Here is a 57,671-nt window from a genome sequence, read left to right as displayed (position 1 = left end):
CGAACATCATCTCTTTATGAAATCCGAACATACCGGCAATCAGTACCGATGGGAACGTTTGTACGGCGTTGTTGTATTCGCGCGTTGCCGAATTGAAATAACGTCTGACCGAAGCCAGTTTATTCTCAACGTCCGACACCTCTTCCTGTAACTGCAGGAAGTTCTGGTTGGCTTTCAGGTCGGGGTAAGCCTCCAGCGTAATACGCATACCCGATAGGGCAGAGGAGAGTTGATTTTCTGCGACGATCTTTTCATCGATGGTTCGTGCATTCATCGCACCGTTTCTGGCACTGATCACCCGATCCAACGTCTCCTTTTCATGCGAAGCATATCCTTTGACCGTATCCACCAGTTGAGGAATCAGATCGTGACGCTGTTTCAACTGTACATCGATATCGGCAAATGCATTTTCGCGGTTATTTCTCAGTTTGACCAACGTGTTGTACATCGAAGCAACCAGAATAGCCAGTACCACTATAATACCCAGAACAATAAGTAGAGTCATCATTTTTCAGTTTAGAAGTTATGGCGTCAAATATACTATTTTTCAATAAATGAGTGCGTGTCGGTACTCATTTCTCTCTTTTTTCCTCTTTTTTTAGCTGTTTCTGTCTTGATTTTCCTCAAAAAACGGAATTTTTAAGAAAAAATAACATTATTGGGTGCTTAACGGTTTGTAGACGCTTAGTGCTTAGCCCTTTGTTCTGTTTTTAAACTTTTTTTGAAAAAAATCGAATAAGGTAAAATCCGCTCTGGAAGCAGAAAGTAGGTGTGTTGACGAAAATATTTTTTTATCTGTTCACAACAAAATGCAGAAAAATACTGTTTTATAGGAAAAACGGGCAAAAAATGTAAATTGCCAAACTTAATAAACCTAATTGCGTAACTTTGAGTCTCACAGGCTTATGATATTTGTATATATCGACAGGCTTTCCTAATTTTGTATTGTTTTTCAAAGTATTTCGCATGAGTAATAACTGATTATTGAATGTTCTTAAAAGCGATAAAATTAATTGTATTTATATATTGTAGCACGCTGATCATATTTCCTTTAAAAGCGACAATAAATACACCTGCTGATAGCGCCATTACGCAGAATGTTCGTATCCATTTCCGGGTCAACCGGACTTTCATTGAACGCGATTATATGGACAACGCTTATGCACTTCGGGTGATCGACCGGATTCTCACTGAAAATCCGATAGAAGATGTCGACTTCATCAGCGTTACAGGAAGCGCCTCGCCGGAAGGAGACGAGTTGAACAACAGCCGTTTATCTGAACTGCGTGCCTTGGCACTTAAAAATCATATCCTGTTGAACTATCCGCAACTTCAAGCCGATCAAGTCTACGCACTCTCTGCCGGAGAGGACTGGGATGGATTGACTACCATGGTCGAGAACGACTGGAATGTACCTTACCGGAACGAACTATTATATATCTTATATGATGAGCAACTTAGCCGGGAAGCGCAAAAAAGACAGATGCAGGCACTCAGAGGAGGACGTCCTTATCAATATCTGATGACACATATCCTGCCTTATCTGCGGGGAAGCGTTTCAGGAATGATCTATTTCAAAAAAGACAATCAACCTCGTCCTTTCGAGGTGCAGAATGACACCAATGTGAGTGTACCTGTGGATACTGTATATAAAATCTATTCGGATACGGTCTACCTCGAGTCGATCGTCTACGTACCACAGGAAGTCGTTGTCTTCCGCGAGGTAGAGAAAAAGCCTTTCTTTATGGCTGTTAAAACCAATATGCTTTACGACGCAGCCCTGTTGCCCAACCTCTCTGTCGAAATACCGTTCGGACGCGGTTACGCATGGTCGGCGCTTGTCGAAGGCAACTGGTCGTGGTGGGATACCGGAGCCGATAAATACAACTATCACCGTATTCAGATGGGTGGAGCCGAAGTGCGCCGCTGGTTTGGAAACCGTACAGGAAATCCGTTGAACGGCTGGTTTGTGGGACTTTACGGATTCGGTGGGGATTACGACATCCGGTTGTTTGCCGATAAAAACAGCGATATTGGCCAGCAGAGCCTCTTGAGTTATTCCGGTGGACTAACCTTTGGATATGCGATGCCTATCGGACGTCGATTCAACCTCGAGTTCAGTATTGGTGGTGGATACCTCGGTGGAAAATATAAAAAATATAAAGTCAGCAATTGTGAAGAGGGTGTTTTCCCATTGTTAAGCACCCATAACCGGACCTATTTCGGTCCGACTAAAATTGGTGTTTCACTTGTCTGGCAGATCGGTAGCGGTGTGAACAACAAAAAAGAGAGAAAGGGGGCACAACGATGAAAAGGAATTTACTTTTAACGCTGTTGCTGGCCTGGGTGGCTCTCTCCTGTCAACACAAAGACCTTGGCGAAGATCTCTGTGGAGGAAATGTTGGCGATAAATCGATCAAAGTGGTGATCAACTGGGACGAACCGAATACACAGGCGCGTACCATGCGTATCAACCTCTTCTCGCAGACCCCAGGCGTGGGCGACTATGGACGTGATAATGTAACCACCAGCGGAGAGAAATACATCAATCTTGATGAAGGAGTCGACTACAGACCATTCTGTTACGACTACAACGCATCGAATATCTATTTCCGCAACGAAACGGAGATGGACGCTTTCGAAGCTTATTTCTCCGGAGCAACACGGGCCACATATAATAAATATGCAGCCCCGGTGATCAACGAGAAAACAGTCAACTCCCCTGTCGGCAGCGAATTTTATGTGCATGCCTGGGAGGAAAACTTCTCAACCTATTTTACAAATAATGAAAAAGAGTTGGTGCTCAACTTCTATCCGAAAAACATCCTGCGTCAGTTTACCTACCGGGTGAATAAAATCATCGGATCGGAATATGTAAAAGATGCACGCGGCGCCGCATCGGGCATGGCAGCGGTCTATATTTTCCACACCAACAATTCGACTGACACCCGTTCGACCATGTTGTTCAGCAATGTGAAAGTGGGATACGACGAAAAGAAGGGATACGGCTACCTGGAAGGCGAGTTTTATACCTTCGCACCCCGGGCGCCTTACGAGAACTGGTTTACGATGGAGGTCTACTCCAAGTCGAGCGCCTATTACAACGCCTCATGGAATGTTTCCGGGCAGATACAGGAGTCGATGACCGACCGACCGGCCAAACTGGCACGCGACGGCTACGATATCCTGATCGAGAACGATCCCAACAGCGACGAGAGTGGCGGTGGCATACCGGAAATCGATCCGGGCAATCCGGGCGAAGGTGGTTCGGGAAGCGGTTTTGAGATCGGTGTTGGTGAATGGGGCGACGAGGTGATCGTAGAATTGAAATAAGAAACGTATAGAGAATAAAAGCGATAAATAAAATAACAAAAAGAAAGTTTTAAATTATGGTTAGTATGAAGAAAATGTTTTTAATGGTGGTAACAGCCACCTTGGCACTGGTCTCCTGTTCTGAGGATCAAGAAATCAACAAACTTGAAACTCCGGCAACGAATAACGAGATCAATTTCCGCTCCTTTATCGATAAAGGAAGCAATACACGTGCAACAATCACGACTGAATCCAACATCCTTGGTTTTACCGTTACCGGATGGTGGGATAAAACAACAAATGGTACAGGCAATATAGCAAACTCTGCTGACGGAGGATACCTCTTTAATGCATTCGATATCACCCGCCGCGAAGCGGTAGCTATGGGTGAGTGGGATTACGATCCGAAGCTTTATTGGCCTTCAAAAGGTTCCGGTGTTCATTTCTTTGCCTATAGCCCGGCTTCGTCTAAAAATGTGGCGAATAATAAAGGACTTTATAACTATATAGGCGATGCGATCGAGTACACTGTTCCTGATCCGTCTAACAACGAATCACAGGAAGACTTCCTGTTGGCCAGAACAGGGGTATTGACAAAAAGCCCTGTCACCTTTAATTTCGCTCACGTTCTTTCGCGGGCAACCTTCTCTGCCAGAAAAGAGCCGTCTGGACTTACTTACCTGATCGACAGCGTGAGACTTGTCAATATCAATAAATCAGGAACGATCGATTTAATAGAGATCCCGACTACAGGAAGTTTTACGTATACTGATACATCGGATCCGGTTGTCGGTTGGACTCCCGTAGGAGCAGTCGATTCGATAGCACTCGATCTGGGTAACTCTTCGGTCTATGTGAAAGAGGATGCGTCTAATTTCCATTCAATTTTAGGACCGACCAACGCCCTGATGGTGATGCCTCAGGAGACGGAACTCGGAGATCCGAATGATGTAGATGCAGGAGGATTCCTGGTAAAAGTGTCCTATAAAGCATTTATTGATGCCAACGATCCGGGTACTTATTATGCCGGCTCTGCAACGACTTCTAAACATGTTTATTTTAAAGTAGCCGATGCATTGGCGAATAACGGTTCGCATGTTTTTGAAATCGGTCGTCAATACAACTTCACCCTCACCTTCGGTGCCGAAGCGGGTGATCCGATAGCATTTGAAGTAGCTGTAGGTGATTGGGTGGAAGATCCAGATCTGCCTGCAATAGAACTGCCGAAGATTAATTGTTGGTTTGACGGATTGATTAGCGAAAGTCTTGCCAAGGCGACAAACTCCAACTACGAGACAGAAGGAGTACCCCTGAAACAGATCGAAGCGCTTACTAAGCTAAAAATGGAGATGTCAACACAACAAGATACTTTAGGTTTATATCTATTTAAAAATGTGACAGACTTCACCATCGTTACGAAGGCAAATGGTTTGGATATAAAGATACCGGCGACAATGACGCTTACAAAATTGAGAATTGAAGCAACTAATGAGAAGAACCCAACTATCAACACATTGGATATCTCTACCCAAACAGCAGCTTTGGATAACCCGGGACAAGGGGTGTATTTTTTTACCAAGGACGACAATGGTTTTGACGGCAGATTGACAATAAATAATTTTTATGTATGGAGTGGCTTTACGTATGATACAGCCAATATGAGACATCTTTTGTGGACAGAGCATAGTCATTATGGCTCTCCAAGCTTTAAGATAGGGACGTTACATGTAGGAGGAACTACATATACAAATGTCACAGGTGGAGGAATACAGGGTAGAGGTTAATCGTTTAAACAATAACAACAAAATAAGATTTTATAATATGCAAAAGATAATATATAAATTAGCGGCTGTAACTATAGCCATTGCACTGGGTTCCTGCTCCAGCGATCTGGAGTTCGACAATACACAGATAGACAATAAGAATAACAAAGAGATCGGTTTCCGTTCATTTATCGATAAAGGCAACGCTACGCGTGCTACAATAACTAATGGTGATAATATCCTTGGCTTTACAGTCACCGGCTGGTGGGATCGGACTAACGCTATCGGTGGCATCAGCGATGCAGCAGCCGACGAATACCTCTTCAACGCATTTGATATCACGCGCCGCGAAGCTGCCATTGGAACCGCATGGGATTACTCACCGAAGCGTTACTGGCCAGCAGACGATATTATCGGAGGAGGTGTATCGTTCTTTGCCTACAGTCCGGCATCGTCTAAAAACGTATCGCAAGGGCTCTATTATTACAAAGGTGACAAAATCGAGTATACTGTGCCTAATCCCAAAAAGAGTGATTCAGATAAAGTTGCACAGGAAGATTTTCTATTGGCTCGAACAGATCCGATGAATGCTTCTTCCGGTAATGTAGAATTGAACTTCTATCATGCCCTCTCGCGTGTGAAATTCTTTGCACGTACTACCAATACCAACCTGACTTATGTGGTCGGTGATGTTGCGTTGGTCAATGTGAATATGAACGGAAAGATCGATATGGAAAATATTCCAACGGACGCAAGCCCATTCCCATATCCCAGTCCTGTCACTCCATTAACGCCTCCGATTACGTATTGGACAGAGCATGCCAATTTAGATTCGATAAGCCTCGATTTAGGTGAATCTCCGATCAATTTGTTGGGAGTCGACCCCTTGGAGACGAGCAAGTATCATTCGCTTCATGGCAAAAGCAACGCACTGATGGTATTGCCGCAAACCACCGATATGGGAAGCATCGCATCTAATGGCGACCGGTCAGGTTTCTGGATCAAGGTAAGCTACAAAGCGTACCTGAACAATCCGAACGGTACCTATTTCGCCGGTTCGAAAGATGCCTATGAAGATGTCTATTTTCAGGTAATCGACGAAGCACGTACCACAGATACAACCGTACCGTTTACTTTCGAGATCGGACGCCAGTATAACTTCTACCTCGAATTCGGTTCTGAAGCAGGTGAAGAGATTACATTCAAGGTTGAAGTAAGCGACTGGAAAGACGTAGCGGGAGTTGATCTGTAATAAACGATAATACGATATTATATATGTATAGGCCGGACGGGGTTGAATGTCCCTTTCCGGTCACCAAGAGAAGGGTCGCAAAAAAAGACCCTGATAGATTAAAATGAAAAGGAGCATCTATACCATACTCATATTTTTAACCACAACGCTGTTGTGGACCGCCTGTTCCGACCATACGGATATCGATCTCCCTGTGGAACGACAGATCAGCTTCGCGTGCGACGCTATCGCCTCGCGTGTGCAGGAGACCACCGGTGGTACGATCGCTACCTTCCGCGTCTCTTCCGGATGGACGAGACCGTCCGGCGATTGGGTGTCGTTGATGGATGGACAGTATGTCGAGAAAAGAGGGATCAACTGGTACTATTCTCCTGCCAGCGTGATGCCGGCATCCGGAACGGTCGATTTTTTCGCCTATTCTCCCGCCAATGCATCGATAATCGATTATAACCATTATGGACCGCTCCGCGACCAGGTGGAGTTGATCTATGATGTGACGAACGATCCCCTGATACAACACGATTTTATGGTAGCCGAGGCGCTTGAACAGACCGAATCGACCATATCATTGAATTTTCAGCATATGCTTTCCTCGGTCACCGTCGAAGCCAAGAGTATAATAAGCGGATATGTTTTCCGCATCCATGAAGTGAAGTTCTATGAACTCAAACGACGAGGTGTTTTATCGGGAACGACCTCTTCAAGTCCCAAAACCACCACCTGGTGGTGGAATGGACAGTCTGGAATAGCTGATTATACCGTCTATCAAAAAGGAGCGGTCGATGTCGCTGATACCTATAAACCAATCACCGACGCGGCTGTCGGTCCACTGATGGTCTTGCCGCAAAGCGAGTTGGGAGATTCGTTTGTTTTTCTGGACTTAGAACTCTTCGATACTTCTGGTAACCTGATCAATTCCCGTGGGATAATCGCCATCCCTTATACAAAAGATTTCGAAATGGGTAAAAAGTACACCTTCCGCATCCAACTATCTCCCGATCTTCTTCGCTCTTCCGGCGAACACCCCGGCTTTTCCGCCACACTTGAAGTGATTGCCGAAGATCGCTAAAAAAAACAATCGGATCGTCTCTCTCTTTCAATATAATCCTGTACCTTTTTGTTATTGGATAATTAATCGTCTACCAATTGGTAGACGATAGTGACACAGTTGGTAGACGATAGTGCACCAATTGGTAGACGATAGTGACACAGTTGGTAGACGATTAATTGAAAGGAAGAAAACCAGACATGATCTGCATTTTTATAACTCACGTTAAAATAGATTCAAAAATAGACGAAGGAACAAGAATTATTCTGATCTTTGAATCATCTAAAAACGTCAGATGAGTATGAAGAAGCTAATTTCTCTTTTTTTCTTATTGATAATGAGTTTTTCAGGAGCTACTGTATTAAGTGCTCAGGAACCCATTCTAAAATTTAATTCCAATAAAAAATTTAAGATCGTACAGTTTACCGATATCCACTGGGTGCCCGGTAATGAAAAATCGAATGAAGCCAAACAGTGTATGAATGAGATTCTGGATGCTGAAAAGCCTGATCTGGTGATTTATACCGGTGATCTGGTCTTTGGTGCTCCGGCTGAAACAGCTTTGCGTGAAGCGTTGGAACCAGTCGTTTTACGCGGCATCCCTTTTTCGGTGGTTTTTGGTAATCATGACGACGAACATGATATGACCCGTTCGGAAATCTATCAATACCTGTGTAAACAACCTGGGAATCTGACCGGTACGGTCGAGGGGCTGAGTGGAGTCTCTAATTATATCCTGCCGGTGAAAAGTGTAGACGGAGAGCAAACGGCGGCACTCGTTTATTGTCTGGATAGCCATTCGTATTCATCGCTCAAAGAGGTCGAGGGCTACGACTGGATTAAACGGGATCAGGTGAACTGGTATGCAACAAAAAGTCGTGTTTTCACCGAAGAAAATGGAGGTATTCCACTGCCTGCTCTCGCCTTTTTCCATATCCCCTTGCCTGAGTATAATCAGGCTGCTGGTACCGAGTCGGCCGCACTGATCGGTTCGCGCCTGGAAAAGGCGTGTGCACCGGAACTCAATACCGGCTTGTTCACCGCCATGTTGGAAGCAAAAGATGTGATGGGTGTTTTTGTAGGACACGACCATGTGAATGACTATTTAACCCGATGGAAAGGGATAATTTTGGGATACGGACGTTTCACGGGAGGAGATACCGTCTATAACGGCTTACCGGGAGGTAACGGCGGACGTGTGATCGAACTCACCGAAGGTAAACGCGGCTTTAAAACATGGATCAGGCTGAAAAACAATGTGGTAATCAATGAGGTGATAGTTCCTGACGGTCAGGAAGAGTAGGGGTAAGGGTCATTTTAAAGCCTCTTTACGTTATATAAACAGATAGTATTAAGGCTCCTCGCCTGGTCAGGCGAGGGGGACCGCTGCAGGGCAGCGGTGGAGTGGTTGTTGTAAATTGAGTGGTTGTTTGTGAAGTGGTTGTTTTTCTCATTCATTTCACTTACCTTTACTCTATTACTGAACCACAAAACCATCAACTATGAATACTGAAAAGTGGGTTAACAAGAGAATATATAAAGATTATCGTCACTATCTTCGTCAACATGCTACTCCGGCAGAAAAAGGATTATGGAAATTATTGAAAAACCATCAATTCGAAGGGTTAAAATTTAGACGTCAACAAAGTATAGGTAAATATATTATAGACTTTTATTGTCCTGAAATTCGTTTGGCCATAGAATTAGATGGACAAGTACACGTCGGAAATGAAGAATATGATGAGCAACGAGCGATATTTATAAAAGAGAAGATGAATATTTATATTTTGAGGTATGAAAACAAGATTGTGTTTGAACATCCGAAATGGATATTAGATGATATCAGTGAATATAGAAAAAGATGGATGCGAGAGAAGGAGGAATAAAGTAACCACTCTACTTACAGCAACCACTCCACCACTGCAGAGCAGCGGTCCCCCTCGCCTGACCAGGCGAGGAGCCTTAATACTATCTGTTTATATAACTAAAGAGGCGTATAATAAGATTTACTCTTTTTCTGTTTCCTTAAATTAATTGTACCTTTGTCGATATCAACAAATAGAGCAATGTATTTCAAAGATATTGTCGGACAGACAGAGGTCAAGGAGCGGTTAATTCGGTCGGCACAGACGGGTGTGGTGCCGCACGCACAGCTGTTTACGGAAAACGGGGGCGCCGGTGCGTTTCCGTTGGCGTTGGCTTATGCGCGATACCTGAATTGTAAAAACCGGTCGGCCACGGACGCCTGTGGAGCCTGTCCCTCTTGTTTGAAATATGACGAGTTGGCTCATCCCGATCTTCATTTTGTATTTCCCATAACGACATCCAAAGAGAAAAAGAGAGAGGTCTGTGATGATTTTCTGGCTGAATGGCGCTCTTTTTTACGTGAACGTCCTTATTTCAGTTTCGAGCAATGGACCGATTATCTGGAGGCAGGAAATACACAGGCCATTATCTATTCGAAGGAGAGTGATGAGATTATCCGGAAATTAAACCTGAAGATCTATGAGGCCGATTATCGGATATTATTGGTCTGGTTGCCTGAAAAGATGCATGCGACCTGTGCGAATAAATTGCTTAAGGTGATTGAAGAACCTCCGGTGAATACGGTGATTTTAATGGTTTCTGAAACGCCTGACCTGATCCTGGGAACGATTCAGTCACGGGCACAACGTATCCCGGTACGTCCGATTGAAACAGCTGCTATTGTGGAGGTGATGCGGCGAGATGGTCTGGCTGCGGAAGATGCAGCTCAGGTGGCTCATCTCTCCGGTGGGAGTTATCTGAAAGCCTTGGAGGTGATCAGTCTGAATGAGGAGAACGCTTTTTTTCTGGAACAGTTTATCGGTATGATGCGCAATTCGTGGGCGCGGAATGTGAAAGCGATGAAAGCGATGGCCGATCTGTTGGCCGGAATCGGCAGGGAACGGCAGAAACATTTCCTGTCGTATTGCCAGCATCTGATCCGGGAGAATTTTATGTATCGTTTCCAGTCGTCCGACCTGAATTATATGAACCGGGAGGAGATCGGTTTTGCGACGAAGTTTGCCCCTTTCGTCAACGAACGCAATGTCATTGATCTGATGGACGAACTGGCCAGAGCCGAGCAGCATATCGGACAGAATGTCAATGCCAAGATGGTCTTTTTTGATTTGAGCCTGAAGATAACGGTACTGATCAAGAGGTAATGGTTGTTTGTTCGATCAATACGTGTTTTTTTGCATAATTTCAGTTATAAAACAGATATAGAATCAATTGATTATGAAGAGACGACAATTTATTGTAGGTTCGGGTGTGGTAGTCGCCGGATCCTCACTGACTACCCTGTTATCCAGCTGTGGCGGCACAACAGCATTGCAACCGGGAGAGGTGTTGCACACCGTTACTTTTAGCCTGAAACATCCGTTAGCAAGTGCGGAAGCCAATCTATTTATAGCTGATGCCAAACGTATATTAACAGCCGTTCCCGGAGTAGAAGATTTTCAGGCTTACCGTCAATGTAGTCCGAAAAGTGATATGCAGTACGGATTTCTGATGCGTTTCCGTGATCAGTCGGCGATGGATGCCTATACGGCTCATCCCGATCATATGGCCTTTGTTACAGCACGTTGGGATACGGAAGTTACACAATTTCAGGAATCAGATTTTATCTCCTTGTAGCGCATCGATACAATATACGTTCTTTTTGCGCGTTCATAGTAACGTAACAGTTAGATCGACGTTCAGATGAATCGCAGTACTTTTTTTATTCTATTCTTGACTCTTTTTGTTGTCAGTTGCAATGGCCAGCAGGTAAACAGGTATGTTACGGCAGAACCTGTTGGCATTAATCGGTTTGATATCGCTCTGTTTCGGTTGATCGATTCGGGTGATACGACCCGGAAAGACCAGTTACAGGCCGAATATCCGGCGGTGTTGGAGGTCTTGGGGAAAGGGGTGTTGAATATGAAGACGCTCGATACTCCTGGTTTTTTCACTAAACTGTTTAATTACTATTCCGAACCGACTTTAAAAGCGCTCTACCGGGATGCTGTCGCAATGTATGCCGATGTGACAGAGATAGAGCAGCAACTGGGTAATGGGTTTGCTTATTTAAAAGATCATTTTCCGGCGATGCAAATACCTGTTGTGTATATGCATGTTTCAGGGTTTAATCAGAATGTGCTGGTCGGTGAGCAATTATTATCACTCTCTATTGATAAGTATCTGGGGACAGACTATTCGTTGTATCAGGAGTTTTTCTACGATTATCAACTGCGTAAAATGCAACGGTCGTATGTGGTGCAGGATTATCTGACCGGATGGCTGATGGCTGAGTTTCCTTTCCTCGGAAAAGAAAATGTACTTATCGACCGGATGATTTATGAAGGTAAAATCAAATATATCCTCGCACAGGTGTTGCCCGAACTGACACCGGCTCATTTGATGGGGTATACCGAAGAGGAGGAGACTTGGTGTAGGAGTAATGAGAAAAATATATGGAAAGCCATCATTGAACGCAAACATCTGTATACCCCGGATTATCTCGTGACGAATAGGTATCTGGATGATGCGCCGTCGACTTTTTTGGCTGACGGGGCTCCGGGAAATATCGGTCCGTGGATGGGTTGGCAGATTGTGAAAGCGTATATGGCTGAAACAAAAGTGAGTTTGAGTGATTTGATGAATAATCAGGATATGCAGACTATTCTGACCCATTCAAAATATAGGCCATAAAAAAAACCGCCCTATTCTCACGAACGAGACGGAAAACCTAATTAAACCTAATTCTAATACCATGAAAAACTCTACTATACTATTATAACAACAGACTGGTAAAAATGTTTAAATAGTTCTCATTTATTTCATGTTTTCATTTAGCCTGCACTTTTAATTGTCAATGATTCATTGTCCGTTTTTAATGAATTAGTTACCTTTGTGGAAAATAATTCATTACACATCATGCCTTTAAATTTAAAGAAAAACCTTCCGGCTATCGACCTGTTGAAGAAGGAACACATCTTTGTGATGGATGCGTTGCGCGCTTCTACACAGGATATTCGTCCACTCAAAGTCGTTGTATTGAACCTGATGCCTTTAAAAATAACAACGGAAACCGATCTGATTCGTTTGTTGAGTAATACGCCTTTGCAGATCGAACTTGATTTCATGAAGATCAAAGGACATACTTCCAAGAATACGCCCGTTGAACATATGCAGGAATTTTATAAGAATTTTGAGGATATGGCGGAGGAATATTATGATGGGATGATTATTACAGGAGCACCTGTCGAGCAGATGTCGTATGAAGAGGTATTGTACTGGAATGAACTGACTACGATTTTCGACTGGGCCCGTACTCATGTGACTTCTACATTGTATATCTGTTGGGCCGCTTTTGCCGGACTGTATCATTTCTATGATGTGCCCAAATATGATTTGCCGGCCAAAATGTTTGGTGTGTTCCGGCATACGTTGCGTGAACGTTATCTGCCGATATTCAGAGGGTTTGATGATGAGTTTTTTGTGCCACATAGCCGGCATACGGAAATACGCAGGGCGGATCTGTTGAAAGTGCCGCAGCTGACGATGTTGTCGGAGAGTGAAGAGTCGGGCGTATATATGGCTATGGCTCGTGGCGGACGGGAATTTTTTATTACCGGTCATTCGGAATATTCGCCCTATACCTTGAACGATGAGTATATGCGTGATCTGGGTAAAGGGTTGCCGATCGCTATTCCACGCAATTATTACCGCAATGATGATCCGGCTCAGGGACCTGTTGTACGGTGGCGTGGGCATGCGAATTTGCTTTTTACCAATTGGCTGAATTATTATGTGTACCAGGAGACACCTTTCCGGATTGAAGACATTAAACATTTGGGTGATTTAACCTGATTGTTCAGAAAAAATATGAGGCGAATAGAACTACTTGCTCCGGCAAAGGATCTTGTTTGTGGTATTGAAGCGATCAGGCATGGTGCCGATGCGGTATATATCGGTGCTCCTAAATTTAGCGCCAGAGCAGCTGCCGGCAATACGATCGAAGATATCCGAGCCTTATGTGAGTTTGCTCATATATATAATGTACGCGTCTATGTGGCATTAAATACCCTATTGAAAGAGGAGGAACTGGATGAGGTGGAACGGCTGATCTGGCAGTTGTATGAGGTTGGTGTAGATGCGTTGATTGTGCAGGATATGGGGGTGACGCAGCTGAATTTACCGCCTATTCCTTTACATGCCAGTACACAGACAGATAACAGAACGCCTGAAAAAGTTGGATTTCTGGCTGATGTCGGGTTCTCTCAAGTGGTCTTGGCACGCGAACTCTCATTAAAGGAGATTAAACGAATTGCAGACAGTGTTTCTGTGGCGTTAGAGGTGTTTGTGCATGGGGCATTATGTGTCTGTTACAGTGGGCAGTGTTATCTGAGTGCTGCTTTGAGTGGACGAAGTGCGAATCGTGGAGAATGTGCCCAATATTGTCGTTTGCCGTATACGTTGGTCGATGCGGAGGGAGAGGTGATTCTTCGGGAGAAACATTTACTTTCGCTTAAAGATATGAACCGCTCTGATTATCTGGAGCAACTGATCGATGCGGGTGTCTCTTCTTTTAAAATAGAGGGGCGGCTGAAAGAGGTCTCTTATGTGAAGAATGTGACGGCTTTTTATCGTAAAAAATTGGATGCGATATTGTTGCGTCGGAAAGAATATGAACGGACTTCTGTCGGGGTTTCTACTTTCTCTTTTGAACCGGTCGTGGAAAAAAGTTTTAATCGTGGTTTTACGGATTATTTGTTATCGGGTAGATCCGTAGCTATCACATCGTTTGACACCCCTAAATCGATTGGGGAGGAGGTGGGTCGCGTCAAAGAAATTCATCGGAATTCGTTTACGGTATCTGGTATTAAAACATTAAATAATGGCGATGGATTGGCGTTTTTTGATCAGAAAGGTGTCTTGCAGGGGTTCAGAGCCAACCGCGTGGATGTGAATAAAGTGTATCCGGCAGAGATGCCTGTTTTGCGACCCAAAACAGTTTTATACCGGAACTTCGATCAGGCCTTTGAAAAGGTATTGGCTCAGAAAACGGCTGAACGAAAGATTAACGTTCGTTTAACGTTTAGCGAAAACCGGTTTGGTTATACCTTGGAGATCAGAGATACCTCGGGTGTGTATGTGATGGTCACCCGGACACATGAAAAGGAGATGGCGCGGAATGACCAGACGGAAAATATCCGTAAACAACTTACCCGGTTGGGAAATACGCCTTTTGAGGTACAGGATGTAGAAATAGTCTTACAGAAGAATTGGTTTGTGCCCTCCTCTTTACTAAGTGATATGCGGCGGCAGGCCGCAGAGCGACTGGTCGACTTGCGTAAAATACGGTTCAACAGGGAATTGGTGCAAAGAAAGACGTCGACCTCGGCCGTTTTTCCTACTGCTCAGTTGACGTATTTAGGCAATGTCTCCAATGACCGGGCGATAGCGTTTTATACCCGGCATGGGGTGTCGCAAATTGATCCTGCGTATGAATTAGCACCCCGGAAAGATGTTCCTTTGATGTTTACCAAATATTGTTTGAAATATAGTTTAGGTTATTGTATGGTACATCAAAAAGGGAAATCGGTATATAAAGAGCCTTTTTTTCTGTTGTACAAAGATAAAAAGCTTCGTTTGTCTTTTGATTGCAACTCTTGCCAGATGCTTGTTTTTGTCGATGAATAGGGCAAAATTTGTTTTTTGTTAAACCATAAATAAAAATTATATGAAACTCCATTGCTTCGCTGTATTAATTGGTCTGTTTTTTATTGCCGGATGTTCCGAGAAAACGCTTGATCCGGATAAACCTGTTTATGTCACGGTAAAAACAACCATGGGGGATGTGACTGTTCTGTTATACGATGACACCCCGCTTCATAAAGAGAATTTTATCCGCCTTTGTCAGAGTGATTTTTATAAAGATGTGATTTTTCATCGTGTCATCAAAGAGTTTGTGGTGCAGGGCGGTGATCCGGAGAGTAAAAAACAGGAGGCCGAAGCGGTGTATGGACATGGGGATGGCGGATATACGGTTCCGGCAGAAATTCTTCCGCATTATTTCAATAAACGAGGGGCGTTAATTGATGCCAAGCTGGCGGATGCGGTCAACACCGAACGGGCATCGGCGGGTACCCAGTTCTGTTTTGTACAGGGAAAGATTTTGAATGATACGGAGTTGTCCGAAAAAGAAATACGTATCAATGAGATCCGTAAGAATTGGTTGTATCATAAATTCAGGGCGGAATTAAAAGAGAAAGACCCCGGATTGGCTCAAGAAGAAAAGGAAGATGAACTGCATGCGGAAGCGACATTGATGGTGATTGATACGTTGGATGTATTGGGTGCGTATGTCATTCCATCGGATCGTAGGGAGGTTTATAAAACGATCGGTGGGATACCTCATCTGGATGGTTCGGTGACGATCTTCGGAGAGGTGATAGAGGGCTTTGATATTGTGGAGAAAATATCGCTGGTGGAGACCAATCAGAGCGATCGTCCGGTGAAGGATGTGATTATTTTATCGACAAAAGTGTTTCAACGGTAAACGTTGTTACTCTCTTAGTCGATATGCATCGCCATAATGTAATCATTCATATAATAGTTGTTCCCAATGTGATGATCCCGGGTGTCGATTATTTCAAATCCCATATGTTTGTAAAATCCGACCGCCTTGTTTTCACGATTGACATATAATGAAATGGTAAAGGGGGTCGGATGGTTCTTCTTTAAGAAAGAGATGCCTTGTTCAATCATATAACGTCCCAGACCGGTGCCCTGCATTTCCGGCAATGCGTAGATCTTTTGAAAAATATAACTGTTATTCTCCATCGTTTCGATCGACAGGTAGCCGGCCGGCTGGTCGCCGGAATAGAATATGAAATATTGATGGTGTAATTCGACCATCTGATGGAGTATGTTTTCCGGAGCATACATCATTTCGAGCATATAGTTTAATTGCTCTTGGGGTAATATCGCCCCATAGGTGTGGGGCCATATGCGTGAGGCTAACTGATGGATAAGAAACCGGTCGTTTTTATCTGCTGTTTGGATTGAGAACATATTATATTTGTTTTAGACCATTGAAAATACAAATTTAATTGACGTATGTTATTTTTTAGCGTGTTTTCACATTTATTTTGATGCTAATTTGTGAAAAATAATAACTTTGTGGGCGTTTGTTCTCAATTATGCCATGAAAAGAGACATAGTACTTCCCCTAATTTGAGCGGGGGGAAGGGGATACCATGAGTAGTAAAAACAACATTTAATTATACATTCGAGATGGATACAAAGATTCAGGAACTGACTGACAAAATCTACCGTGAAGGTGTTGAGAAAGGAAACGAAGAAGCCGGACGAATCATCGCCGATGCCAATTCACAGAAACAAACCATTATTGCTGAAGCCGAAGCCGAAGCGAAACGAATAGTTGCTGCAGCGGAAAAACAGGCGGCGGAATTGAAAAAGAATACGGAAGCGGAATTGAAATTGTTTGCGTCCCAGTCTGTTGGTGCCTTAAAAAGCGAAATCACCAATCTGATAACCGGTGAGATCACCTCTTCAAGTGTCAAAGCGGCCGTCGCAGATAAAGGGTTTATGCAGAAAATTATGCTGGAAATGGCACAGGAATGGGCTAAAACCGGTGCGTTAACTGTTCAGACCACTCAGGCTGAAGAGTTGACTAAGTATTTTGAAAGTAATGCAAAAGGGTTATTGGATAAAGGTGTCAAGGTAGAAAAGGTAAGCGGAAAAGAGGCTTCTTTTGCGATTGTACCTGCCGATGGCTCTTATAAAGTCACTTTTGGTGAAGAGGAATTTATCTCTTTCTTTAAAGAATTTTTACGTCCGCAATTGATCGAAATGTTATTCTGAGCATATTATGAGTAAGTACTATTGCTTAATAGCAGGACTTCCTAATATTGCGCTGGACGACAGTAAGCTTCCTTTTACCATTACAGAATTCAGGGATGAATTGGATGGGATATTAACTTCGGAAGACAAAAAAATGATCGATTTGTTCTTTCTGAAATTTGATAATAAGAATCTTATTGAACAAGCGCGATTTCCAGATCGGGATCCGGATCCACGTGGAAGTATAACGTATGACGAGTTCATGGGGCTGTTTACCGCCTTGAAAGAGGAAGAAAACCCTCCGAAGAATGAACATATCCCTCCCTATTTTGAGAAGTTCTTTAAAGCGTATCTGGCCGCAGAAGGAAAAGAGAGTGCTTTAAGAATCCCTTGGGAAGATCAATTGGCGTCGTTGTATTATGCCTATGCGATGACGAATAAGAATAAATTTGTGGCCGACTGGTTTGAACTGAACCTGAATATCAACAATTTATTGGCAGCGATTACGGCTCGGAAATATGGACTGGAGAAAGCCGATTATATTGTGGGTGAGAATGATATTGCACAGGCTTTACGGACATCGAATGCACGTGATTTCGGGCTGGGTGATTCGGTCGAATATCTCCCTGCTTTACAGCGTATAGCCGAAGAATCGGACTTGTATGTGCGTGAGAAAAAGATCGACCAGCTGAAATGGGAATGGCTTGAAGAAAACACGTTCTTTAAGACCTTTGATATAGAAAGTGTGTTTGCTTATATGCTCAAGGTGGAAATGATTGAACGATGGGTTACATTGGATAAAGCTACCGGCGAAAAGACCTTCCGTGAATTGGTAGGCGCCATGAAAAAGGGTAGTGATAGTGCATTGGAAGAATTTAAAAGAAACAATAAAAAATAGTTATGGCTACGAAAGGAATAGTAAAAGGAATCGTATCCAACCTGGTAACCGTAGAGGTGGATGGGCCGGTTTCTCAAAATGAAATTTGTTACATTTCCGTCGGGGGCGTAAAGCTAATGGCGGAGGTGATCAAAGTTATCGGACAGAATGCCTATGTGCAGGTGTTTGAAAGTACCCGTGGTATGCGTGTAGGCGATGAAGCCGAATTTGAAGGGCATATGTTGGAAGTGACATTGGGTCCCGGTATGCTTTCACGCAACTATGACGGATTGCAGAATGACCTGGACAAGATGGAAGGTGTTTTCCTGAAACGTGGTGATTATACCTATGCCTTGAATGATGATAAGAAATGGGCATTTAAACCGATCGCTAAAGTAGGTGATAAAGTGGTAGCCGGTGATTGGTTGGGTGAGGTCGATGAAAACTTCCAGCCGCATAAGATTATGGTGCCTTTTGTTTTTGAAGGAACATATACGGTAAAAAGCGTTGTGTCTGAAGGTGAATATACCGTAGTTGATAAGATTGCGGTTCTTACGGACGAGCATGGAAAAGACGTAGAGGTGAATATGATTCAGAAATGGCCGGTAAAGAAGGCTGTGACCTGTTATAAAGAGAAACCGCGTCCGTATAAATTATTGGAAACCGGTGTCCGTACAATCGACACCATTAATCCGATTGTAGAAGGTGGTACCGGATTTATTCCCGGTCCGTTCGGTACGGGAAAGACGGTGTTGCAGCATGCGATCTCCAAACAGGCTGAAGCCGATATCGTGATTATTGCAGCTTGTGGTGAGCGTGCCAATGAGGTGGTGGAGATCTTTGCCGAATTCCCTCACTTGGTAGACCCGCATACCGGTCGTAAATTGATGGAACGAACGATCATTATTGCCAATACATCGAATATGCCGGTGGCGGCTCGTGAAGCGTCCGTATATACGGCAATGACTATTGCCGAGTATTATCGCAGCATGGGATTGAAAGTATTGTTGATGGCTGACTCGACTTCACGTTGGGCTCAGGCCCTGCGTGAGATGTCGAACCGTCTGGAAGAACTTCCCGGACCGGATGCATTCCCGATGGACTTGTCGGCAATTATTGCAAATTTCTATGCTCGTGCAGGTTATGTAGAACTGAAAAATGGAAAGACAGGTTCTGTTACATTTATAGGAACTGTATCTCCTGCCGGTGGTAACTTGAAAGAGCCGGTAACTGAAAATACAAAGAAAGTAGCCCGTTGTTTCTATGCCTTGGAACAGGAGCGTGCGGATAGAAAACGTTATCCGGCAGTAAATCCCATCGATAGTTATTCTAAATATCTGGAGTATCCGGAATTTCAGGAATATATCGAGAAACATATCTCTTCTACCTGGATTGATAAAGTAAATGAGGTGAAGACCCGCTTGTTGCGAGGTAAGGAGATCTCGGAACAGATCAATATCCTGGGTGATGACGGGGTACCGGTTGATTATCACATCGTATTCTGGAAGTCTGAGTTAATCGATTTTGTGATCCTGCAGCAGGATGCTTTTGATGATATCGATGCGGTCACACCACTGGCTCGTCAGGAGTTTATGTTGAATAAGGTGGTGGATATTTGTCATGCTGAGTTTAAGTTTGATACATTTACGGAAGTCATGGAGTACTTCAAGAATATGATCAATCTCTTTAAGCAGATGAACTATTCTGAATATGAAAGTGAACAGTTTAAAAAGTTCAATATACAGTTGGACGAATTACTGAAGGAAAGAACGGAAAATTAATAGAATATGGCAACAAAAGCATTTCAGAAAATATATACGAAGATTACCCAGATTACAAAAGCGACCTGTTCGTTGAAAGCAACAGGAGTAGGGTATGATGAGTTGGCCTCGGTAGACGGAAAGTTGGCTCAGGTTGTAAAAGTGATTGGTGACGAAGTTACGTTGCAGGTATTTTCCGGGACAGAAGGTATTCGTACCAATGCAGAAGTGGTCTTTATGGGGAAAGCACCGACATTGAAAGTGGGCGAGCAGTTAGCCGGTCGCTTCTTTAATGCCTATGGCGAACCGATCGATGGCGGACCTGTTCCGGAAGGGCAGGAGGTTGAGATTGGCGGACCATCGGTAAATCCCGTGCGTCGTGAACAACCCTCCGAATTGATAGCAACCGGTATTGCCGGTATCGACTTGAATAATACGTTGGTTACAGGGCAGAAAATCCCATTTTTTGCCGATCCGGATCAACCGTTCAATCAGGTAATGGCTATGGTTGCTCTGCGTGCCCAGTCAGATAAGATTATTCTGGGTGGTATGGGTATGACCAATGATGATTACCTCTTCTTTAAAAATACGTTTAGCAATGCGGGAGCACTGGATCGTATTGTCAGTTTTATCAATACCACGGAAGACCCGTCGGTAGAACGTATCCTTGTTCCTGATATGGCGTTGACGGCAGCCGAATATTTTGCTGTTCAGAAGAATGAAAAAGTATTGGTATTGTTGACAGACATGACCAACTATGCGGATGCATTGGCAATCGTATCTAACCGTATGGATCAGATCCCATCGAAAGATTCTATGCCGGGTTCATTGTATTCGGACTTAGCTAAGATCTACGAAAAAGCGGTACAATTCCCTGATGGTGGTTCGATTACGATTATTGCCGTAACTACGCTTTCCGGTGGTGATATTACCCACTCGGTGCCTGATAATACCGGATATATTACGGAAGGTCAGTTGTATCTTCGTCGCGATAGTGATATCGGTAAGGTGATCGTAGACCCGTTCCGTAGTTTGTCTCGTTTGAAACAGCTGGTAACAGGTAAAAAAACCCGTGAAGATCACCCACAAGTGATGAATGCGGCTGTTCGTCTGTATGCCGATGCTGCGAATGCCAAGACAAAGATGGAGAACGGTTTCGATTTGACAGACTATGATAATCGTACCCTCTCTTTTGCCAAAGGGTATTCTGATAAACTGTTGGCTATCGATGTCAACCTGGATACGACCGAAATGCTGGATGTAGCATGGAATCTGTTTGGTGAATACTTTACTCCTGCAGAGGTAAATATCAAGCAGGAGTTGGTGGATAAGTACTGGAAGAAATGATCAATGATTAATGTTTAATGATTAATTATCAAAACACGAAGAGATAGTAACAGATTAATCATTCATCATTAACAATTAATAATTAAGAAAAGTGGCAATAAAGTTTCAATATAATAAGACCTCGCTTCAGCAACTGGAAAAACAACTGAAGGTACGTGAACGTTCGCTTCCTACGATTAAGAGTAAGGAGAGTGCTTTGCGTCTGGAAGTGAAGCGGACCAAAGATGAGGTGAATAAATTGGAACTTCAGCTGGAGAAAGAGATTCAAGGCTATAATAATATGGTGGCTTTGTGGAATGAATTCAATCCCGAACTGATAAAGGTAAAGGACGTTTTTCTGTCTACGAAGAAGTTTGCCGGCGTTGTTGTTCCTGTATTGGATGATATCGAATTTGATATCGGTCGATACAGTTTGTTTAATACTCCTTCTTGGTATATGGAGGGGATTGAACTGTTAAAACAACTGGCACGCACAGGTATTGAAGCTGAATTCTCAGGTATGAAGCTGGAGTTATTGGAGCATGCGCGGAAAAAAACGACTCAGAAAGTCAATCTTTTTGAGAAAGTACAGATTCCGGGGTACCAGGATGCAATCCGTAAGGTGAAACGGTATATGGAAGATGAAGAAAGTCTTTCTAAAGCATCGCAGAAGATTATGAGAACCAATCTGGAGAAACGTAAAGAGAAGGAGGAAGAAGTATGATAACGGATATGCATAAATATGCCTTTATGGTATTTCATAAAGAGTATGATCAGTTCCTTTCTACATTGCGGGATTTAGGCGTGGTGCATATTCAGGAAAAACAGTCTGTTGGTGATCATACTGAATTGCAGGATATGTTGAATGAGCGCAAACGTGTAACAGCTGTGATGCGTCATTTTAAGAGACTGAACAGTGAAAATGGAAAGGTCGAACTTGCTCCCGCACGTGATATCGATAAGAACCAAGGATTTAAGCTGATAGAAGAAATTGAACGCTTGGAAGAACAGAAGATGCAAATGCAGGCTGTGAAGCAATCCTTAGAGAAAGATATCGATTATATGACTCTTTGGGGAGATTTCAGCTATACGAATATTATGCATTTAAAGAAAGCCGGCTTTGATGTCACTTTCTTTTCTTGTCCTACGTCCAGATATGAACCGTCGTGGGGAGAGAAATATAATGCTGTTTTGATTAATAATTTTCAATCTGTTACTTATTTTATTACCCTAACAAAGGAAGGTACAGTTATTGAAATAGATGCTGAGCGTCCTAAAATGCCTGATATGGGATTCTCTAAATTGCAGCTTCGTTTTGAACAATTGAAAAAGGACATTCAAGCATTGGACGAGAAGATGATTCATCTTGCGGCCAGTGAGTATAACACCTTGGATTTGTTGGATCGTCATCTGCAAAATGAGTTTAACCGGGCAAATGTCGTTGTTCAAACCGATCTTCAGGCCAGTGATAAATTAATGCTTCTGGAAGGCTGGACTACCGAAGAGCATGTTCCGGCTTTAGAGGCTGCTTTGGATAAAGACGGCTATTTTTATCAGCAATTGGAAATACAGGAAAACGACAGAGTGCCGATTAAACTGAAGAACAGTCATTTCAGCAAACTGTATGAACCGATTACCCGAATGTTCTCGCTTCCGAAGTATACGGAATATGATCCGACTCCGTTTTTAGCCCCTTTCTTTATGTTGTTTTTTGGGTTATGTTTCGGGGATGGAGGATATGGACTGCTTATTTTATTGGGATGTACATTGCTGAAAAGGAAAGTAGATCCGACTTATAAGCCTTATCTGACACTGTTCCAATATTTAGGAGGAATGACGGTTGTTGTCGGTATTCTGACAGGGTCGTTCTTTGGTGTATCGCTGATTGAAGTACCTGCATTCCAGAGTATCAAAGGATATTTCCTGAATAGTGATAATCTGATGACTTTGTCTATTGTGATTGGTATTATCCATATTATTTACGGGAAAACTGTTGCTGCTTTCCAGACAACAACACAAAAGGGATTAAAATATGCTATCGCTAAGTTCGGCTGGGTATTTGTTATTGCGGCATTGGCTATTGCATTTGGCCTTCCGATGTTGAATGTGCATTTATCCCAAACTGTCATTTATCTTTGCTACGGGGTAGCCGCAATCGGTTTCTTAGTGGCGATATTCTATAATTCTCCCGGCAAGAATGTTTTTTTCAATTTCGGTGCAGGTTTGTGGAATACATACAATATGGCATCCGGTTTGTTGGGTGATACTTTGTCTTATATTCGTCTGTTTGCAATTGGTTTGACCGGATCTATTTTAGGCGGGGTATTTAACCAATTGGCGGACACGATGACTGAAGGGCTACCGGGTGTAGCACGTTTCATAGGTATGTTACTCATTCTTTTGATTGGACATAGTATAAACTTTGCCTTGTGTATGATCAGTTCTTTAGTACATCCGATCCGTTTGATTTTTGTGGAATATTATAAAAATGCGGAATTTGAAGGTGGTGGTAGAGATTATGTACCTTTCAAAAAAGCATAAGTCAATAGCAAATTTATAAACAATAAAAATAATTTAAATCAATTAGTTATGGAACCAATTTTATTAGCTTACATCGGAATTGCAGTTATGACAGCGTTGTCATTTATCGGTAGTGCTTATGGAGTAACAATTTGTGGAAATTCAGTCGTTGGAGCGATGAAGAAAAACCCAGAGGCATTAGGTACATATATCGCATTGAGTGCATTGCCGAGTTCTCAGGGTTTGTATGGATTTGTGGCTTATTTTATGTTACAGTCTTATCTTGTTGCAGATATCTCTATGTTGAATGCATGTGCTATTTTGGGTGCCGGTTTAATGATGGGCTTTTCTGCTTTTTATTCTTCAATTCGTCAGGCTGGTGTTTGTGCGAATGGTATTGCTGCTGTAGGAGCAGGTCACAATGTCTTTGGTGCTACAATGGTTATGGCGGTATTCCCGGAGTTGTATGCAATCTTAGCTTTGTTGGTCGTGATCCTTGTTGGAGGAACTCTGGGCTAATTAAAGAATTTCATTATAAAACAAAAAAAGACGTTTCAATAAGGAACGTCTTTTTTTGTGCACTATCCTCTACGCACTATACCCTTTATTTTCAATAGAACAATCTGTTTTGGTTTATTAACTATTAGTTTTAGTTTTGCAACTAAATTATTTAGTTTATTTGTCTCATCAAACAGATTGCTATATGAAACGATTGACAGCAAAAGAGGAAGAAATAATAGGTTTATTCTGGGAAAAGGGTTCGATGTTTGTTAAACAGCTTCTGGATTATTATGAAGATCCTAAACCTCATTTCAATACACTATCTACAATTGTAAGGGGATTGGAAGAAAAAGGATTCCTCTCGCATGAGGCTTTTGGTAATACCTACAAATACTATGCGACGGTTACAGAGGATGAATACCGGAAAGGCACATTGAAAAATGTAATTGCAAAGTATTTTAATAACTCCTATCTGGGAGTGGTCTCCTCCTTAATTAAAGAAGAAGATATATCCATAGAAGAGTTGAGAGAATTAATCCGTCGTGTGGAAGAAGAAAACAAATAAAGTTGTATGGGCGCTTTTTTTATCTACATATTGAAGTCTACAGTTTGTCTGACACTATTTTATCTATTTTATAAATTACTATTAAGCCGTGATACATTTCATCGTTTCAACCGGATCGCTTTATTGAGTTTAATCGTATTGTCGGTGCTCATACCTTTTTGCCAGTTGACGGTTCAAGAACCGATACTCGCACAATATCCGGTAATAGATCTGGACTCTTTATGGATGTTGGCTACTTTATCAATCGACGAAAATGCGATGAAAACGCCATTATGGGCCAAACTGATTGTAGGAGGATATTTCGTCGGATGTTTATCGTTTGTTTGTCAGTTTATTTATTCGGCCAGACATATTTTACGGATAATCAATCAGGGAAAAGTGAAAAAAACAGGTAAAAATATTCGGTTGGTTGTTGTTGACCGTTCGATTCATCCTTTCAGCTGGATGAACTACATCGTTATTTCCCAAAAAGATCTGAATGAAAGCGGATCGGCGATCTTATCGCATGAATGGGGACATATCAAAGCGTATCACTCCATAGACGTTTTGGTTACCGAAATCTGTGTCATTTTTCATTGGTTTAATCCGGCAGCCTGGTTGTTGAAACGTGAATTACAGCATATCCATGAATATGAAGCGGATGAAAACGTTATAACCCAAGGCATCGATGCAAAAAAATATCAACTATTATTAATTAAAAAAGCTGTTGGTTCACAGCGCTTCACTTCTATGGCCAACAGCTTTAATCACAGTTCACTTAAAAAGCGAATAGCTATGATGTTAAAAAGAAAATCAAATCCGTGGGCACGGTTGAAGTACTTCTATGTACTCCCGTTAGCAGCTATGGCAGTAGCCGCATTTGCCCGTCCTGAAATCTCTCGTGAGTTAGAGCAGATTTCCAGTATCAAAATTAGCGAATTAGTTCCGGTTAAGGAAATGATTGAAGCTAAAAGTTTATCACATTCCAATGACTCTATTAAAATTGAACCTCCGGTATCGGTCGATATCTCTCAGGTCGTGGAGCATATTGCTGAGATTGATTTTTCCGAATTCGACTTTGATTTTGCGATTCCGAATATAGAGATAGAGGAACTTCAGCAGAAAATTACACAACTTCAGAAGCAAATGGATGTGGATGTGCAGGTGGAGATCGAAAAAGTTATGGGAGATATGTTGACCCAACAGGAGATCAATGCCATTGTTTCTGCCGAATTGGAAAAACACCAAGCTGAGATCGCGAAAGCAATCGCCTTGAATCAGCAAGAAATAGATGCGATAGTAGCTATTGAGTTGGAAAAACATAAAGAAGAAATTGAAAAAGCGGGAAGATATGTAGAAGAGCATAAAGAAGAAATCAAAAAGGCTCAGACGACAACTATGAATAGTGATATTGAGAACGTTTTATATTATATTGATGATATAGAGTCAACCCGAGAGTATATCCATGAACTTGATACGGCAAAGATTGAAAGGATACAAATCTATAAAGGAGAAGATGCTGTAAGTCGATATGGAGAAAAGGCAAGTAATGGTGTTGTATTAGTCTATACAAAAAAATGAAACATAAGTCTCGAATAAAGAGTTTCTATACGGCATGTTTTTTAGGAACAGGGTTATTCTTGTCTTCTTGTTCCTTCGAAAAAGAAATAAACAACCAGGTAATCGACATCGCTTCGGCGATGTCGAACCCGATCGAATTGAAAGCCGCTGATTATTTTAAGGAAATCCATTACCTTCCGTTAGAAACCTCCGATGATTGCCTGATAGGACGAGGAGCCCAAGTTCAGATTATTGGTGACAAAATACTGATCACTACCAGACAGTTGCAATGTTTTCTATTTGATAAAACAACCGGTCGTTTCTTACACAGTGTGGGGCATATCGGTAATGATCCCGGAGGATACCAAAATACTAATTGTTGGGTTGACCAGCAAGAGCAGCAGATCTATTTCCCGGCAGAAGCCGATAAAGAGCTTGTCTGTTATGATGATCAAGGTCGTTATAGAGGTAATTGGTTAGCTCCGGTGAGTATGGTGAGTTCGGCAACATTCAGCCGGTATGATCAGCATACAATGATCGCTTATATACCCGGAACAATAAAACTAAATAATGCGTTGGATAGCCTCTGTTTTTTCAATAAAGAGAGTTTAGAGTCTACATCTGCAGTTTCGAAGGCCAATACCATTCCATTTTCCTATGATCAGGTGACACAGTTCAATATTTATAACGGAGAAAAGGCGATGGAACTATTTGGTCCTGTAGGATTACACGGAGTTCTATTTATTCCGACAAAGGATCCCGACATCACTTATTTTCAATTACAGGGAACAACCCATTTCTGGTCTGTCGGAAGCGACTTTTATTTCAAAGGCGATTTTAACGATACGATTTACCAGGTTGTCGACAGACAGTTGCATCCGTCACGTTTTTTTCATTTAGGCACTTATCATTGGCCGGCGGCTGAACGTATGAAACGTCGGAATGATCATACCATATTTATTACTGACATATTGGAAAAAGACGATTTTTTATTCTTTCGCTATATCGTCGCTCCATTAGATCAAAACGGAGATAATCGAACGCTTTATCATGGTATGTTTGATAAATCCACAGGTGAAACACGGGTTGGACTTATGAAGCAAGGGTTTGTAAACGATATAGACGGCTTTATGCCCCTTCAGCCTTATACGCTTTCACCCCAGCAGGAGTGTGTCGGTATACTTCATGCCTATGAAATTACAGCATGGTTCGAAGAGCATTCGGATCAGACAGTTAGACTCCCTGAAAAAGTACAAGCCTTGAAAAATATTGATGAAGAAGATAATCCTGTGATTGTATTTTTTGATTAATGTATTACATTTGCCAGAACGTCTGATTATCAACGTTGGTGCCAGTTATCTAATCTTAATTTAATCATCATGAAAAACTTACTTCTCATTGCTTTATCTTTTTTTATTTTTTGTGCTTGTCAGAACAAGGTTCGTTATGAATCGTTTACCCCCGGTGAGTTATGGCTGGATAACAACGGGATGCATATCAATGCACATGGCGGAGGCATTTTATATATTGATGGACTCTATTACTGGTTTGGCGAACATAAAACGGAAGGAGAAGCCGGGAATGTTGCCAATGTCGGGGTACATTGTTATTCTTCATCCGATCTTTACAACTGGACGGATGAAGGAATCGCCCTGTCGGTTGATCCGGAAGGGTCGGGCAGTGATATCGAAAAAGGGTGTATTCTGGAACGACCGAAAGTGATTTACAATAAACAAACGGGAAAATATGTGATGTGGTTCCATCTCGAACCCAAGGGAAAAGGGTATAAAGGTGCATTAAGCGGAGTGGCAGTCAGCGATCAGGCGACAGGACCTTATCGATATTTGAAAGCAGTCCGTCCCAATAAAGGTTTTTATCCGTCGAATGTGCAGGAAATACATAAAGGAGTCAGTAAAGCAGAAGGGCAATCTTTTAGTGGGGCAAGCTTGCCGGAACATGTCGATTCGTTGAATATTCTGGGACGCGATTTTGCCGGAGGTCAGATGGCTCGTGATATGAACCTGTTTGTCGATGACGACCAGACGGCTTATCATATCTATTCTTCCGAAGAAAACAGCACATTGCATATCGCTAAACTCACACCCGATTATCTGGATTATAGCGGTGAATACGGACGTTTCTTCCCCAACCGTTTTATGGAGGCTCCGGCTATGTTTAAGAAAGAGGGGAAATATTACCTGATGATGTCGGGATGTACCGGCTGGTCACCCAATGAGGCGCGATCGGCTGTGGCTTCTGATATTATGGGCGAATGGAAAGAGTTGGGAAATCCTTGTATAGGTCCTGATGCCGATAAAACATTTTATTCACAAAGCACTTATCTATTGCCGGTCCAGGGTCAATCAGGTCGTTTGATCTATATGGGTGACCGGTGGACACCCGAAAATGCGATCGACGGACGATATATTTGGTTGCCGGTCAAGTTTGAAGGAGAACGGTTTGTTATTGAATGGGAGAGTGAGTGGAGGTTGTAACTCTTTGATTGCGCTTTTCTACTTTAATGTGAGTTAAGAAAAAAGTATTCAATCCGAATAGCTTGTGAGATTTTCGAATGGAAGAAAAGGTGAAGATAGTGAAGGCGAACGCCACAGGCGTTAAATGTGCATAACCCCGGGTCGATCCGCTACGCTCCTCTTCACCCGGGGTTATGCACATTAAATCCCTGTGGGATTTGGCCTTTGGAAAACCTTCAAACATTACCCTATCTGAAGATAAATCTTTATAACTCACGTTATTTTACAGATCTAAAACAAAAACCAGAAACATCTCATCGATTGATTTGATCCTTTTTGGACACTTTTTTGTTAGAGGTACCTCTAAATGATTTTACACGTACCTCTAAACAGATTTAGACGTACCTCTAAATTGTTTTAGACGTACCTCTAACAGAAAACAGACCTAGATGTAACAAAAAAACTGTCTGAATCATCTCTTTATTTCTATTATATGATGTAGAAAAAGGATGTAGACTATCTTAAAAATAGGCAATTGGTCTGAAGTTGGCAGACAGAATAATTTGGAGGTGTATAAGTTGCAAAGGAGAACAAAGAGAAATATTGAGAAGAAATGAAATCCCCACTCGTACAGTAACGACTGGATATACGTATTATAAAAGTAAATTAACCATACGATTTTATCGTAAATTGTATATATTTTAATCTTTTACGCGAACAACTTACTATATTTTTTCTATATTTGCGAAAAGCAAGTCATGAATATTTGTATTTTACTCTTGTTTTTTTGGTGTAAATGAAATTGTTAGCCTTATGAAATACTACAATCTACTAGCCTTTATATTTCTTGCACTCTTTGTGAGTTGCGGTGATTCAAAAGAGAAGAACACGGAAGAAGATTCCATTGAAACGATTTTGCCGGAAGAGACAACACGGGTCACAGTCATGACCTTGAAAGAAGCCGATTTCAATCATGAGTTGATCAGTAACGGCAGGCTTTCTGCCCGTCAATATGTCGATCTGCATTTTGAATCGGCTGAACCGATCGCAAAGATCTATGTAAAAAATGGAGATCGTGTCAGTAAGGGACAAAAACTGGCGGAATTAGCCGCTTTTCGTTTAAATAACAAAACTGTTCAAGCCAAAGATGCTTTGGAACGTGCCCGCCTGGAATTGCAGGATGTGTTGATCGGCCAGGGATATATGTTGGAAGATTCGGCTAAAGTACCGGCGGCAACGATGCAGTTGGTACGGACGAAAAGTGGTTATGACGGTGCACTTATCCAATATCAACTAGCCCGGCATGAAGAGGAACAAGCCATACTGACTGCGCCCTTTGATGGCGTTGTTGCTAATCTCTTCACCAAAGAACAGAATATTGCTTCACCCTCGGATCTTTTTTGTACGGTTATTAATCCGAACAGCCTGGAAGCTGCTTTTACGGTTTTGGAAAGTGAATTACCATTGATAAAAACCGGGGATAGGGTAGAAGTGTCTCCTTTTGCAGCGACAGAAATAAAGACGGAGGGGCGGATTACCGAAATTAATCCTGTGGTTGATGTAAATGGAATGGTTCAGGTCAAAGCAGCGGTAAACAGTAAAGGTAATTTGTTCGAAGGAATGAATGTGCGGGTCAGTGTTCAACGTGCATTAGGCAATCAATTGGTGGTTCCCAAAGCGGCAGTTGTTTTACGTTCCGGGAAACAGGTCGTTTTTACATTGGTTAATGGAAAATCTTATTGGAATTATGTGCAGACCGGACTGGAAAACGCGGAGCATTTTACCGTAACGGAAGGACTGAAAGATGGTGATATTGTCATTACGTCGGGGAATATTAATTTGGCGCACGAATCTTCTGTTGTGGTAAACGAGACAGAAGATTCGAATTGACAATTGATAATTGAAAATTATAAGAAAAATATGGTTGTAAAGAACATGATAAAATATAGCGTTCATCCTTACTTAATGATAATCAGAAGTATTTCTAATTGTCAATTGTCTATTCTCAATTGTCTATTTCAAGTAAAAATTTTAGTATGGTAAAATTTTTACTTGACCGTCCCATAGCCGTTCTTATGGCTTTCACTGCCTGTTTTATTGTCGGGTTGGTGACTTATTTTACGTTGCCTATCTCTTTATTACCGGATATTGCTATACCGGAAATAACGGTACAGGTGACCGTACAGAACAGTTCGGCCCGTGAGTTGGAGAATACGGTGGTAAAACCGATACGACAGCAGTTGATGCAGGTTGCCCGTCTGCGGGATATTCAGAGTGAGACACGCGACGGGTCTGGGATTATCCGGTTGAGTTTTGACTTTGGAACAGATACCGATCTGGCATTTATCGAGGTCAATGAAAAGATTGATGTGGCTATGAATTATTTGCCGCGTGATATGGAACGGCCAAGGGTTATAAAAGCCAGTGCAACGGATATTCCTGTTTTCTGTTTGAATCTGACGATTAAAACAGAAAACGAGAATATAAAGGACAATGGACAATGGGCAATGGACAATGTGAGTAACTCAAATAACTCTAAACTTTCAGCGTTCAACTTACAACAGGAAGAGGAAAGTTCTGCTTTCCTCGAATTGTGTGAGTTTGCGGAATCGGTCATAAAAAGACGGATCGAACAATTGCCCGAAGTAGCCATGGTGGATATAACGGGTATGCAACAAAAACAGTTACAGATCGTTCCGGATTTAAAATTACTGGAAATTGCAGATATCTCGCTAAGTGATATTGAAACAACATTAGCCGCCAATAATATTGAGCCGGGCAGTATGACGGTTCGGGATGGTTATTATGAATACAATATTAAATTCTCGACCTTATTACGCACACAAGCGGATGTCGAAAATATCTATATCCGTAAAAATGACCGGTTATTTCAATTGAAAGACCTGGCTGTAGTCGCTATTGCTCCGGAGAAACAGTCCGGATTGTCGATGGCTAATGGCGAGCGTGCTGTGACTTTGGCCATCATCAAACAGGCTGACGAGAATATGGATCAGATGAAAGAATCATTGGCTGAAGTGACCGATTATTTTACATCGATCTATCCGGATATTGAATTTACAATCACACGTAACCAGACTGAGCTTTTGGATTATACGATCTCAAATCTGAAAGAAAACTTGTCGTTGGGCTTTATCTTCATTTGTATTGTAGCTGTTCTGTTTCTGGGAGATATAAAAAGTCCGTTTGTGATTGCTTTAAGTATGGTGGTGAGTATAGTCATCAGTTTTCTGTTTTTCTACCTGTTTAATATGTCATTGAATATAATCTCCCTATCCGGATTGATTCTGGCTTTGGGTATGATGATCGACAGTTCGATCATCGTCACGGAAAACATAGCTCAGTATCAGTTGCGTGGAGATTCATTGAACGAAGCGTGTATCAAAGGGACGACGGAGGTCGTCACTCCTATGCTAAGTTCTACATTTACCACCATAGCCGTTTTTGTTCCGTTGGTATTTATGAGTGGAATTGCAGGGGCAATTTTTTATGATCAGGCTTTTGCTGTGACAGTCGGATTGCTGGTGTCGTATTTTACCGGTATTATGCTTTTACCGGTCTTGTATAAGCTGGTTTATAGTATTCCGGAAATGAAAAAAACAGGGTGGAATATAAAGATCAATAATCCGATAAAAGTCCATACACTCGACCGCGGATATGTCCGAGGGGTTGATTTTGTGTTTAGACATAAAAGAGTCGCCGGTCTGTTTGTTGTATTGAGTATACCTTTATCTGTACTCCTTTTTTATGTGATCCCCACAAGTCGAATGCCGATAATCGATCAGAATGAACTGATCATGCATATCGAATGGAATGAAAATATACATGTGGATGAAAACCGGCAACGGGTACGTACACTTTTTATTGAGGTGGATAAAAAAGGAGGTGTTGAACATACAGCATATATCGGTTTACAGCAGTTCTTACTCAACCGCGAGTTGGATCTGTCTGTATCGGAGGCCGAACTCTATTTTAAAACAGAACGAACCGATGATATCCCTCTTTTGCAGGAGCAAATTGTCCGATGGATTGGGCAATATTATCCTTCAGCAGTTATCTCTTTTTCTCCACCGGAGACGGTCTTTGAGAAATTGTTTGTCACCGGAGAAGCCGACATTGTGGCCGAGTTTTACTCCCGCAATAAAGCGGAAGCGCCGGATGCTGTTCAGATACGTCATATCGAGCAAACGCTAAGAAAAGGAACCGGATATACACCAGTCGGTATCGCTTTTGACAATCAATTGAATATATCGGTTGATCGTGAAAAATTATTACTGTATAATATTGACTACACGGAGGTTTACCGTGTCCTAAAAACCGCATTTAAAGAAAATGAGATCGCAACCTTACGTTCTTATCAGCAATATTTACCCATCACACTAGCCGGTAGTGAGCAGACAATTAATGAAATTCTGGATCGTACACTCGTAAGGACAATGCCCGATCAAACGCATACAGTTCATCAGGTTCCCTTAAAGTCATTGGTGCGTATAAGTCCAGGTGAAGATCTTAAAAGTATTACTGCCGGCAAGAACGGAGAATTGATCCCTTTCCGTTTTTTCGATGTAAAGAGACCGGAACAATTGATCGATAATATCAGACAGACAGCCCATTCAGCTGGTTTTACCTCTTCTGTTTCATCGGCGAATAACTCCCAAGCCTCCTTGTGGGATATCGATTTTTCGGGAAGTTTCTTTGCCAATAAGCAGATGTTGAACGAACTGGTGGTTATTTTATTTATTTCTGTATTGTTGATGTATTTTATTCTGGCGGCACAGTTTGAAAGTTTTTTGCAGCCGTTCATTGTTTTATTGGAACTTCCGATTGACGTTGCAGCTGCTTTGTTAGTTCTTTGGATTTGCGGACATACCTTGAATCTGATGAGTGCAATAGGTATAGTCGTCACCTGCGGGATTATTATTAATGACTCTATATTGAAACTGGATGCCATCAATGAACTTCGAAAAAGTGGCGTACCCCTTATGGAGGCGATTCATGAAGCGGGTCGCCGTCGTTTGCGTCCGATTGTTATGACATCGCTGACCACTATTTTTGCGATGGTACCGTTACTGTTCTCTTTTGATATGGGCAGTGAATTACAGAAACCACTATCTATAGCCATGATCTCAGCCATGATAGTTGGTACGGCTGTCAGTCTATTTATTATTCCGTTGGTATATTGGTTTATTTACAGAAAACAAGCCTAGAAGACATATGAGACCTCTGAAAATAATACTATGCACGATCTGTTTTTTTACGGCAACACTACAGGCGCAACTTGTCTTAACACTGGAAAAAACAATCACATTGGCGGCCGACAGTTCGCTGGAAGCTTTTCGTAGCCGCAACATGTATCTGGCCGATTATTGGCAGTATCGTACCTATAAGGCCGGACGACTTCCGAGTCTAACATTGAATCTGACCCCCGCTCAGTATTACCGGGATATTACCCGGCGGTATGATTCGGAGACAGATATAGATGTCTATCGGGAACAGCAATCGTATTATGCTGGTGGCAATCTGTTGATTACCCAGAATTTTGATCCTTTAGGCGGTAGTTTTTTTGTGGACTCTGAATTAGGTTATATCCGAAATTTCGGAGATAATAAGTCCACTCAATATACCACTGTTCCGATCCGGATTGGTTACAGGCAAAACCTGATCGGTTATAACCCTTTTTATTGGGAGCGAAAGATTGAACCGCTTAAGTTTGAGAAAGCCAAAAAGGAGTTACTTTATAATGTGGAGCAATTAAGCGAACAAGCGACGGCTTATTTTTTTGCATTAGCTATGGCTCAGGCCGAATATGATCTGCATAAAGAGAATGTAGCATCGACAGATACACTTTACCGAACCGGACAAGAGCGACATAAAATTGCGTCGATCAGCCAGGGAGATTTATTGACCTTGAAGCTTGATGCGGTCAATGCACGAAACAGTCTGCAGAATGCAGATATCGCCTTGAAACGAGCCATGTTTAGTCTGGCGTCGTACCTTAATTTCGACAAAAATACGGAGATACGGTTGGTCTTGCCGGATCGGCCGCGGGATATGACTATTTCTGTTGATGAAGCACTCATATATGCCCGTACCAATAATCCTAAGTTTCTGGATTTACAGCAACAAGTACTGGAGGCCGAACAACAGGTGGATAAAACGAAAAAAGAAGCTTTGTTTAATGCGTCGTTGAATGCCAGTATCGGTTTCAATCAGGTGGCCGGTAGTCTGAAAGATGCTTACCGGGATCCGTTACAACAAGATATTGTCTCAGTGTCGCTTTCTATACCGTTGGTCGATTGGGGAGTTCGTAAAGGAAAACATAATATTGCCAAAAACAATCTGAATGTGGTACAGATTTCAGCCCGTCAGGAAGAGTTAACGGTAGAAGAAGACATTATTATGACCGTCAGCGATTTCAATATTCAGCAGGATCTGATAACCAGTGCAGAAGAAGCATTGGAACTGGCTGTCAGCGCTTATCATGAAAACAAACAACGTTTTATGATCGGAAAAGCCGATATTAACAGCTTGACGCTTTCGTTAAACCGGCAACAGGAAGCACAACGTAATTATATACTGGCTTTACAAAATTATTGGTTGAGTTATTATAAAATCCGAAAACTCACCTTATATGATTTTGAGACAGGTTTTTCTCTGAGTAAAGAGTTCGACTACGATCATCAGATTGTCAACTGATGATCGTAATTGACAATTGACAATTGGAAGAAAGAAAATAAATTAATCTTCATCATTAACAATTAATCATTCTAAATTGAAGTCCTCGCCTAAAATATCCTCTTTCACGCTTATTGTCACCTTTTTATGTGTGGCTTTGGCTGGATTGGCGTTTATCCCATTGTTGCCGATTAAACTTTCTCCGTCGCGAACCTTACCACAATTGACTGTTAGTTATACCATGCCTTACAACTCGGCTCGGGTGATAGAGATAGAAGTTACTTCACGGTTGGAGGCGATGCTGGCTCGGATAAAAGGGATTAAGCATATTTATTCGACATCGGGAAATGGTTATGGCAATATCCGATTGGAACTGGATAAGTATACCAATATCGATGCGGCTCGTTTTGAGGCTTCTACCATTATTCGTCAGACCTGGCCGGGATTGCCCGATGGATTGAGTTATCCTATTCTTGAAATGAGTAGACCCGATGATTTGGAATCGCGTCCCTTTATTGTCTATACCCTCAATGCAGCGGCTACACCTATTTTTATTCAACGATTTGCCGAGGATCAGATCAAACCCCGTCTGTCGGGAATAGATGGGATTTATCGCATTGATGTCACCGGAGCAACTCCTATGGAGTGGCGATTGGAGTATGATAGCCGGCAACTGGTGGTGCTGGGCATAACATTAGATGATATACAGACCGCTATACGGGAATATTATCAAAAAGCGTTTTTAGGAATTGCCGCCGTTTCACAAAGCGATGCCTCTTCAAAAGAGTGGATCCGTCTGGCACTTATTCCCGAATCAGGAGAAAATGGTTTTGATCCTGCACGAATTACCTTAAAAGGAAAAGAAGGAAAACTAATCCGTCTGGATCAACTACTGAAGGTCACCCGGCAGGAGGCGACTCCCCAAAACTACTACCGTATCAACGGCTTGAACTCCATCTATCTGTCGATACGCGCCGAAGAAACCGCCAATCAATTGGAACTGGCTAAAAAGGTCAAAGAAGAGATGCAACATATCCGTTCCTTACTTCCTGAGGGATATGAGGTCTATACCAGCTATGATGCCACCGAATATATCCAGACAGAGTTGGATAAGATTTATTTACGAAGCGGATTGACGATACTGATCCTTTTACTGTTTGTATTGTTGATTACCCGGAATGTGCGTTATCTTTTTCTTATTCTGGTCAGTTTGGTCGTCAACCTTTCTATCGCCGTGATCCTGTATTATGCCTTGCAGTTGGAGATTCAATTGTATTCATTGGCCGGAATAACGATTTCTTTAAGCCTGATTATCGATAATACCATCGTGATGACCGATCATATCCGTAACAGGCAAAACCGCGGGGCTTTTTTATCCATACTGACAGCCACCCTGACCACTATAGCTGCCTTATCGATTATCTTTTTTCTGGATGAAAAAATTCGTTTGAATCTTCAGGACTTTGCTGCTGTGGTGATGATCAATTTAGCAGTCTCTTTATTGATCGCATTGTTCCTGGTGCCGGCCATGATCGATAAGATGGGATTGATGACACCGGCAGATAGAAAAAAACAGCGATCGGTACGATTACCCAAGGTCAACCGGTTTATTCGGCGGCTTCCCGTTTATTTTACCCGCTATTACGAGAAACAGATCCGTTTTTTTATCCGTTGGCGTAAGCTGGCCTGTCTGATTATTCTCCTTGTTTTTGGTTTGCCGGTCTTTTTATTACCGGAAAAAATCGAATTGGAAGAGGAAGAGTTAGTCGATACAAGTAGGAGCGGAGAGTTGAAAAAAACAGTAGCCGAATGGTATAATCAACTGGCTAAAAATAATACCTATAAAGAAAAAATAAAACCGGTCATCGACAAAGGACTGGGGGGAAGTTTGCGCCTTTTTGTTCAGAAAGTATATGAAGGGAGTTATTTTACCCGGAATGATGAAACAGTTTTGCATGTCAGCGCCTCTCTTCCCAATGGGACGACACTTGATCAGATGAACCATCTGATCAAACAGATGGAAGCTTTTCTGAGCGGTTATAAAGAGATTCGCCAGTTTCAGACATCGATCTATAATGCCCGGCAAGCCAGTATCAATATTTATTTTACGAAAGCCAGCGAACGTTCCGGATTTCCCTATACCCTGAAAAACCGGATCGTAAGTAAAGCGCTTGAACTGGGAGGTGGAAGCTGGAGCGTCTGGGGGCTTATGGATCAGGGATTTAATAATGATGTACGGGAAAGTGCCGGTTCGTTCCGTATCGAGATGTTTGGTTACAACTATGATGAACTGTATGATTGGGCAGAACACCTGCGCGAGGAACTTTTGACCTATAGGCGTATCCGGGAGGTGTTGATCAATGCGGAGTTTTCATATTGGAAGGATGATTATCAGGAATTTTATTTTGACCTGGATAGAGGGCGGATGGCTCAGGAAAATATTCGTCCGATAGAATTGTTTGCCTCGTTGAATCCGGTTTTTGTCCGCGATTTATATACCGGAGATATCATCGTTGATAATGAGAGCGAACGTCTTAAACTGACTTCCCGTCAATCGCATGAGTTCGATATCTGGAGTATGCAGTATGTACCCCAGCAAATAAGAGATAAACAATATAAACTATCGGATCTGGCGACCATAGGAAAAGGACAAGTGCCTCAGAAGGTCGTCAAAGAAAATCAACAATATAAACTTTGTGTACAATATGAATATATAGGAGCCAATACGCAGGGTCAACGGATTCAAGAACGGGTATTGAAAGCTTTTAATGCGAAGTTGCCAATGGGCTATACCGCCGAATCACAAGCCAGTTATTGGTCGTGGGGAAAGAAAGACAATCAGCAATATGTACTCCTTTTATTGATCATTGTAATTATCTTTTTTACAACAAGTATTCTATTCAACTCCTTGAAACAGCCGTTGGCCGTTATTTTTGTGATCCCGATCTCATACATAGGTGTATTCCTGACATTCTACTGGTTTAAGCTGAACTTTGACCAGGGAGGGTTTGCCTCTTTTGTATTGTTGTGTGGTATTACGGTCAATGCCAGTATATACATATTAAACGAATACAATCAGTTATGTGTAACTCATCCGCGAATGTCCCCCTTAAGGCTTTACCTGAAAGCCTGGAATGCCAAAATCGTACCGATATTCCTGACTGTTGTATCTACTATACTTGGCTTCATTCCCTTTTTGATCGGATTAGATAAAGAGGCATTCTGGTTTCCTTTGGCTGCCGGAACGATCGGCGGACTAATTATGTCGGTAGTCGGTATTTTCTTTTATCTACCGGTTTTTGCCTTGTCGCGTAAGGCAATGAAGAGGTAATACCAAGGTTTCATCCCCTTTTGGTTCTTGTAAAAAAAAGTACGTTATCCTCTCTACAAATCATGTAGAGGAGTGACTGTTTTTATATAATTAGATTAATCGTCTAACAGCTGTGTCACTATCGTCTACCAATTGGATCACTATCGTCTACCAACTGTGTCCCGATCGTCTACCAATTGGTAGACGATTAATTGATCAGCAAGAAATGGTTAGAGCAGTTCGATGAAAAATATAGGATATCCGGACGAAAAAGATAAAGGTATTTGTCAGAAGGAGTTTCTGTTACAATAAAAAAGTAAAGAGGATAGGCCTCAAACTTTAGGCTTAACGTGAGTTCGATATACAGATTTATCTTCAGATCGGGTAAGATATGAAGATTTTTCGAAGGCCAAATCCCGCCGGGATTTAATGTGCATAACCCCGGGTGAAGAGGAGCGTAGCGGATCGACCCGGGGTTATGCACATTTAACGCCTGTGGCGTTCGCCTTCACTATCTTCACCTTTTCTTCAATTTGAAACTTATATCGAACTCACGTTAGGCTTAAATAAAGCGAGACAAAGCGATATGTAAAAAAATATAATATTTACTGTTTTTTGCAAAGAACTATCATATTATTAATAATTTCACAATTATTTCAACTTTGATACATTCCGCGGAGAAGGGTTGAAATGAAGATTTAGACTCTATAACGTTTTAATTAGTCAATTATGAAACAACCAACGATTATTTTCATCTCCCTGATTTTGTTTCTTTTAGGATGTGGTAAAGAAGATACTCCTGCTCCAGAACTACCTGTTCTTAGTACTCAGCAAGTTTCTAAAGTCACATCGACATCAGCTGATGTTGGAGGAAATATAACTAGTGTAGGATTGCCCACATATACCGAGCGAGGGATATGTATTGGGTCTTCACCGACACCAATAGGCAAGACGGCTATCTCTGGAAGTGGAAGTGGTATGTTCTCAACCACCATCTCCGGCCTTACTCCCAATACGCAATATTATGTACGGGCTTACGCAGTTAATGCAGCAGGAACGGCTTATGGGAACGAGGTGAGTTTTACTACAAAAGAGGTCGAAAATCCTGAAGAACCGGAACCAGAGCCAACTCCCAATGAAGATATGCTAAAAATGTTCCCAGATCCGGTCTTTCGAGAAATACTTAAACCTTATGATATAAATAAAGATGGGCTATTGAGTCCTGCTGAATTGAAAAATATTAATTCCTTGGTGGTAGTGGATAAAATACTTTGTTCTTTAGAAGGAGTTCAACATTTAAAAAATTTGAAATGGATTAGTATTCGCCGTACTGAAATTACATCAGTAGACCTCTCTTCTAATGTCAATTTAGAATCAATTAAATTTGTATTTAATCCTCGTATGACATTTGCGAAATTACCGGAGAGTAAGGGATTAGAGGATATTACGTTTGACAATTGCGATCTTGATACACTTATTGTTCAAGCAGCCCCTTCATTAAAGACTGCCTATATCTCTGGTAATCCCCGTCTCAAAGCGTTTGACACGACTAAATGTCCGAACCTAATAACTCTTCAGTCTTTTGATACTTCCATTGAAATACAGGATTTCTCAACCCATAGCGGGGAACCCATGGTCAACCTCTTAATGAATGATAACTTAAAATACCTTATTCTGAAGGAAGGACTAGAAATAGGCTTTATATCGAGTGGTTCTAATACAAAACGGATAGAGTTGACCTCAGGAGAAGTTTGTGTTATTAATATTGCAGATCAGGGGAGAGAGGGTGCAGATATAAGATCTTATATTGCAACGATAGATCAAAATATAACAACTCGAGGCATTTGTTGGAATACCTCGCCTGAACCGACTATAAATGATCATAAAATTGAAGGAGATGCTGGTGTGGGAGATTTTATAAAAAAAATCACTACATTTTCTTTAGGAAGTAAGTATTATATTCGTTCTTATGCTCAAACAGGTTCTTCCATTGTATACAGTAATGAAAGTATAATCGACCGCTTAGACTATACACAGGATGGAATAGTTACCCGTTTGCAGTCGGCAAAAAAAGGAAAAGGTATCAATCTTATTCTTATGGGGGATGGTTTTACTCATCAGGATATCATAAACGGTGGATATAAGAAAGAGATGAATAAAGCGATGGATGCATTTTTTGCGTTGGAACCGGCTAAATCCTTACGCGATTACTTTAACTGTTATATGGTTACGACTGTTTCTGCCTCAAATAATTTTGAAGAAGGAGGTACTGCTTTAGGTGTGTGTTTTAGTTATAGAACATATATTGGAGGTGATTTTCTAAAAGTAATAGAGTATGCGCAGAAAACAGGGGTAGACCTGACTCAGGCAGTGGTTAGTATTACCGCAAAAGCTTATGATAACCGCCTTGGTGGAACTTGTCATTATTTATCTACAGGACTCTCTGTTGCTTATACACATTGCGCAGAGGAGGAAATGTTTAAAAATACTTTGCGTCATGAGGCGTTAGGGCATGGATTTGCTCATCTGGCCGATGAATATGGGGGATGGGGTACTATTGATAAAAACTATGTAGAGGAAATGCGCATACAGCAAGGAAAAGGATGGTGGGCAAATATCGATTTTACAAATGATCCCAATAAGATAGGTTGGAAGCAGTTTCTGGATGATCCGAAATACAGTTATGTCGGAGTATATGAAGGCGGAGGAACTTATGATCATGGGGTATGGCGACCTGAAGAAAATAGTTGTATGGGCGATTCTTCTTTTCCGTATTTCAATGCACCATCACGCTATGCGATCTATTGCCGGGTTATGCAACTCGCAGGAGAACCTTATTCATTCGAAGCGTTCAAGGCTTTTGATAATGTGACTCCTCCAAAAGGATTACGGGCAGCACCAAGCCGCGATTATATCAGAAACCATCAATCGCCCGTTTTCATTGATTTAAATAAATAGACTCATAAAGTAGTATAAAAATAAAAAAGCGACTATTGTTTTATCAGACAATAGTCGCTTTAATATTTAAGGATTTAATCCATCCTTTTTATTGTTTATGCATTTTAGCAACCACCTTTACCGGCAGAACCAAGTACATTCTCGATTTTGTGTTTGTACAGTTTCTTTGCATTGTCGCGAGCCGGACCTAAGTATTTACGTGGGTCGAATTCGCCTGGTTTGGTGGCGAATGTTTCGCGGATAGCAGCAGTCATGGCCAAACGGCTGTCGGAGTCGATATTGATCTTACATACGGCAGAAGCAGCAGCTTGACGTAATTGATCTTCAGGAATACCGATCGCATCTTTCAATGCACCGCCATATTTGTTGATGGTAGCCACTTCTTCCTGAGGAACAGAAGATGCACCGTGTAATACGATAGGGAATCCAGGAATTCTCTTTTCAATTTCTTCCAGGATATCGAAACGTAGTGGGGGAGGAACAAGGTTTCCGTTCGCATCTTTTGTACATTGTGCCGGAGTAAATTTGTTCGCTCCGTGAGAAGTACCGATAGAGATCGCTAATGAATCGCAACCTGTTTTTGTAACGAAATCAACGACATCATCCGGTTCTGTGTATGTATGATGGTCAGAGCTTACTTCGTCTTCTACTCCTGCTAATACGCCTAATTCACCTTCTACGGTTACGTCGTGAGCGTGTGCATATTCAACGACTTTCTTTGTTAATGCTACGTTTTCATCATAAGGTAAGTGAGAACCGTCGATCATAACAGAAGAGAAGCCTGTATCGATACAACTTTTACACAATTCGAACGAATCACCATGGTCTAAGTGCAGACAGATCTGAGGTTTTTCGCAACCCAATTCTTTCGCATACGCTACTGCACCTTCTGCCAAATAACGAAGAAGCGTTTGATTCGCATATTTACGTGCACCGCTGGATACCTGTAGGATCACTGGAGAATTTGTTTCTACTGCAGCCTGAACAATCGCTTGCATTTGCTCCAGATTGTTGAAGTTGAATGCTGGAATAGCATATTTGCCTTCCATAGCCTTCTTAAACATCTCTTTTGTGTTTACAAGGCCTAATTCTTTGTAACTTACCATTGTAGTTATATGTTATAATGTTAATGATTAAAAACTTGCACAAAGATAATAAGATTCGCTACAAAATGGCAGTCTGATCTGGGCAAAATCACACAAAACTCAGTTGTCGGCAAAAAATAAATGGTTTTTCTTTGTTTGTTTCTTGATAATCTATACCTTTGCAAGCCAAAATACCGGTTACCAGACTATCGTCAATGAACAATTGACAATTTAAGAGAATTAGAGAATAATAAATTAAAAAACAGATTATAAAGCAATGAAAAAAGGTATTCATCCCGAAAATTATCGTCCGGTTGTATTTAAGGACATGTCTAATGATGACGTTTTTATTACACGTTCAACGATCAATGCGAAGGAATCTATCGAGATCGACGGTGTGACTTATCCGTTGGTAAAAATTGAAATCTCAAATACTTCTCATCCGTTCTATACCGGTAAGACAAAATTGGTGGACACCGCAGGACGTGTGGACAAGTTCATGAACCGTTACGGAAACAGAAACAAGAAATAAGACCTATTTCTATATCGCATACGGAAAGCCATCTTAACAGGATGGCTTTTTTGTTTGCAAAAAGATTCTCTATATTTGCTTCAGACTAAAAATGTTTCTAATACTATAAAAGCGATCTAATGAAAACAAACGAACAATTATTGCATATTCTTAATCAGTTTCCGTTGACAGAGAAAGCTGTTTCGGCCGAACCTTTCGGCAACGGGCATATCAACGATACCTTTAAAGTGGTTACCGAGTCGGGCGAAACAACATATATTTTACAACGAATCAATCACCAGATATTCACCAATGTGGATATGTTGCAGCAGAATGTGACTATTGTCACAACACATATCCGGCGAAAATTGGAAGAGAGGAAAGAGGAGGATATCGATCGTAAAGTGCTTACTTTTCTTCCGACAAAAGCGGCTAAACCGTTTTATTTTGATGGTGATGGTTACTGGCGGGTATGTCTGTTTATTCCCCGTAGCAAAAGCTATGAAGAGGTAACTCCCGAACTATCCTATGAAGCAGGACGTGCTTTTGGTGATTTTCAATCGATGTTAGCTGATATACCTGAGGGCACTTTGGGGGAGACTATACCCAATTTCCATCATATGGAGTTTCGTTTGCAGCAATTTCATGAGGCTGTTGAAGCTGATCCGGCCAATCGTTTGGTTGAAGTAAGCGAACTGGTCGATGAAATCGAAAAACGGACAAAAGCGATGTGTATCCAGGAAGAACTTTATCGGGAAGGAAAATTAAAAAAACGTGTTAATCATTGCGACACCAAGGTCAACAATATTCTTTTTGATGAAAAAGGGAAAGTGTTGTGTGTGATCGATCTGGATACGGTTATGCCGGGATTCGTTCTCTCTGATATCGGCGATTTTATCCGTACTGGTGTCAATACCGGTGCAGAGGATGACCCGAACCTGGAGAATATCGACGTGAATATGCCTATTTTTGAGGCCTATACTCGCGGGTATATGGAAACGGCTCACTCATTTCTGACTCCCTTGGAAATAAAAATGTTGCCTTATGGGGGACGTTTACTGACCTATATGCAGACCGTCCGTTTCCTGACGGATTATATAAACGGTGATACATATTATAAGATTCATTACCCTGAACATAATCTGGTGCGTACCAAAGCACAATTCAGATTTTTGCAAAAACTGGAAGAAAAAGCCTCCGAGATGGATCGTTTTATGGAAGAGTGGTTATAAATTAAATTCGCCATTCGCAATTTAGATTTAATTTCTAAAACGTATCTTTGCAGCGGATAACATCAAATCAATTCTTATGTCAACTTCCCGTTTTTATGCAGTGGAAAAGGCCTCCAATCGCAAGGCCGTCTGGGCAGTTACGCCCAGTCAGAAAGTATCTGACTATTATGGAGAGCATGTATTCAATCGCCGGGCGATGAAGAAGTATCTCTCCAAAGAAACTTATGAAACCCTGACACAAGCAATTGATACCGGAACACCCATTGGTCGTGAATTTGCCAATCATGTGGCAGCAGGAATGCGTATGTGGGCCCTGGAAAAAGGAGTGACCCATTATACCCATTGGTTTCAGCCGCTAACTGACGGAACGGCAGAGAAGCACGATGCTTTTGTGGAACTTGACGGAAACGGAGGAATGATAGAAGAGTTTAGCGGAAAACTACTCGTCCAACAGGAACCCGATGCTTCCAGTTTCCCAAGCGGAGGGTTGCGAAATACCTTTGAAGCGCGTGGTTATTCGGCTTGGGATCCTTCTTCTCCTGCATTTATAGTGGATGATACTTTATGTATTCCCACCGTGTTTATCGCTTATACAGGAGAGGCGCTCGATTATAAAACACCGTTGATTCGTTCTACTGAAGCATTAAATAAAGCAGCAAGGGAGGTGTGTCACTATTTTAATGAAGATGTCAAAAAGGTGATTACTTATCTGGGTTGGGAACAGGAATATTTTCTGGTAGATGAAGATTTGTACTCGGCTCGTCCCGACTTGTCATTGACGGAACGGACACTGCTTGGACATGAAAGTGCCAAAAACCAACAGTTGGATGATCATTATTTCGGATCGATCCCCACACGGGTACAGGAGTTTATGAAAGACCTTGAAGTGGAATGTTACCGTTTGGGTATCCCGGTTAAAACCCGCCATAATGAAGCAGCTCCTAATCAGTTCGAATTGGCACCCATATATGAAGAATGTAATCTGGCTAACGATCATAACCAATTATTGCTGTCGGTCATGAAACGTGTTGCACGCCATCATAATTTCAGGGTGTTGTTGCACGAAAAACCGTTTATGGGCATTAATGGTTCGGGAAAACATTGCAACTGGTCGATGGGTACGGATACCGGTATTAATCTATTTTCTCCAGGGAAAAACCGTGAGGATAATCTACGTTTTATCACATTTGTGGTCAATACCATCATGGCAGTCTATAAATTCAATGCCTTATTGAAAGGAAGTATTGCTTCGGCCACCAACGTGCATCGCCTGGGTGCTAATGAAGCACCGCCGGCAATCATCTCCAGCTTTTTAGGAAGGGAAATCACGGAAATTCTGGATAAATTTGAAAATAGTTCTATAGAAGATGCAATTGAAGTCGACGAGAAAAAACGGTTACATTTAGGTATCGGGCAGATACCGGAGTTATTACTCGACAATACCGACCGTAACCGAACCTCTCCTTTTGCATTTACCGGCAATCGTTTCGAATTTCGTGCTCCGGGAGCTTTAGCCAATTGCGGATCTCCGATGTTGGCTTTGAATTCGGCAGTTGCTTATCAGTTGCAGCAATTCGTGAAAGATGTCGAAGCGCTTAAGCGTGGTGGAAAAAGTAAGGAGGTGGCTATTTTTGAAGTATTGAAATCGTATATCAAAACCTCTAAACCGATCCGGTTTGACGGAAACGGCTATAGTGAAGAATGGAAAATAGAAGCACAAAGTAGAGGGCTGGATTGTGAAAACAGTGTCCCTTTGCAGTACGATGCCTATCTCAAACCGGAAGTCATTCAGATGTTTGAAGCAACAGAAGTGCTTAAAAAGAAAGAACTCGAAGCCCGGAATGAGGTCAAGTGGGAAGTGTATACCAAAAAGGTACAAATCGAGGCGCGGGTATTAGGTGATCTCTCGTTGAACCATATCATTCCGGTAGTCATTCGTTACCAATCGGTTTTACTTGACAACATATCCAAGTTGAAAGAAACGTTCAGTGCCGAAGAATATGAAACATTATCAGCCGAGCCACGTCGACTTATTCATAAAATAGCCGGACATATTAATGCCGTGACCCGTATGGTCGATGAGATGATAGAGGCACGTAAGAAAGCCAATCGTATTGCGGAGATGCGTGAAAAAGCGATTGCCTACCATGATGAAGTCGCTCCCTATCTGGATGAAATCCGTCAGCATATTGACGAATTGGAACTGATGGTTGATAACCAGATGTGGCCTTTACCCAAATATCGGGAGTTATTATTTATGCGCTAGCAGTAAGCAGACAACGTCTGCTTGAATTGACAATGGAAAATGGAGAATTGACAATTAACTGATTCAGTAATTGTTAATTCTCCATTTTTTTAGGTCGTATCGTTACCTGTTAGATGCCTAATTTGGCACGAATCGCTTTAGGTATAGCATCCTTATGTACCATAATAAAGATCGTTTTTGCACGAACAAAGCTTTCCGACATATTCAGATAACCGCCAAAAGCATTCCGTGCTGTTCCCCAAGAGTTTTTGGTAATATAATAAGGCGTACCGTTTTGATCTTTAACCATACCGGTCACATGCATCAGATGGTCGTCGGTGGTCACAAACGATTCAAAACCAGCTTGGCGAATTTCCGGTGTGACAGTGATTTCCGGGTAAGGGCGTTCAAATTTATAGACCTCTTCCAAGCGTTGATTAACATTCATCTGTTCGAAGCGTGCACGGTCGGATCCATAATCATCTACTTTATTTACTTCCGGGTTGATAGCTACTCCATTCACATGTGAAAAACCTTTTTCGCTGACATCTCCGTCCCAGCATACGGTATGTCCGTTTTGCAACGCATAATCCATCGTCTGCATCAGTTCATCCAATGGTAGGTTGTACATCATTTCATGTTCCCAGTTATCAGGTACTTCCACTTCAAACGACGTATAATAGGGATGATGCGTGAAACTGGTCAGTTCCACATAGTCGTCGGGATTAATCCCCAATGATGTAGTAAATGATTGTGGCGTATATTCTTTTCCTTTATAGACGAACTTTTCAGGCAGTTTACCCAGATAGGTGTCAAACAGATGATCAATTAACTGATCATACTGCGGACTTCGCTTTTTTAATTCAACCGCCTGATCGGCAATGGCTGTTAGATACCGCACCATTTCTCCGTGACTATGCCGGTCTGAATCATAATTGATACCGGTATATACCTCTTCCGGTACGATTCCAACCTGACGAAACGCATTCATGGCTGTATGCGACAAACTACCCTGACCGATATTCCCTTTTCCCCGACGAATATAGTTGTCTTGCAGCTGATTCATGTATTTCTGACGAACCAGATACATTTCCGAGAGGTCGTATTCTCCTTTCCCTTTACGAACCAATTCCGACTCAAGAAAAGAGACTGTGGCAAAACACCAACATGTCCCTGTTGATGCCTGGTTTTTAACCGGAGTAACCGGTTGTCTGACGATTTCCGTAAACTGATAACCCTGACCAAATGCACTTATCCCGGAAAAAACCAGTGCGCAGGAGATGATGAACGATTTCATGCGAATAAGAATGATTAATTATGAATGATTAATGATTAATTATTAATTTTGTTTATTGCTGATTATTAGTGGTTTGTGTTTTTCTGATTTGAATTAATCATTAAACCTTAACCATTAATAATTAATAATGAACGCAGTTCATTATTTAGAACCCTCTAGCGAACATCTTCCAGAATTCGTTTTTCAATTCTTCCCAGCGAAGCATCGTAGCACCAGCGAAGTCCTTAGTATATCCGGTCAGATAATTGCGGGCATGTTCTTTTCCTTCGCTTTTTTCGAGTTGTTCATACTGTTGTTCCACGAAAGAAAGTTCTCTTTGCGCCTTTGTTTCAAAATAGTTCACGGAATGAACGATTTTATCTTTCGTTAATCCCCACCGGACAGTTGCCAGTTTATTTGCCTGACGATATTTCCAAACCACTGCATCTTCGCGGAACCGGTGTTGACCGCAAACCCCGAAACAGTCAGGCAGGTTAGTCGTTCCGCAGAAAACTGGTATACGCGGACTTTGTCCGGGGTTGTCGAATGACAACCAGGCAATACCACCGATATCATCGGGCAACCAATCGCGCAATTGAATAACGACCGAATAGGAGCATTGCGGAACGGACACCAAGCGATAGCGTGTCACGGTCTCCTCTTTAATCCCGTTCAGCATATTGACCATATCCATGGTCATCCAGGGGTTGGCCGAGTGGCTGATAATCGTATCCTTCTCTTCACTATCGGTTTTTTTGACGGCTACTTTGAGGTGCTGAGTCATATCCCATTGCGTCCCTTCATAGGTCTCACGTAATAGAGCCATAACATCTGTTGCTGCAACCGTTTTTTCCGGTTTGACACTGAAAGGTAACTCTTCCGCATCGTAAGACAAATTAAGCGAAGGAGCCAGTTTGTTCAGAATAAAATATTCGCGGATATTAAACGCCTTTTTTCCTCCACCATACGCTTTCCAGAATGAAAAGGGCTCCTTACCATCCCAATATCTCAGTTTTTTAGCGACATCAAATACATTTTCAGAAGCCATACAGTTTTCTGTATCCTTTATATTCACAGATGATATGCGTGGAATATTGGCCGATACGCCTACATGATCGTCAGGTATACGGATTGCTGCCCATACCCCTCCAATCTTATCCGGTCCTTCTCCAAAAACTTCAAAATGCCATACCTCTTTCGTATCGGCAATCGTCAAACATTCACCCCAGTCGGCATAACCATATTTTTTGACCAGATCGCCCATCAGTCTGATCGCTTCACGGGCAGTCGTACAACGTTGTAAAGCCAGCCGTTGCAATTCTTCGATCATAAACATCCCGTTTTTATTTACCAGTTCTTTACGCCCGGTAATGGTCGTTTCACCGATGCCCAACTGTTTTTCATTGAAGCAAGGGTAAGACGTATTCAGAAACTGATAGGTTGAACGTGTCTGCGGAATACTTCCTTTTAAGACCCATTTACTTTGATCGGCGATAAACTCGGTATGCATCAATCCGTCATATATTCCCGTTACGGTATCACGTTCGTATGTTGCAGCGGGAACAATTTCCATCCAGGTACGATAATTTCCATCACACGTATGGCTGGTCATCACAGACCCATCGGCCGAAGCCTTTTTTCCAACCATTATACTGGTACAGCTTTCGGGATCATTAACCGGTTGGGCATATTCGATCTCTTGCCCAAGCGTAGACCTATAAAATAGAGTGATAAAGAATAAGAGAAACAGAGTGGTGCGCTTTTTCATGTGTCAGTATGTTTAGAATTTGGCCTTAAATATACGATTTAATAGGAACTTATTTCCGGTTTATTTGAAAGATAAATTCTTTTTATGGGGAGATTTTTCTGTTAGAGGTACCTCTAAATTGTTTTAGACGTACCTCTAAATGAATTTACACGTACCTCTAAATTCGTTTAGACGTACCTCTAACAAAAAACAGACCTGCATCTGACAAATTTGTCTTCCAGATACCACAGAAAAGTGTTTGCGAATACACTTAAAAAACATCCATATAATTGAACATATTCCTCTGTTTTTATGTGACGGACCATCATTTTATGTCTGTTTTTTATGTACGTTTGCATAACGTCAAATGTAGAGGTCATATATGCAGTCTAAAAAACAGTTCTTTTTTATTGTTCTTATTTGTTTCTGTTCTCAATTTATTTCGTCTGCGAATTATAAGTTTAACCGGCTGAATGTAGAGCACGGGTTATCGAACAACGAAATCTTATGTATCCATAAAGATCAAAGTGGTTTTATGTGGTTTGGCACTCCTTCGGGTCTCAATCGGTATGATGGGTATGAAGTGATTACAGTCAAGCAGGATTTTTCGAAAGACAGACAGGGCAATTCGAATAACGAGATCAAACAGATACAGGAATCAGCCGATCATAAACTGTGGATACAAACAGCCTTTTCTTATTCCGTGTATGATTTGAAAACGGAGCGTTTTGAAGAAAATGTACCCGCCCTTATTGAAAAATATTGTGGTATTCCTGATTTCTGGAGTATGTATATCGACTTAGGTAAGAACTTCTGGTTCGTGACCTGGGAGGATATTCGTTTTTATGATATAAAAACAGGCCAACGTAAAATCTTTGAACAAGGTGTAGCCGACGGATTAAGCCGGGGATTGGTGGTTGATATCAAACAAGGTAGCAACCGGTATTGGTTTCTTTTCGACAACGGACTGGTTGAATGTATGGATGCACAGACGCACAAGATCATCCGGCGCGATTCTACGTTTCAGCAAATGATTCCGGCTCGTAACATCACTACCATGCGTATGTTTATCGATTCGTCGGGGGATCTATGGGTCTATAATATTGATTCTGAGTATGGGATTGTCCGTTACGACATAACTGAAAACAACTGGTATCAGTATACCTCATCTTCTACAGGATCTTATTACATTTCCCATAACAATGTGTTTTCCATTGCAGAGGATGACAAAGGCGTGATTTGGGTGGGAACCGACCATGGCGGAATCACTCTGATCGATAAAGCGGGTAAACAAAATACGGTTATTCAGAACGACGTGAATGATCAGCTGAGTCTGCCTCAGAATACGATCCGTTCTATCTATAAGGATGAATCGAATATCATGTGGATGGGGACCTATAAACAAGGAATCTGCTACTACCATGAAAGTATCTATAAATTCAAGCCTTTTACCGATAAAGCCGAAATACCTTATCCGGATGTCAACTGTTTTTATGACGATCCGGCTGGTAATATATGGATCGGATCGAATGGGGGCGGATTGTTTTATTTCGACCGTAAAGAGGAGAAATATACGATATACAAACATGACCCGAAGAATCCGAATACTCCGGCCGGAGATGTCATAGTCAGTTTGGAATACGATAAGAAGGGACGTTTGTGGATCGGTTATTACCTGGATGGTTTGGATTGTTTCGACGGCCACACATTTACGCATTACAAATCCTGTTCGAATGATGCGGAAGCGGTATTAACCGACAATAATGTCTGGAATCTGCATTGCGACCGGAATGGGCAATTGTGGGTCGGAACGTTGAATGGTGGAATTCTTGTCATTGATACCGAATCGGGTAAACGGATTCGACATTTAAATACGGATGGTTCCGTCTATGCTATTCTGGAGAAAAAATCGGGGGATATTTTAGTCGGTGCACAAAGCGGATTGTATATCTATAACCCGGAGACCGAACTTTTAAATATCTATGAGAAAGAGATCATGGGAAATGCGCAGATTGTGCGTTACGATATTTATAATTTGTGTGAAGATAGCCGTGGTTTGTTATGGATTGGCACACGAAACGGCCTGTTTGTCTATAATCCCTTTTCGGAAGAGTTGAGGCGTTTTACTTTGGAAGAGGGACTTTCTGCCGATTTGATACAGAGTGTTCAGGAGGATGCTGAGCATAATATGTGGGTGGCAACAAATAGGGGGCTGACCTACATCAGGGTGTCGACCAACCATGAGACGCCCGGTTATTTTTATCATATGATCAATTATGATAAAACGGATGGATTGCAAGGAGAACAGTTCAATTACAACGCCAGTTATATGACTTCCCGTTCGGAACTGATCTTTGGTGGTATGTCGGGGTTTAATGTATTTATCCCTACCGCAATCACACAAAGTGAAGAAAATCCGAAAGTTGTTTTGACGGGATTTCAGTTGTTTAATCGTCAGATTAAGCCGGGAGAGGTTTATCATGGCCGGAAAAATCTGACACAAAGTATTACGTATACGGATGAAATTGTGTTGAATCATTCGGATAATTATTTCTCCTTATCGTTTGCTGCACTGGATTATACCAAACCGGATAAGGTGCGTTATTATTATAAATTGGAAGGGTTTAATGAGGAGTGGCTGGAGGCAGACCGGATCAGCCGAAAGGTCACTTATACCAACCTGAATCCCGGCAATTATGTGTTTCATCTGAAAGCAGTAAACAATGAACAGGCAACCGTTTATCCTGCGACGCTTCATGTTCGGATTCGGCCTCCTTTCTGGCAGACCACCTGGGCATGGATTTTTTACCTATTGGTGGTCGCCGGTTTGTTGTATCTCTACCAGCGAAGGGTGTCCAGGAAAGAGGTGTTGAAACTAAAATATGCCCGTGAAAAATTTCATACCGAGCAACGGCATGAGATGGATGAAATGAAACTCAGTTTCTTTACCAATATCAGCCATGAGTTTAGGACTCCGTTAACGCTTATTCTGACCCCTATGGAGGAGATGCTGAAAAAAGAGGAAGACCCGGAGAAAAAAGATTCATTGAAGATCATGTACCGGAATGCCAAGTTGCTGTTGAGACTGGTGAATCAGGTGCTTGATTTGCGTAAAATTGACGCCCAGAGTCATCAGTTGCAAAAATCGATCGGTGATATTGTCCGGTTTTTGCGCGAACAGACCGATCAGTTTGCCGACGCGGCCAGACATAAAAATATCCGACAGACATTATCAACGAATATCGATCGTTTATATATGTGGTTTGATGCGGATAAGTTATCGAAGATTATCACCAATATTCTGGTCAATGCACATAAATTTACTCCATCCGGAGGATTGATAGAGATCTGCCTGACCCATCAGGCAGATCAGATCGAAATTATAATCAAAGACAACGGTCCGGGGATTCCGGATGAGATGCATGAACAGATTTTCGAACGTTTTTCGCAGGCCAAACAGAACGAAAATCTGAATCAGCAGGGGAGTGGTCTTGGACTTCATATAGCCAAAGAGTTTGTAACCATGCATAATGGAAGTATATGGGTAGAGAACAATCCGGGAGGTGGATGTAAGTTTGTGATCCATCTGCCATGTATTCAGGAAGAGATCAAAGAAGAGATTGAGAAGGAAGAGTACGAGACGGTTGAAGAAGAACTTCATGAAGAAAATATGTCGCAAGAACAGAAAGAGGTTAATAAATTGGGTAAACTGCTTATTGTAGATGATAATGATGATTTCAGACATTTCTTAACCGCCAGATTAAAAGATCAATACACTGTTTTACAGGCGGCAGATGGGGTAGAAGGTTTGGAAGTAGCTTTCCGTGAAATACCCGATATGATTCTGACCGATGTGATGATGCCCCGAATGGACGGGATAGCAATGAGTAAACAACTCAAAGGAGATATCCGAACATCCCATGTCCCATTGATTTTGTTAACAGCCAAGAGTGGGGAAGAGAGTAAACTGGAAGGGTTAAGTGCCGGAGCAGACGACTATATCACCAAACCGTTTAATCTGGAGATCTTACAATTAAAGATCCATAAACTGGTGGAGACACGGATGCAAACGCGCAAATTGTTTAAAGAGCAGATCAAAATCGAACCGTCGAAGATTACCGTCAGTTCATTGGATGAGAAATTGATAAAAAAAGCGTTGGAATATACGGAGAAGAATATCTCCAATCCCGATTTCTCCGTCGAAGAATTGAGTCGGGAGTTAGGGATGAGTCGCGTACATTTATATAAAAAGATCTCCTCACTGACCGGAAAGACACCTATTGAGTTTATACGGGTCATCCGGTTGAAAAGAGCGGCCCAACTTTTGAAAGAAAGTCAGCTGACGGTCTCGGAAGTAGCTTATGAAGTCGGATTCAATAATCCGAAATATTTCCGGAAATATTTTAAAGAAGAATTTGGTGTTTTACCCTCACAGTATGGTACTATAGAAACGTAATATTACATTTTATACGTGTATCAATAACAAAACGACCCCGGCATACTAACAAAACAACCGTTTTATCATAACATTATAACGGCCTTTTTTGTGTGAAGCGTGATACTTTTGTCTCAGTGTAACTCATACGGAAAGGCCATGATCAGAAAAATTATTTATGTTATTTTTACGTTAACCTTAATCGGTTGTACGAACTCACAGTGGAAACAGACTGGAGACGGTGTTATTATTCAACTAACCGGCAAAGGAGAATTATCGACGAAACAGATGAAGTTGTCGGTTGTCAACGAACATGTCATTCATGTTTCTGCTACCCCCGATAAGTTTTCGGAAGAACCCAGTATGGTTGTTGAAAAGCAAACTTCGACGATACCCTGGCAAGTGACCGAAGAAAAAAATCAACTGATCTTAGAAACCGCTTCTTTGAGAGCGCATGTAAACCTGTCGACAGGTGAAGTATTATTTACCGATCTGGAAGGCAATACTCTTTTACAGGAAAATAAAGGAGGAGGTAAAAGCTTTGAGGCTATCGAGATTGACGGGACTCCGGGATATTCCATCCGTCAGGTTTTCGAATCACCCGATGATGAGGCTTTTTACGGTCTGGGACAACATCAGGCGGATGAATTCAATTACAAAGGGAAGAACGAAGAACTCTTCCAATACAATACCAAAGTATCTATTCCATTCTTTGTCTCCAATAAGAATTATGGGATCCTGTGGGATAACTATTCGTTGACGAAATTTGGAGATGTACGTGATTATGAGCAGCTGTCACAATTTAAATTATATGATGTCAGCGGCACGGAAGGAGGACTTACGGCGACTTATTATGTCGATTCCGATACCTCCAACGTGTTTGTCTCGCGTATGGAGAATAAGATCGATTATGAAAATCTGGAGACGGTAAAACATTTTCCTGAAAACTTCCCTTTTAATAATTCCACAATTGTCTGGGAAGGTGATTTGCAAGCAAAAGAATCCGGTACTCACCGATTTTTGTTGTATTATGCCGGATATACCAAAATATGGATTGATGGCCAGCTGATGGCCGACAGATGGCGCACGGCATGGAATCCGTCGGTCGCAAAATTTGGTGTCGATATGGAAGCCGGTAAGCGCCACCATATCCGTTTGGAATGGCAACCCGATGGAGGAGTCTCTTATATCGGACTAAGAGCACTTTCACCCGTGAATGAGGAGGAGCAGAACAAACTCTCTCTTTATGCAGAGATGGGTGATCAGTTGGATTACTATTTTATCAAAGGCGAATCGATGGATGGAGTCATCAAGGGATACCGCTCGATTACCGGAAAAGCACAGGTGATGCCTAAATGGTCCATGGGTTTTTGGCAAAGCCGGGAACGTTACAAAACACAGGATGAATTGTTAAACACGCTGAAAGAGTTTCGTCGACGTCGGATTCCAATCGATAATATCGTTTTGGATTGGAGTTATTGGCCGGAAGATGCATGGGGAAGCCACGAATTTGATGCGGCACGTTTCCCTGATCCGGAAGGAATGGTCAAGCAAGTGCATGATATGAATGCTAAAATAATGATCTCCGTATGGCCGAAATTTTATCATACGACAGAGCACTATAAAGAGTTTGATGAGAAAGGATGGATGTTCCAACGTGCAGTGAAAGACAGTATCCGTGACTGGATCGGAAAAGGGTATATCGGCTCTTTTTATGATGCATATAGTGCGGGTGCACGCGAACTGTTCTGGAATCAGATGCAGGAGCATTTATATACAAAAGGTTTTGATGCCTGGTGGATGGATGCGTCCGAACCGGATATTTTGTCGAATGCCAGTATAGACTATCGCAAGGCTTTGATGAGTCCGACCGCTATGGGATCGGGTGCAAAATATTTCAATACCTATTCATTGGTCAATGCGATGGCAATATACAACGGGCAACGCTCGGTGGATAACGATACGCGGGTTTTCCTGCTTACCCGTTCCGGATTTAGCGGATTACAGAAATATGGAGCCGTAACCTGGAGTGGTGATATCGGAACATGCTGGGAAGATTATAAGGCGCAGATATCAGCCGGTCTGAACCATTCGATGTCGGGCAATCCTTATTGGACGATGGATATTGGCGGGTTCTGTGTGCAGAAACGTTTTGAACAGGCCAAAGAAGGATCTGAAGATATGAATGAATGGCGTGAACTGAATACACGCTGGACGCAATTTGGAGCATTTGTTCCTTTATTCCGTACACATGGACAGTATCCGTATCGGGAGGTCTACCATATCGCTCCGGAGTCAGATCCTGCCTATCAAACCATAGTCTATTATAGTAAATTGCGTTATCGGTTGATGCCTTATATCTATTCAATGGCCGGTTGGGTCTATTTGAATGACTATACGATTATGCGTCCGATGGTGATGGATTTCGGATATGATGTTAAAGTGAATGACTTGGGTGATCAATATATGTTTGGCCCTTCACTGTTGGCCGCACCTGTTTATACGTATAAAGCTCGCAGCCGTGAAGTCTATTTCCCGAAACAAACAGGATGGTATGACTTTTATACTGGTACGTATTATGATGGCGGTCGCAGAGCCACTATCGCTGCTCCTTATGAACGTATGCCATTGTTTGTTAAAGCCGGATCAATCATACCGGTAGGAGAGGAGTTGCAATACGCCTCAGAAAAACCGGAAGCTCCGGTTACTTTATATGTTTATGGAGGAGAGGATATTTCTTTTTCACTTTATGAAGATGAGGGGACGAATTATAATTACGAGAAAGGTAAATATTCGACAATCACTTTCACATACAACGATACTACAAAAGAATTAACGATCGGACAACGTGAAGGAACATTTGACGGTATGATCAGTCAGCGTACATTCCATATCGTGTTGATTGATAAAGATAAAACGACTGGTTTTGATCAACATCCGCGTCCGGATAAAACCGTAACTTATAACGGTTCAGCCCTGACGCTGCAATTACAATAGGGTTAAAAATATGTTTTATAACACAAATTGCTTAAATTAGGTTAAATATAGAGTCTTAAAAGGCAAAAAATATGTTTTATAACACATAAGTGTTTATCTTTGCCATGTGTTTTTCATGGTATTAGATTTAAGGTTAACAACGAAGATTGGTTGTCGTGATGACAACCTTTTCTTTTTTTATAAAACCGCTGTTCTCATCTCGGCTTTTAAATTCAAATTTCTGAAAGTATACATCCTTTTTTCTACATCATCCTAAAGATATAAAAACAGTATATTGTCCCGTCCTAAAATTGGTTGTCAAGTTTGACTGTTTCTAAGTTTCGAAAAAGACCAAAACACTCATGGTCCTTAAAAGAGTTTACAAACATA

39 protein-coding genes (1 of these 39 running past the window's edge) are annotated in these 57,671 nt (G+C 41.9%); 34 read left to right on the top strand and 5 right to left on the bottom strand.

The features are described from left to right. On the bottom strand, window positions 1–505 hold the 5' portion of the coding sequence (locus M2135_RS08460) for a LemA family protein (protein ID WP_280748085.1). The gene continues 53 nt to the left of window position 1, outside the view; only the first 505 of its 558 coding nucleotides appear in the window; its start codon is at window positions 503–505; the stop codon falls past the left edge of the window. A gap of 483 nt (window positions 506–988) precedes the next feature. Between M2135_RS08460 and M2135_RS08455 the strand changes: the two genes are divergently transcribed. From M2135_RS08455 to M2135_RS08395, 13 genes are all read left to right on the top strand, one after another. Then, entirely contained in the window at window positions 989–2,311 is a 1,323-nt protein-coding gene (locus M2135_RS08455; RefSeq protein ID WP_280748054.1) for a DUF3575 domain-containing protein, read from the top strand. Next, window positions 2,308–3,333, top strand: a complete 1,026-nt coding sequence (locus tag M2135_RS08450) for a DUF5119 domain-containing protein (RefSeq protein WP_280748053.1) — start codon at window positions 2,308–2,310, stop codon at window positions 3,331–3,333. Before M2135_RS08455 ends, M2135_RS08450 begins: the two co-directional genes overlap by 4 nt. A 65-nt stretch (window positions 3,334–3,398) precedes the next feature. Continuing rightward, on the top strand, window positions 3,399–5,096 hold the full coding sequence (locus M2135_RS08445; protein ID WP_280748052.1) for a fimbrillin family protein: 1,698 nt from the start codon (window positions 3,399–3,401) through the stop codon (window positions 5,094–5,096). A gap of 37 nt (window positions 5,097–5,133) precedes the next feature. Then, on the top strand, window positions 5,134–6,327 hold the full coding sequence (locus M2135_RS08440) for a fimbrillin family protein (protein WP_280748051.1): 1,194 nt from the start codon (window positions 5,134–5,136) through the stop codon (window positions 6,325–6,327). Window positions 6,328–6,430: 103 nt separating this feature from the next. Further along, window positions 6,431–7,396, top strand: a complete 966-nt coding sequence (locus M2135_RS08435; protein WP_280748050.1) for a fimbrillin family protein — start codon at window positions 6,431–6,433, stop codon at window positions 7,394–7,396. A 280-nt stretch (window positions 7,397–7,676) separates the two neighbouring features. Then, a complete protein-coding gene (locus tag M2135_RS08430) occupies window positions 7,677–8,678 on the top strand; it encodes a metallophosphoesterase family protein (RefSeq protein ID WP_280748049.1) in 1,002 nt (333 codons plus the stop codon). A gap of 199 nt (window positions 8,679–8,877) precedes the next feature. After that, entirely contained in the window at window positions 8,878–9,261 is a 384-nt protein-coding gene (locus M2135_RS08425; RefSeq protein ID WP_280748048.1) for a DUF559 domain-containing protein, read from the top strand. Between the two features lie 180 nt (window positions 9,262–9,441). Next, window positions 9,442–10,563, top strand: coding sequence for a DNA polymerase III subunit delta (locus tag M2135_RS08420; protein ID WP_280748047.1), 1,122 nt, complete (start codon window positions 9,442–9,444; stop codon window positions 10,561–10,563). Between the two features lie 73 nt (window positions 10,564–10,636). Then, on the top strand, window positions 10,637–11,035 hold the full coding sequence (locus tag M2135_RS08415) for a Dabb family protein (protein ID WP_280748046.1): 399 nt from the start codon (window positions 10,637–10,639) through the stop codon (window positions 11,033–11,035). 66 nt (window positions 11,036–11,101) lie between these two features. Then, a complete protein-coding gene (locus M2135_RS08410) occupies window positions 11,102–12,091 on the top strand; it encodes a gliding motility protein GldB (protein ID WP_280748045.1) in 990 nt (329 codons plus the stop codon). Between the two features lie 225 nt (window positions 12,092–12,316). Beyond that, entirely contained in the window at window positions 12,317–13,252 is a 936-nt protein-coding gene (gene metA, locus M2135_RS08405) for a homoserine O-succinyltransferase (protein WP_280748044.1), read from the top strand. A 15-nt stretch (window positions 13,253–13,267) separates the two neighbouring features. After that, the gene (locus M2135_RS08400; protein ID WP_280748043.1) at window positions 13,268–15,085 is read left to right on the top strand and encodes a U32 family peptidase; all 1,818 of its coding nucleotides are present in this window, start codon (window positions 13,268–13,270) and stop codon (window positions 15,083–15,085) included. 40 nt (window positions 15,086–15,125) lie between these two features. After that, the gene (locus tag M2135_RS08395; protein ID WP_280748042.1) at window positions 15,126–15,944 is read left to right on the top strand and encodes a peptidylprolyl isomerase; all 819 of its coding nucleotides are present in this window, start codon (window positions 15,126–15,128) and stop codon (window positions 15,942–15,944) included. Between the two features lie 14 nt (window positions 15,945–15,958). Here M2135_RS08395 and M2135_RS08390 read toward each other — a convergent pair whose 3' ends face one another. Further along, entirely contained in the window at window positions 15,959–16,459 is a 501-nt protein-coding gene (locus tag M2135_RS08390; protein WP_280748041.1) for a GNAT family N-acetyltransferase, read from the bottom strand. 222 nt (window positions 16,460–16,681) lie between these two features. Between M2135_RS08390 and M2135_RS08385 the strand changes: the two genes are divergently transcribed. The 16 genes from M2135_RS08385 (at window position 16,682) to M2135_RS08310 (ending at window position 41,774) form a co-directional block, all read left to right on the top strand. Next, on the top strand, window positions 16,682–17,272 hold the full coding sequence (locus tag M2135_RS08385) for a hypothetical protein (RefSeq protein WP_280748040.1): 591 nt from the start codon (window positions 16,682–16,684) through the stop codon (window positions 17,270–17,272). A 7-nt stretch (window positions 17,273–17,279) separates the two neighbouring features. Continuing rightward, entirely contained in the window at window positions 17,280–18,149 is an 870-nt protein-coding gene (locus M2135_RS08380) for a DUF2764 domain-containing protein (RefSeq protein WP_280748039.1), read from the top strand. Between the two features lie 2 nt (window positions 18,150–18,151). Further along, a complete protein-coding gene (locus M2135_RS08375) occupies window positions 18,152–19,909 on the top strand; it encodes a V-type ATP synthase subunit A (protein ID WP_280748038.1) in 1,758 nt (585 codons plus the stop codon). Window positions 19,910–19,915: 6 nt separating this feature from the next. Then, window positions 19,916–21,235 (top strand): V-type ATP synthase subunit B, encoded by a 1,320-nt coding sequence (locus tag M2135_RS08370; protein ID WP_280748037.1) that lies wholly within the window; start codon window positions 19,916–19,918, stop codon window positions 21,233–21,235. Between the two features lie 91 nt (window positions 21,236–21,326). Next, complete coding sequence (locus M2135_RS08365) at window positions 21,327–21,938, top strand: V-type ATP synthase subunit D (RefSeq protein WP_280748036.1); 612 nt, start codon at window positions 21,327–21,329, stop codon at window positions 21,936–21,938. After that, the gene (locus M2135_RS08360) at window positions 21,935–23,755 is read left to right on the top strand and encodes a V-type ATPase 116kDa subunit family protein (protein WP_280748035.1); all 1,821 of its coding nucleotides are present in this window, start codon (window positions 21,935–21,937) and stop codon (window positions 23,753–23,755) included. Before M2135_RS08365 ends, M2135_RS08360 begins: the two co-directional genes overlap by 4 nt. Before the next feature lie 48 nt (window positions 23,756–23,803). Then, window positions 23,804–24,253 carry an ATPase gene (locus M2135_RS08355; protein WP_280748034.1) on the top strand — a complete coding sequence of 150 codons (450 nt, stop codon included), beginning with the start codon at window positions 23,804–23,806 and terminating at the stop codon, window positions 24,251–24,253. A 184-nt stretch (window positions 24,254–24,437) separates the two neighbouring features. Next, window positions 24,438–24,800, top strand: a complete 363-nt coding sequence (locus tag M2135_RS08350; RefSeq protein ID WP_280748033.1) for a BlaI/MecI/CopY family transcriptional regulator — start codon at window positions 24,438–24,440, stop codon at window positions 24,798–24,800. A gap of 6 nt (window positions 24,801–24,806) precedes the next feature. Next, window positions 24,807–26,360 carry a M56 family metallopeptidase gene (locus M2135_RS08345; RefSeq protein WP_280748032.1) on the top strand — a complete coding sequence of 518 codons (1,554 nt, stop codon included), beginning with the start codon at window positions 24,807–24,809 and terminating at the stop codon, window positions 26,358–26,360. Then, the gene (locus tag M2135_RS08340) at window positions 26,357–27,649 is read left to right on the top strand and encodes a DUF4934 domain-containing protein (protein ID WP_280748031.1); all 1,293 of its coding nucleotides are present in this window, start codon (window positions 26,357–26,359) and stop codon (window positions 27,647–27,649) included. The genes M2135_RS08345 and M2135_RS08340 overlap by 4 nt, the downstream gene beginning before the upstream one ends. A gap of 69 nt (window positions 27,650–27,718) precedes the next feature. Further along, window positions 27,719–28,834 (top strand): glycoside hydrolase family 43 protein, encoded by a 1,116-nt coding sequence (locus tag M2135_RS08335; RefSeq protein WP_280748030.1) that lies wholly within the window; start codon window positions 27,719–27,721, stop codon window positions 28,832–28,834. A gap of 792 nt (window positions 28,835–29,626) precedes the next feature. After that, window positions 29,627–30,703, top strand: coding sequence for an efflux RND transporter periplasmic adaptor subunit (locus M2135_RS08330; RefSeq protein WP_280748029.1), 1,077 nt, complete (start codon window positions 29,627–29,629; stop codon window positions 30,701–30,703). 146 nt (window positions 30,704–30,849) lie between these two features. Beyond that, window positions 30,850–34,038 (top strand): efflux RND transporter permease subunit, encoded by a 3,189-nt coding sequence (locus tag M2135_RS08325; protein ID WP_280748028.1) that lies wholly within the window; start codon window positions 30,850–30,852, stop codon window positions 34,036–34,038. A gap of 7 nt (window positions 34,039–34,045) precedes the next feature. Next, a complete protein-coding gene (locus M2135_RS08320) occupies window positions 34,046–35,527 on the top strand; it encodes a TolC family protein (protein ID WP_280748027.1) in 1,482 nt (493 codons plus the stop codon). 76 nt (window positions 35,528–35,603) lie between these two features. Then, the gene (locus M2135_RS08315) at window positions 35,604–38,837 is read left to right on the top strand and encodes an efflux RND transporter permease subunit (RefSeq protein ID WP_280748026.1); all 3,234 of its coding nucleotides are present in this window, start codon (window positions 35,604–35,606) and stop codon (window positions 38,835–38,837) included. Between the two features lie 708 nt (window positions 38,838–39,545). Continuing rightward, window positions 39,546–41,774, top strand: coding sequence for a M64 family metallopeptidase (locus M2135_RS08310; RefSeq protein WP_280748025.1), 2,229 nt, complete (start codon window positions 39,546–39,548; stop codon window positions 41,772–41,774). 104 nt (window positions 41,775–41,878) lie between these two features. Here the strand turns inward: M2135_RS08310 and M2135_RS08305 are convergent, their stop codons facing one another. Beyond that, window positions 41,879–42,880, bottom strand: a complete 1,002-nt coding sequence (locus M2135_RS08305; RefSeq protein ID WP_280748024.1) for a class II fructose-bisphosphate aldolase — start codon at window positions 42,878–42,880, stop codon at window positions 41,879–41,881. Between the two features lie 256 nt (window positions 42,881–43,136). On the opposite strand from M2135_RS08305, the gene M2135_RS08300 reads away from it, so the two are divergent. From M2135_RS08300 to M2135_RS08290, 3 genes are all read left to right on the top strand, one after another. Continuing rightward, a complete protein-coding gene (locus M2135_RS08300; protein ID WP_280748023.1) occupies window positions 43,137–43,391 on the top strand; it encodes a type B 50S ribosomal protein L31 in 255 nt (84 codons plus the stop codon). A 119-nt stretch (window positions 43,392–43,510) separates the two neighbouring features. Next, window positions 43,511–44,602, top strand: coding sequence for an aminoglycoside phosphotransferase family protein (locus M2135_RS08295; protein WP_280748022.1), 1,092 nt, complete (start codon window positions 43,511–43,513; stop codon window positions 44,600–44,602). 76 nt (window positions 44,603–44,678) lie between these two features. Further along, window positions 44,679–46,868, top strand: coding sequence for a glutamine synthetase III (locus tag M2135_RS08290; protein ID WP_280748021.1), 2,190 nt, complete (start codon window positions 44,679–44,681; stop codon window positions 46,866–46,868). Window positions 46,869–46,977: 109 nt separating this feature from the next. Here the strand turns inward: M2135_RS08290 and M2135_RS08285 are convergent, their stop codons facing one another. Next, a complete protein-coding gene (locus M2135_RS08285) occupies window positions 46,978–48,144 on the bottom strand; it encodes a C1 family peptidase (RefSeq protein ID WP_280748020.1) in 1,167 nt (388 codons plus the stop codon). 145 nt (window positions 48,145–48,289) lie between these two features. After that, a complete protein-coding gene (locus tag M2135_RS08280) occupies window positions 48,290–49,891 on the bottom strand; it encodes a C69 family dipeptidase (RefSeq protein WP_280748019.1) in 1,602 nt (533 codons plus the stop codon). A gap of 361 nt (window positions 49,892–50,252) precedes the next feature. On the opposite strand from M2135_RS08280, the gene M2135_RS08275 reads away from it, so the two are divergent. After that, window positions 50,253–54,326 carry a two-component regulator propeller domain-containing protein gene (locus M2135_RS08275; protein WP_280748018.1) on the top strand — a complete coding sequence of 1,358 codons (4,074 nt, stop codon included), beginning with the start codon at window positions 50,253–50,255 and terminating at the stop codon, window positions 54,324–54,326. 138 nt (window positions 54,327–54,464) lie between these two features. Beyond that, entirely contained in the window at window positions 54,465–57,302 is a 2,838-nt protein-coding gene (locus M2135_RS08270) for a TIM-barrel domain-containing protein (RefSeq protein ID WP_280748017.1), read from the top strand. The last annotated feature ends 369 nt before the right edge of the window (window positions 57,303–57,671 follow it).

Origin of the sequence: Parabacteroides sp. PF5-9 (assembly GCF_029893105.1) — a bacterium.
Lineage (GTDB): Bacteria > Bacteroidota > Bacteroidia > Bacteroidales > Tannerellaceae > JARXWG01.
This window is presented reverse-complemented; position numbering and strand designations above follow the sequence as displayed.

Bases quoted from the DNA above. Each gene is read 5' to 3' on its own strand.
- M2135_RS08340 (WP_280748031.1), top strand. From the start codon at position 26,357: ATGAAACATAAGTCTCGAATAAAGAGTTTCTATACGGCATGTTTTTTA.
- M2135_RS08380 (WP_280748039.1), top strand. From the start codon at position 17,280: ATGAGTAAGTACTATTGCTTAATAGCAGGACTTCCTAATATTGCGCTG.
- M2135_RS08395 (WP_280748042.1), top strand. From the start codon at position 15,126: ATGAAACTCCATTGCTTCGCTGTATTAATTGGTCTGTTTTTTATTGCC.
- metA (WP_280748044.1), top strand. From the start codon at position 12,317: ATGCCTTTAAATTTAAAGAAAAACCTTCCGGCTATCGACCTGTTGAAG.
- M2135_RS08285 (WP_280748020.1), bottom strand. From the start codon at position 48,144: ATGAAATCGTTCATCATCTCCTGCGCACTGGTTTTTTCCGGGATAAGT.
- M2135_RS08390 (WP_280748041.1), bottom strand. From the start codon at position 16,459: ATGTTCTCAATCCAAACAGCAGATAAAAACGACCGGTTTCTTATCCAT.
- M2135_RS08370 (WP_280748037.1), top strand. From the start codon at position 19,916: ATGGCAACAAAAGCATTTCAGAAAATATATACGAAGATTACCCAGATT.
- M2135_RS08450 (WP_280748053.1), top strand. From the start codon at position 2,308: ATGAAAAGGAATTTACTTTTAACGCTGTTGCTGGCCTGGGTGGCTCTC.
- M2135_RS08400 (WP_280748043.1), top strand. From the start codon at position 13,268: ATGAGGCGAATAGAACTACTTGCTCCGGCAAAGGATCTTGTTTGTGGT.
- M2135_RS08310 (WP_280748025.1), top strand. From the start codon at position 39,546: ATGAAACAACCAACGATTATTTTCATCTCCCTGATTTTGTTTCTTTTA.
- M2135_RS08335 (WP_280748030.1), top strand. From the start codon at position 27,719: ATGAAAAACTTACTTCTCATTGCTTTATCTTTTTTTATTTTTTGTGCT.
- M2135_RS08275 (WP_280748018.1), top strand. From the start codon at position 50,253: ATGCAGTCTAAAAAACAGTTCTTTTTTATTGTTCTTATTTGTTTCTGT.
- M2135_RS08295 (WP_280748022.1), top strand. From the start codon at position 43,511: ATGAAAACAAACGAACAATTATTGCATATTCTTAATCAGTTTCCGTTG.
- M2135_RS08355 (WP_280748034.1), top strand. From the start codon at position 23,804: ATGGAACCAATTTTATTAGCTTACATCGGAATTGCAGTTATGACAGCG.
- M2135_RS08375 (WP_280748038.1), top strand. From the start codon at position 18,152: ATGGCTACGAAAGGAATAGTAAAAGGAATCGTATCCAACCTGGTAACC.
- M2135_RS08280 (WP_280748019.1), bottom strand. From the start codon at position 49,891: ATGAAAAAGCGCACCACTCTGTTTCTCTTATTCTTTATCACTCTATTT.
- M2135_RS08320 (WP_280748027.1), top strand. From the start codon at position 34,046: ATGAGACCTCTGAAAATAATACTATGCACGATCTGTTTTTTTACGGCA.
- M2135_RS08330 (WP_280748029.1), top strand. From the start codon at position 29,627: ATGAAATACTACAATCTACTAGCCTTTATATTTCTTGCACTCTTTGTG.
- M2135_RS08455 (WP_280748054.1), top strand. From the start codon at position 989: ATGTTCTTAAAAGCGATAAAATTAATTGTATTTATATATTGTAGCACG.
- M2135_RS08350 (WP_280748033.1), top strand. From the start codon at position 24,438: ATGAAACGATTGACAGCAAAAGAGGAAGAAATAATAGGTTTATTCTGG.
- M2135_RS08345 (WP_280748032.1), top strand. From the start codon at position 24,807: ATGGGCGCTTTTTTTATCTACATATTGAAGTCTACAGTTTGTCTGACA.
- M2135_RS08435 (WP_280748050.1), top strand. From the start codon at position 6,431: ATGAAAAGGAGCATCTATACCATACTCATATTTTTAACCACAACGCTG.
- M2135_RS08385 (WP_280748040.1), top strand. From the start codon at position 16,682: ATGGATACAAAGATTCAGGAACTGACTGACAAAATCTACCGTGAAGGT.
- M2135_RS08415 (WP_280748046.1), top strand. From the start codon at position 10,637: ATGAAGAGACGACAATTTATTGTAGGTTCGGGTGTGGTAGTCGCCGGA.
- M2135_RS08440 (WP_280748051.1), top strand. From the start codon at position 5,134: ATGCAAAAGATAATATATAAATTAGCGGCTGTAACTATAGCCATTGCA.
- M2135_RS08420 (WP_280748047.1), top strand. From the start codon at position 9,442: ATGTATTTCAAAGATATTGTCGGACAGACAGAGGTCAAGGAGCGGTTA.
- M2135_RS08360 (WP_280748035.1), top strand. From the start codon at position 21,935: ATGATAACGGATATGCATAAATATGCCTTTATGGTATTTCATAAAGAG.
- M2135_RS08430 (WP_280748049.1), top strand. From the start codon at position 7,677: ATGAAGAAGCTAATTTCTCTTTTTTTCTTATTGATAATGAGTTTTTCA.
- M2135_RS08445 (WP_280748052.1), top strand. From the start codon at position 3,399: ATGAAGAAAATGTTTTTAATGGTGGTAACAGCCACCTTGGCACTGGTC.
- M2135_RS08325 (WP_280748028.1), top strand. From the start codon at position 30,850: ATGGTAAAATTTTTACTTGACCGTCCCATAGCCGTTCTTATGGCTTTC.
- M2135_RS08425 (WP_280748048.1), top strand. From the start codon at position 8,878: ATGAATACTGAAAAGTGGGTTAACAAGAGAATATATAAAGATTATCGT.
- M2135_RS08305 (WP_280748024.1), bottom strand. From the start codon at position 42,880: ATGGTAAGTTACAAAGAATTAGGCCTTGTAAACACAAAAGAGATGTTT.
- M2135_RS08300 (WP_280748023.1), top strand. From the start codon at position 43,137: ATGAAAAAAGGTATTCATCCCGAAAATTATCGTCCGGTTGTATTTAAG.
- M2135_RS08270 (WP_280748017.1), top strand. From the start codon at position 54,465: ATGATCAGAAAAATTATTTATGTTATTTTTACGTTAACCTTAATCGGT.
- M2135_RS08290 (WP_280748021.1), top strand. From the start codon at position 44,679: ATGTCAACTTCCCGTTTTTATGCAGTGGAAAAGGCCTCCAATCGCAAG.
- M2135_RS08410 (WP_280748045.1), top strand. From the start codon at position 11,102: ATGAATCGCAGTACTTTTTTTATTCTATTCTTGACTCTTTTTGTTGTC.